Source organism: Flammeovirga aprica JL-4, assembly GCF_012844305.1.
GTDB classification, from domain to species: Bacteria; Bacteroidota; Bacteroidia; order Cytophagales; family Flammeovirgaceae; genus Flammeovirga; species Flammeovirga aprica.
Window position 1 is genome coordinate 1 of sequence record NZ_JABANE010000043.1, and the last position, 57,671, is coordinate 57,671.

A 57,671-nucleotide genomic window follows, 5' to 3' on the forward strand; every position below is an offset into this window, starting at 1 on the left:
TTGGTAAACAGTTGTTTCTTCAATTTTCAAAAGCTCATTTTTAGTTATACTTTAAAATGTCTCAATACTTAGCGATAATTATTCATTCGCTTTAAATCCTAATACAAGAACATCATCGGTTTGTACCAATTCGTCATCCATCCAGTCATTGAAAGCTCTACGGACAGCAGTTCTCTTTTTACTCATGTCTACTCCTTTGTTATTGAATAGCATCTTCATAAATCTCTCATTGCCATAAGCCTCTTTACGCTCACCCCCAATCTGTTTGTGGTAGCCATCTGTAAATAAGAAGTATTCAGCATCGTCATCTAAGCTGAAAGTATGCTTGTTGAAAGATGTTTCATCTTCTTCATTGCCACCAATAGAAGCAGGAGTACCTTTAATAATATAGAATTTACCATCGATAATTCGAGCCATAGAAGTATTTGCACCTGCAAATTCCAGTGTATTGTTCTTCTTGTCAATTACACAAAGTGAGATGTCCAAAGAATCTTGGTTGTCATTGATTTTCTGATTCAAGTGAACTGTGATTCTTTCGTTCATTGCATCAAGAATTTCATCAGGAGAAGTAATGTTTCTTACTTCTACAATCTCTCTGAACAATGAAGTACCAATGATACTCATCATCGCACCCGGTACACCATTTGAGTTACAGTCAACTGTTGCAACGAAAACCCTCTTGTTACTTTCATGGAACCAGAAGAAATCGCCAGATACAATATCTTTTGGTTTGTGGAAAATAAAAGAATCTGGAAGAATATTTTTAATGTAAGTACGGTTCGGAAGAATCGCACCTTGAATCTGCTTCGCGTATTTGATAGACTGAGTGATTTTCTGAGAAGTAGATTGTAACTCTTCTTTTTGTCTTTCAATCTTTTCGTATTGTACCGCATTGTCAATGGCAATGGCAGATAATACGGCAATGTTTCGTAACAGGTTTACTTGCAGGTCAGAATAAGAGTTTTTCTTAAAACTTTGTACAGTAATTACACCAATTAGTTTCTCTTTCGTTCTTAATGGAAGGTAGATAATTGAGTATGGCATTTCACCTACTGTTTGCTCAATTTTTCCTCCTTCATTGATATAATTATGCATTTCTGCTGTAATATCAGAAATGACAATCTCTTTATTATCTCTTAAACATATTGCTGAAAGTTTAGATTCGTCATTCATTTGGTGAATAAATTCAGGTAGCCTTTTACCTTTTTCAATGGCACCAATAAACTCAATATGCTGTTTTCTATGAGAATAAATACCAATACCGAAAGTAGTGGCATCCATCAAGCTGTTTACATTCTCATATACAGTTTCAATTACACTGTCAGTACTTAAACTTGATGATAGTGTTAAACCGATATCAGAAAGTAACTGTACGTTTTTATACGATTGCTCAATTTTATCTTTGTTTTCCTCCAGCTCATTTTTCTGTTGCTGAAGCTCTGCAGTTCTTTCAGAAACGACCTCTTCTAGTCCTTCATATGTCAGGGCATTGTCTAGGGCAATACCAATATAGATTGCAATGTTTCTTAAAACGTTAAGATCAGTATCAGCAAAAGCATTGAGCTTGTAATTCTGAACGGTGATAAAACCTAAGGTACCTTCTTTACCAATCAGTGGAAGGTAAATTACTGATTGAGGCAGTGAATCAGGATTATCGGTATTCAGTTTTGCATTTGGCAAATGCTGTGAATATTCAGAAATAAGATCATTGATTACAATCTCTTTCAGTGTCTTGAAACACAAGATCGATAACTTATTCTCATCATCTAATGAAATGGCTTTTGGCGGTAGCTTTTCACCGTTTTCAATATTGGCGATGATGTCCATTACTGCTCTATCTTTATTGTAAATACCAATAGAGAACAGCGGAGCATCGATCAAGTTATTTAAACTTTCGTAGGCTGTATAGGCAATTCTTTCAATGGATAGGTTGGAAGTAATATCCTGACCGATCTCACCTAAACTCTTCAAAGTAGTATAGGCTCTTGAAAGTTGTTCTTCTTGTTTCTTAGTAGTGATAAGGTGTGTTTCATCCTTCACTTTAGACTGCTTAGACAATTGGAAGTTGTCAATGGCAATCGCAAGATAAGAGCTCAAACTCTTCACTAAATAAACATCAGATTCAGTGTAGGCGTTGGTTTTTGAACTTTGAACAGTCATAACACCAATTACGCTGTCTTTGTCCATAATAGGAACGTAAATGATCGACTGTACTTTCTTACCGATTCTTGGGGCAGTGTTAACGTAGTTTGGTAAATAATTAGTGATTTCCTTATTGAAGTCATTAATAAATACCGTTCTACGTGTGTTAAAACAAAGTGTAGCTAATCTATTCTCTTCTTTTAAACTACAGAAGTTGAACGGAAGTCTCTCCCCATCTTCAAAAGAGCCTGGAAATTCTAGGCGTTGCTCTTTTTTGTTTAAAACACCAATATCAAGGAACTGAGCGTCAACAATCGAGTTGATTTTATTGTACACAGTTTCCACCATTTCTCCAACAGAAGAAGTTGTAGCAATCACTTGTCCAATTTCACCCAAAGTTACTAAGTCTTCTTTTGAAAGGATACCTTCTTTCGGTGAAGCTTTTTTATCATTTGAAGTTGCAGGTGGAGTTGATTTTGATAAATTCTGAATCAAAATAGCAATCTGCGGTGCAATCACTTGAATAAACTTAAGACTTTCAGCTGTAACGTTTACTTCTTGTGTTTGCTCAAGCATCAAAAATCCTATCAATTCCTCTTCCACTCGCAAAGGGATGAAATTAAGGAATGACGGGGCAGATTTTTTAATATATTCATCTGCTTTGATTTTGTCTCCAACCTTACTTAAGTCTACAGCAACAGGATTTTTACTTGATACTAATTGCTTTATTACATTTAAAGGCAATTGATCTGCATGGGCAAGGTGATTACTTTCGAAAAATGAAATATCATCCTTCCCTCTCAAACCGCTAGCTTTCAAAATAAAGTTTCCGCTGTCATTAATAATGACGGCAACTTTCTCCGCTATCGTTTTTGATTTTGCTAATTCAATGACTTTTCCACATAACCCATTTAGAGTAAGTTCCTTAGAAAGGTCTTGATATATTGTTAATGCTTGATCTAATATTCCTGTTTTCATAGATAAATGAAAAAATAAGGTAACCTCAAAAAGTTTTTAGTGTAGACAATTGTTCGAGCTTCTAATTGAAGTGGGCAACAAATTGAATGTAACTGTATTACACCGGCTTAAATTTAATAAATTTATCGCCAAAGTACTAATTTTTCACCTTTAGGTGCAGTTTATTAACGTTATAAAAAGAAAGCGGCGACATCAGATGACATCACCGCTTCGTTTTTTGTGGGATATTTATTTGATAGAAACAACCTAGTCGTCTTTCCTTGTAACGCGTATAATACCGTCAATATCAGAGATTTCCTTGATTACTTTTTCAAATTCATTCAAATTTTTCACTGAGATTTCAATGTTACCTCTAAAGATGCCATCGTTGGATTCAATAGAAATAGATCGAATGTTAACTTTCATCCTGCTAGTTATTATTCTTGTAACATCATTCACTAGACCTATACGATCAGTGCCTTCAATGTCAATTTTAGAAATATATGAAGTCTCTTTCTCACTTGCCCATCTAGCCTTAATGATTCTGTATCCGTAATTGGCCATCATGGCTACGGAGTTAGGACAGCTCGTTCTGTGTATCTTAATGCCATTATTAATAGTGATAAAACCAAAGATATCATCACCTTGTATTGGATTACAGCAGTTGGCAATAGAATAATGCACATTGTCCATGTCTTCACCAATCACCAATTCATCATCATCGTTGCTTTTACGCACCTCTTTGATTTTGGTTTTGAATTCCTTGGCAGAATCAGGAACAATTTTTCTCTTCTTTACATTGTTGGTATGGTCAAGGTGTTCTTTGAACTTTTTGATTTCTTTATGTTCAATAATCCCTTCACCTACCTGATAATAGAGGTCGCTTTCATTACTTAGATTAAAGAAGTCTCTAAGCTGTTGTGCTATTCTATCATCATATTTTATTTTCAGTTGCTTGAATTTTCTATCAATAATCTCACGGCCAATCATACCGATACGCTTACGGTCATCTTTTAAGTGAGATTTAATTTTTGCTCTAGCTCTTGAAGTTCTTACAATCTTCAGCCATCCTTCATTTGCTTTAGATTGATTGGCAGTAAGAATCTCAATCTGATCGCCATTGTTCAGTTGATAACTCAAAGGGACTAGCTTGCCATTGATTTTGGCACCAAGACACTTTGCTCCAACCTCTGTATGGATATCAAAAGCAAAATCCAGAACTGTAGCACCAAAAGGAAAGACTTTCAAGTCGCCATTAGGAGTGAAAACAAAAACCTCCTTATTGAAAAGGTTCGTTCTGAAGTCATCCAAAAACTCAACAGCATTGACTTTGTCATTTTCCATCAAGGAGCGTACCTCATTAAGCCATTGTTCAATACCTTGTTCAGAGTTAGCTTCCCCTTGCTCTTTGTATTTCCAGTGGGCGGCATATCCTTTCTCTGCGATCTCGTCCATTCTTTTAGAACGGATTTGTACTTCCACCCAGTGGCCATTATGTCCCATTACCGTAGTGTGCAATGATTCATATCCATTGGATTTCGGCATACTGATCCAGTCTCTCAGTCTGCTCACATTTGGCGTATAATAATCGGTTACGATAGAGTAAATATGCCAACAGGTAGATTTTTCAGTCTGTCTAGGACTTTCAAAGATGATACGGATGGCAAATAAATCAAAAACCTCTTCAAATGGCACCTTTTGCTTTTTCATTTTATTAGCAATGGAGGTGATTGACTTTGTCCTTGACTTAATAGTGTATTTATAGCCTTGGTTGTCTAACGTTTCAGTAAGAGGCGTCTTGAACTCATCTGTAAAGTGTACCCTTGCTTCTTGAGACTCTTTCAGTTTTTTGGTGATTTCATCATAAAGAGGACCGTCAGAGTATTTTAAACTAAGGTCTTCTAATTCTGATTTTATATTATAAAGTCCAAGTCTGTGTGCTAGGGGAGCATAGATGTATTCAGTTTCAGCTTTTACCTTCAGTTGCTTGTCCTTTGGCATTGACATGAGGGTTCTCATGTTGTGCAGTCGGTCCGCAATCTTGATTAGTACCACCCTTACATCTTCAGAAATAGTCAATAACATTTTTCTGAAGTTTTCAGCTTGCAGCGAACCGCCTTTTTTGCCAGCTCCAGAAATCTTCGTCAGACCATTGACAATCAATGCCACTTTAGGTCCGAAGTGTTCTTCAATTTCTTCAATAGTATAATCCGTGTCTTCCACTACATCATGTAATAAAGCGGCCATGATAGAAGTGGTGCCCAGGCCAATCTCTTCAGTGGCAATGGTGGCAACAGCTACAGGGTGATATATAAAAGGTTCGCCAGACTTTCTTCTCATTTCTTTATGAGCGTCTGTTGCAAACAAAAATGCTTTCTTAATGTTTTTTACATCGTCACTATCGTTCAAAAAAGGACGAGCTTTACGCAATAGGTTTGCGTACATTGATAATAGTTCCCTTCTTTCCTTTTCTAGGTCGATATTCATCTTCAAGTCTCCCAACAATTTTTAGATTCAATCCCGATTGTAAGTAATGACAGATAATACTGTTTATTACTTGAAAAATTTAAGTTGCAAAAAAAATGTAATAATACCTACATATTAAGAAGAAAGTGCTTTTGAACCGCCATTTTTTCAACTGAAAATAATCCTAATCAAATGTTGGAATAATGATGAATAGAGTAATTTTTACGGGATAAAAACAGGAATTTAACTGTATAATTTCAGCTCAAATCCCTAACTATTAATAGGTTCGTTTATAACAGTTGTTTGCATTTTTTTGGTCAAAGTGCGATGATTTTAATAATGAGTTGCTTACCTTTGCATCGCTTAAAATGACGATATGCGTTTATATCTGAAATTTTAAGAAGATGGAGAAGGCTGAATTGCTATTTTACATTTTGTTTTTCAGTGTGTTAGTGATTTTGTCAGTCTTGAAATCTAGTCTTGTGGAGGGTAGGAGGTTGTTGAATTTATAATCAATGATTTTTTAGTTCAACACACAAATTATATGATTTCTGCACAAGAAATTATTTTTATTTAGAGTTTTGTTACACCAAAAATCATAGAACTTTGGAATTCAAATTAGATAAACAAGAGAACTCATACGGTTTACTTTCAGTAGTTGTTGCTGAAGCGGATTTTATGCCGGAATATAAGAGCAGATTGAAGCAATATGCTAAAAATGCAAATATGAAAGGTTTCCGTAAGGGTAAAGTGCCAATGTCAATGGTACAAAAAATGTACGGTAAGCAGTTGAAAATGGAAACATTCAACGAGTCTGTAGGTAAAGCTGTAGATACTTACTTGAATGACAATGGTATCAAACCTCTTTTCCAACCAATGTACAAAGGAGATTTTATCACTCCTGAGCAACTTGGTGCAGAACAAACTGTTGAATTCGAATTATTACTTCCTGAGTTTGATTTAGACTTAGCAGCTTTAAAAGCTGATACTTTCAACTTAACTGTAACTGATGCAGATGTTGAAAATACAATCGCTAAGTTAAAAGAGTCTTACCCTAAGAAAGTAGACGTAGAGAAAGCTTTAAAAGGTGACTTGATTACTGCAACTTTCAAATCAGTTGAAGGTGACTTCGAAAAAGAAGGTGCAGCATTTGATCTTGACGACAAATTAATCACAGGTAACGTAAGAAAATTCTCTGGCAAGAAAGTAGGTGACGTTGTGACTTTAGACATTGAAACAATGTATGAAGATAACAACCGTCTTCGTTTATTCTTAGGTGGAGATAAAGATGAGGCTGAAGCTTACAAAGGTGACTTCACTGTCGAAATCACTAAAATCACTCGTTCTGAAGAGCCTGAGTTAAATCAAGAATTCTTTGATATGGTAATCGGTCCAGATAAAGTATCAAACGAAGAGGAGTTTAAAGCTGAATTGAAGAAAACTATTGCTGAAGTAAACACTCAAGCAATCGACAACGTAACTAACGACAACGTAAGAAATGCAGTTGTTGAAGGTACTTCAATTTCTTTACCTGCTGAGTTAGTGAAGAAAGTATACTTACAGAACAATCCTCAAGCGAAAGAAGAAGAGTTAGCTGAAAGCTTACCTAAATTCGAAGAGGCTGTGAAGTGGAGAGCAATTTCTGATAAAGTATTCGCTGATAACGATATCAAAGTTGAGAAAGAAGATGTTGAAGCAGCTGCTTTAACTGCAATCAAAGCTCAATTTGGTAGCTTCATGGGTGAGGACGATGAGCAAATGGCTGGATTCGTTCAGAACTACTTGCAAGCAGAAAACGGTAAGTACTTCGAGCAAACTTATGAGCAAGTTTACAACGAGAAAGTATTCAACGCATTAAAAGAGAAAGTTGCTTTAAATGCTGAGGAAGTAGACTTGAAGCAATTCGAGGAATTCTTAACGAAAAGAAACGAAGAAGCAGCTAAGTAATTAGAGCTTTTTCTGGAGAAATATAAGGGAATGTCTGTAATAAGGCATTCCCTTTTTTTGTGTAAGATCATATTTTTTTGACTCAAATGAGTTGATTGATGAGGTATATAATTTTTCTTGTTAAGAGTTAAGGTGGTTTGTGATGATGTAGTTAAACGTTTTTAGAAATATTGTTTATATTCTAAATGATCAAACCACGATCTGTTTTTTTTTTTTTTTCTTCGTTCGAAAATGTCTCTTGTTTTCTATCTTAATGCATATTAAAAAAGGCTTGAGAATCTATAATAGAAATCTCAAGCCTTTCTTATTGAATGTATGTATATAATGTTCTGTCTCTATCTCGCTTTCTTAAGCGGTTTGCGCTGAGAAGGAACTGTAATTACTTCTACATTTTCATTAGTGCTTTCCTCTGTATCATCTGCTTTTGATGGCATATACTCTTTATCATGAAGTTTAGTTAAAGTGTAGCCAATCAAACAGAAAGTAGAAAGAATAATAGTACATGCTGTACCTGCATAACCAAGGTTAAGCGTGTTGATGTAATAAGAGATGACAGCTGTAATGATAGACAAGCAGTAAAATAACAATACAGCTTTTGCAGGTGATAATCCAAATTTCACAAGAAGATGTGAAGAGTGGTCTTTTCCACCTACATAAATTGGTCTTCCAGATCTTATTCTGTTGATAGTTACGAAAGTAACATCGAAGATAGGATAAGCCAATAATAGAATTGGAGTAATAATGCTGATGTCAATGCTTGTAGTGACAGTCCACGACTGCATTACGCCAATCATTGAAAGCATATAACCCAAAAACATACTACCAGAATCACCCATGAATATTCTAGCATTTGGATAATTGTTTGGAAGGAAACCAAACAGTACAGCTGCTAATACCAAACTGATCAATGCTACTTGTTCGTTATGGAAGTAGATGATAGAAAGTACCCCAAAAGCTAAGGATGAGATAGCGGCTGAACCTGGAGATAAGCCGTTCATGTTGTCTACTAAATTTAGAGCGTTGATCACTCCGATAATCCAGAAGAAAGTAAATAAATGACTTAAAACAGGTGGTAAGAAAGAGACTGATCCAACAATAAAAATAGCAATTGAAGATGCTAATAATTGGAAGAAAAGCTTCACTTTTGGCTCCATAGCCTTTGATTTGTCATCGTATGCTCCAGTGAAAAAGATGATCAAAGACCCAGAGTAAAGCCATAGTGCTTTATGTTCTAAAGCTTCAGTGCCGTATACAAATAAGATACTGCCAATTGCTGTAACAACTGTAAGTGTGCTTGCTATATAAGAACTGACTTTCTTGTCTCTGAATAAAAAACTTACACTAATTAAAACTCCCAAAGTGACAGGAACTGACCACCAAATAGGTAAAATTTCGATTAGGGTAGATACAATAATGAAGGAGATCATAATGCCTATGCCTCCCATTAGTGCTGTAGTCTTTGTGTGGAAACGATCGGCTCTAGGTTTGTCCACTATATTAAATTTTATAGCTTGCCTAATTAGAACCCTAGTGATAGAAAAAGATATAACCGCACCTATAACAAGGCTAAGCAATAATGTTAATTGATTCATAAGTTAACTCTTTGTACGTTTCAGTAAGGTCTTGTACTAGTCGATCAAAACTATATCTTTTGTAGGTTCTGTCTTGATGTTCTTGTACAAAACGGAGGTTATTGTCTTTGGAATTTAAAATGTTTAGCGACGCTGAAGCCATTGCTTCGTCATCATTTGTTTGGACTAAATAATTTTTGCCAAAATCAGTGAATAAATCAGGTACTCCACCAACAGCAGTGGAAACAACAGAAGTACCGCTTGTCATCGCTTCAATAATAGAGACAGGCGAGCCTTCATTATTAGAAGTAAGCAAAACTAAATCCAAACTTGAATAGATGTCCGGTAAATTCTTTAAAAAGCCGGTGAAAGTGATGAATTTAGATGCATTTTTCTCTTTTGTGTAAGCTTCTAAATGAGGACGGTCTTCTCCGTCTCCTACCATGAAAAAATGAGTATCAGGATCTTTTCCATGGATTAAAGAAGCTACTCTAATGAACATTTCGAGATTCTTTATCTGTGTGAAACGAGCAACAATGCCAATAAGTTTCTTGTTTTTTGGTATTGAGTAGGTTTCGTGTAGGAAGTTGTTATTCTCATTAACATAGAATCTCTTCAGGTCTAGTCCTAAAGGGATCATGCTGTGCTGTTCCTTTTTTCCAATCCCAAATCCAAGTATTTCTTCCTGTTGTTTGTCTGTAATTGTTACAATTCGGTCTGTACTTTTAGCAAGACTTCGTTCTATAAACAGGAAAAGTTTGGTTTTGAGAGGGGAGAAATAACCATGGAATACATGTCCATGAAATGTATGCACAGTTTTGGTTTTCGTACTAGAAAGGAAATTGTATAATACAGCTGCACCTCTTCCAATAAAGCCTGCTTTCGCAGTATGGGTGTGCACTATGTCAGGTTTGTATTTCAACATTACCTTTAAAATACGAAAAAGAGCTTTAAGATCATTGATTAATGATAGCTCTCTTTGTAACTCATTTATATAGTTTACCTCGACGTCTCTTTCAGAAGCAAGGTAAGACATATCTCCTTCGTTGCTGGGAATTGGTCCAGCGTATAACTTCGACTCAAATTCTTCGTTTTGTAATTGATCAGTAAGCAAAACAGTATGTATTGCAGGGCCTCCAACATTGAGTCTAGCAATTATTCTAAGAATTTTTGTTTTTTTCATTCAAAATGAAATGTGAACTACCTTATATATTTAAAAAGATAGGGGACTTTAAGGAATTGAATAGGTAAAGACCTATCCTAAAAAAATAAATTCAATCATTAATTTTAATAACCGTTGCACAAATATATGTATAATTATTCCAAAAAATGTGAAAATCAAGAATTAAAGCCTCACTTTTTAGTTTTCGAAAATGAAAAATACGAACTTACTTTGATACATTTTAAAAAGCATTTAATTTTAACTCAGTTTATGAACAAAAATAACGGGTAATTATATGGTGTTATTTTTGCTCGGTTACAACCGCTTTTTAGACTTAAAATAATAGATCGAAAAAATGGCAAATAACATTACAAAATCATTTTCATTCTTTTTATCCGGTGCTATGGCATTGTTTTTTACATCTTGTGGAATGCAAGAAGAAAATGATCAACTAAAAGCTACAAATGCAAAACTTCAAGAGGATTTAGCTAGAGCTGAGGCTGCTGCTCAAACTTTAGATGAGGTAGGAGCATTGATTGACTCGATTGATGTGTCAAGAAACCTTTTATATGTAGATATGGAAAGAGGTATTTCCGGTAAAACATATGAAGAAAAAATTCGTGCTATTGATGCTTATATGCAGGAATCTGAAAACCGCATGGAGCAAATGGAGGCAAGTCTTGCAAAGGCAAATACTAAAAATAGTGCATACGCAAATACAATTAGAAAATTAAGACAACAGTTAGATCAGAAAACGCAAGAGATTTCAGACTTGAAACAGCAAGTGGATAAATACAGAACTGAAAATAAGGCGTTGATTAAAACTGTAGACCTTCAAGCAAAAGAACTTTCTGATAAAGAAATCCAAATCCAGAAGAAAAAAGAAGAGCTTTCTTTGTTGGAAAATAGAATTCAGGAATTAATGGTTCAAGCGAAAAAGACAGAGGCTGATGCGTTTTATGCTCAAGCGGAAGCTTTGGAAGAAGCGGCGCGTAGAACAAAATTGGCTCCTAAGAAAAAGAAAGCAACTTATGCTGAAGCATTGGAGTTGTATAAAAAATCTTTTGAGGCAGGACGTAAAGATGCTTATGATAAAGTACAAGAGTTATCTGAAAAGGTAGATTAATAATGTACTTGAAATAAATATTTAAAAGGAAGCAGGTAGCGAAAGTTGCCTGCTTTTTTTGTTAAGTGAAGTTATGCATGCTGTTTCCTAAATTTGCATTCCTTAATTTTGCACATCTTTTTCTTAAAAATAAAGAACAGACATTAAATGAAAAAAGTATCTCAATATGTTGTCTCTCCGAACGTTGCTTTCGATGATGAGAATTTTAAAGCTTTCATAACCAAAAAAGAAGGTCTGAAAGATGCCGAAAATGTAGTAGTTCGGATGACAAGACGATCTATTGATGCTCGAAAAAAGAAAGTAAAAGTAAATGTGGAGGCGGAAATCTTTGTGGATGAAAAGCCAACATTGAACATTGCTTATAAAAAGGACTATCCTAATGTTGCGGATGGGAAAAGAGTAGTAATTGTAGGGGCTGGCCCTGCTGGATTGTTTGCCGCATTGCGTCTTATTGAGTTAGGAATTAAGCCTGTCGTGATTGAAAGAGGTAATGATGTGCAGAAGCGAAGAAAGGATTTAGCCAATATCAATAAAAAGAATATTGTGAATGCAGATTCCAATTACTGTTTTGGTGAAGGTGGTGCAGGAACGTATTCTGATGGAAAACTTTACACTCGTTCTAAAAAAAGAGGAGATTTTAGAAGAATCTGTGAAATTTTTGTGGCACACTCTGCTTCTGAGAAAATTCTAGTAGATGCGCACCCTCATATTGGAACCAATAAATTACCTAAAGTAATTCAAGAAATGAGAGAAAGTATCTTGAATGCTGGTGGTGAAGTACATTTTGAAACAAGAGTAGAAGATTTTATCCTTGAGAGAGATGAAATTAAAGGTGTTGTCACTCAAAATGGAAATCAAATTACAGGTGAAGCTGTATTATTAGCGACAGGACACTCCGCAAGAGATATCTTCAGATTATTAGATCAAAAGGAGATCACGATCGAAAGAAAACCTTTTGCATTGGGAGTGAGAATTGAACATCCGCAAGGGCTTATCGATAAAATACAGTATCATTTGAATGACCGTGATAGAGGAGAGTATTTACCTGCAGCTGCTTATTCTTTGGTTTCTCAAGTAGGATATAAAGGTCAGAAAAAAGGAGTGTTCTCTTTCTGTATGTGTCCTGGAGGTTTTATTGTACCTTCTGCAACTGCCGAGGGAGAAGTGGTAGTGAATGGTATGTCTCCTTCACGAAGAGATTCAAAATTTTCTAATTCTGGTATTGTTGTCAGTGTGGATGATGAAGATTTTTCAGAATATATCCAGAAATATGGAAATTTGGCAGCAATGGAGTTTCAGGCCGCAGTAGAGAAAAGAGCTTGTGAAGTGGCAGGTGGAACCCAAGTAGCACCGGCACAACGTGTAGCTGATTTTGTGTACGGAAAAATTTCTTCTAATCTTAATGAAACATCTTATCAGCCTGGCTTGTTATCAGTAGACATGCGAGAAGTGTTGCCTGAGGCAATTGCACACCGCTTGAAGTTTGGTTTCAAGGATTTCGGTAAAAAGATGAAAGGTTATATGACCAATGAGGCTCAAATTGTGGGTGTAGAAAGTAGAACCTCATCTCCAGTAAGAATTCCAAGGGAAAAAGAATCTTGTGAGCATATTTCTTTGAAAAGACTTTTCCCGTGTGGAGAAGGAGCAGGTTATGCAGGCGGTATCGCCTCAGCGGCAATGGACGGTGAATTGTGTGCCAATAGAATAGCAGAAATATATTGTGGCGTAAAAGACGCATCATTAAAATAAAAATAGATGAAATCTAAAATTGCAGATATCCGAAAGGACTATTCGAAAAAAGATTTAGATGAGAAAGATGTTTTAGACAATCCGGTTCAACAGTTTGAAATCTGGTTGGAAGAAGCTATTAATGCAGAAGTACATGAGCCAACAGCTATGAATGTAGCAACGGTGAATAACGACGGACGAATTTCTTCAAGAATTGTATTACTAAAAGGAGTGGAGGAAAATGCTTTTGTTTTTTATACAAATTATGAAAGTAACAAAGGTAAATCACTTCAGGAATCTAAAAGAGCTGCTTTGAACTTTTTCTGGCCAGAGCTAGAAAGACAAGTTTGTATAGAAGGTACAGTTGAAAAAGTAGACGAAACTACTTCTGACACTTACTTTGAAAGCAGACCTTATAAAAGTAAAGTGGGAGCGTGGGCTTCAGAGCAGAGTAGTGTGATTTCTTCCAAAAATGTGATCGTAACTCGTTTTGCGAAATATGCAGCGAAGTTTATTACAAAAGTACCTCGTCCTCCGCATTGGGGTGGTTTTGCTATAAAACCGACAAGAATTGAGTTTTGGCAGGGAAGACCGTCAAGATTACATGACAGAATCGAATATTTGCTTGATGAGAATGGAAATTGGGGTAAAAATAGACTTGCACCTTAATCTTTTCTTAAAATTGATGGAAAAAGGCTTAATCACAGACCGTGGTTAGGCCTTTTTTTATGAATTAAGGGTGAATAATATGTCGTTTGATTGAAAAATGAACCTAACAAATGGTAAATGTGTTATTATTTGTACTTTTTGGGTTTAATTTAATCTTATGTTGTTGTAAAATTTCAATAAAATAAGAAATATGGGTATTATTTTAATGTGTGATTGGATAAAAATGTGCTAAAGATTTGCTTTAATCATTATGAATTATATAAATTTGTGGCATCGGAAATATAAAAATACTCACACTCACCTATATTTATTATGATTTCTATTAAAAATACAAGCCTTAAAGGCTTGGTGTTATTACTGTCTGCATTTTTAATGCCCTCATTAACATTTGCACAGGAAGCAGCAGCAACTATTAATACAGGAGATACAGCTTGGATGCTTATAGCAACAGCATTAGTAATGCTGATGACTCCTGCAGGTTTGACATTATTCTATGGTGGTTTAGCTCAACGTAAAACGGTATTGAATACTATTGGTATGAGTTACACTGCTTTTTGTACTGGTACATTAGTATGGGTAATCATTGGCTACAGCTTTGCATTCGGAGAAGGAAACGCATACATTGGAGGTTTTACTTCTTTCTTGTTGGCTGATGTGAAGATTACAGATGTAATAGAAGGACAAACAATCCCTCGTATTTTATTTATTATGTTCCAAGGTACATTTGCCGCTATTGCAGTAGCACTTGTAAGTGGTTCAATCATCGAACGTGTTAAATACTCTACTTGGATGATCTTCTCAGCGTTATGGGTAGCATTAGTTTATTCTCCAATTGCCCACTGGGTATGGGGTAATGGCTTCCTTAGTAATGACGGTGAATTAGACTTCGCAGGTGGTACAGTAATCCACATCAACGCAGGTATTTCAGGTTTAGTATTAGCATTAATGCTTGGTAACAGAATCGGTCACGGTGAAGAGCAATCAGAAAAGCCTTCATCAATCAAATTAATGGTACTTGGTAGTGCTCTATTATGGTTTGGTTGGTTCGGTTTCAATGGCGGTAGCCAATTAGCTGCAGATTTTATTGCTGCAAATGCAATGTTAGTAACAAACGTAGCAGCAGCAGCAGGTGGTATGGCTTGGTTGTTAATTGAGTGGATGACTGAAGAAAGAAAGCCTACATTATTAGGTTCGGCATCAGGTGTAATTTCAGGTTTAGTTGGTATTACTCCAGCATCAGGTTATGTAGATGTATCAGGAGCGTTAGCAATCGGTTTGATTTCAGGTGTAGTTGGTTTTTATGGTGTAGTGAAATTAAAGAAAGCTTTAGGATATGATGATACTTTAGATGTATTTGGTATTCACGGTTTAGTGGGTATTGTAGGTGCGATCTTAACAGGTGTATTTGCTAATCCTGAAGTAAACGGAGCGGCAGGTTTATTATACGGTAACCCTGGTCAAGTGTTAGTACAATTGAAAGCAGTAGTTGTAACAATTGTATTTGCAGGTGTAGCTTCAGCAATTCTTTTCAAATTGAGTACTTTATTAACTGCCGGCGGTAGAATTGATGCTCATACAGAAACAGAAGGTCTTGATGAGTCGTATCACGGAGAGAAATCTTTCGACTCTATGTAAAAAATATATCCCTAGTGGAAGAAAAAGAGGTATTGCGTCACGTAATACCTCTTTTTTTTATAATTTTAGTTTCAGCAATACTTTTTACACCCTGCTTTTTAAAAAGTATGATTTTAGACAGCAGGATTATCAATAACTGTTCACATTAATTTTTTTTACTTTGAGACTAGCTTCAATAGATATTGGCTCTAATGCCATACGATTCCAGATTGTTACAACACACATAGATAAAGCAGATGAAGTTGCTTTCAAAAAAATAGAATACATGCGTTTCCCTCTTCGCCTGGGAAAAGATGTTTTTAAAAGTGGTAAAATACTTCGCCCGACTGAGGAGAAACTAGTTAAACTTATGAAGGTCTTTTCCACTCTTCTTGATTTGTATGAGGTGAAGGATTACATCGCATGTGCCACTTCCGCAATGAGAGAAGCTGAGAATGGAAAAGAAATCGTAGACCGTATTTATTATAAAGAAGGTTTGAAGATTGATATCATAAGAGGTACAACCGAAGCCGAAATGATTGCATTGACTTTAGATCCTTATATTCCAATGGGAAATGTGGTGCACATTGATGTAGGTGGAGGCAGTACTGAATTGAATATCTATCGCCACAAAACAAAAGTAGCATCAAGATCTTTCCGAATGGGTAGTGTTCGTAGGTTAAGCGGGGAAGATTTGGAGGCTATGTTTGATCAAATTAAACATTGGTATCAAAAAGAATCCTCTCCTTATATTAGAGAAGGTGAAGAGGTAATTGCAATAGGTACAGGAGGAAATATCAACAAGCTTTTCAATCTTTCAAAACAAAAGAAAAGTGATGATAAGACGACCTATCTAAAGGAACTGAAAAAGATCAGCAGCTGGTTGATGGAATTTACTTATGAAGAAAGAGTGAGTAAATTGAGATTAAACGAAGACAGGGCGGATGTGATCATTCCAGCTTCAAATATTTATATGACTTGTATGGAGATTGCAGGAGCCGAGAATATCATTGTTCCTGGTGTAGGTCTGAAAGATGGTATTCTGCATTATTTGGTAAAACATAGAGATTACCACTTTTAGATGTTGTAAAGTAGTTTATAAAGTTATACTACCCTGATTATTGTTAAAATAGTCAGGGTATTTTTTTTGCCCGAAGTGTTATAGATTATTAGGTGTATATGATAGGATAATTTTAATAAATCCTGACTGAGTAATTGAATAATTTGAGATACTACTTTAATCATTTTAAATTAATTATACCTTTTTTAGCTAGGTATTTACCTATTCAACCTATTTCCTATGAAAATGAATAACTTAATTTTTACTGCTCTACTTTTCTTTCTTATAAGCTGTTCCGGTAATACTATTACAGATTATACAGCCCTGACGGTACGTAATAAAGTGGATGCTGAAGTAGATCATTTAAAAAATGCAATCTCACCTTTTCAAAAAATTACTCAAATTGACCATTCACGTCTAGCTAAAGATGAGGGGGTTTATACACCTCCTGCAGTAGTGACAATATTTTCAGATAAAAAAGTAAACGCTGAGTTATTAAAGAAAGATCAGTTGATAGGGGTAGATTTACCTTTTAAAATATTGCTGTATTCAGAACCTGACACTCAAAACGTGACCTTGGCGTATACATCAGCAGAATTTATTCAGAGAAGACATTCTTTAACAGGGCAGGATGTGAAACAGTTTCGTAATGAAATCAGTCAAGTTATTAATAAGTTTCCCAAAGCAATTTATGCTCAGAATTATGATAGAAAAGTGGAAGATGAGTATGGGTTAATAATTCAGCAATCAACAAAACCCTTTCAGAAAACCATCAATGATTTGAAAGTGGCTATACTGTCTCAAGATGACACACAGATGTTTGCAGACATTGATTTCCAAAAAGAATCTAAAGAAGTGGGAGTTGATATACCACCAACCTATTTGATTTTGTTTGGAGGACCTGCACCAGGAGGGAAGGCTATGAAAAATACACCACGTTTAGGATTGGATGCCTTTTGTCAGAAGCTATTGGTTTTTGAAAAGGAAAATGGAGATGTTTTTATCGCTTATAATGATATTGAAGCATTTTCAGACCTTTATTATGAAACCAAAACCTTTCCACAAATGATTATTAACTACAGATTGGGGAACACATTAGGTGGGGCTGTGGAGTGACACCAAAAGGGACATGGACAAATGAAGTTATGATTACGACCAAAAAGATATTTCTCTTGCTATTATTCTTATTGATGCTTTCTATAGTTTATGGTCAAGAGAATGCAGCTAAGGAAAAGCGACCGTTTTATTTTGAGTTAAATGTTGATGAGGATCTTTTTCTTTTAAAAAGTACCGATCAGTTTTATTCATTCGGCACTGCTATTTTATTTGGTTGGAAGGGGTTGGACAATAAGTTTACAAATACGATTTTACCAAAACTTTCAGACAGTCATCAATTATTTAAAATGGGAATTGTGCATAAGATGTACACTCCCCGTGATGTACAAAGGGCGGATGTCGATTCAACGGATATACCTTTTTGTGGAGAAACTTACCTTACTTTAATACATAATTCCTTAAATCCATCATTGGGTTTGGTGCTGATGACAAAGCTGGATTTGGGGGTAGTAGGAGAAATTTCAGGTGCGAGACATTTTCAAAATTCTTTTCACTCAGCAATAGGTAATAATGAAATTGCCGGCTGGGAAAATCAGATAGGCAATGGTTTGTACCTTAATTATACTGCCGTTTTGATGCATAACTTAATTTCTTCCTTTTCTTTTGCAGAAGCATTTGTAGGAGGAAGAGGTACCGTGGGGACAATGGACATTTCATTTGAAGGCTTTGTCTATCTCAGAGTGGGTATTTTTAATGACTTTTTTGTTCAAGCAGAAAGACCGTATTCAAAAAAAGCAGACTTAAGCTCATTTTATAATCTGGCTGATAAGTCTTATGCAAGGATGAAATACCCAGATACAATGTGGTCTGAAGATCCTGCATTAAGGGAAAAAGCGACTTCTACTTGGCTGTCTAGGAATTTCAAACCGCTTCAGGTGTACATTAAGTTTATCAGTGGAGGAATACTGAATGCTTACGACGGGCAGATGCAAGGAAGTTTAATTGCTTTCGAATCTTCACCTTATACAATTCCTGCTGATAAAATCCCGATGTGGCAACATAGGTTATCTGTTGGAATTGTTTTTTCATACAAGTTTGGAACTTTGGAATACAATTGGGATAGAATCACTTATGAACCTGATGATAAATTTCCTCCTTATTACCCAAAATGGGGAAGGTTTAATCTGAATTTTAACCTTTAAACAAAAAACAGAAACAACTACGTAAAAGTCATTTCTGTTTCTTTTTATATTAATTCAAACTCTTGTTCAAGTCTACTGTAGTCAATTCGAACAGGTTTGTTGTGATCATTCAGTGCTACAAAAATAAATACGCTTTCCATCACCTTTTCTCTGGAGTCAGAATACATATCTTCAGAATACATTTCTAATATAACGCGTAATTTTATTGGATCTGCTTTTTCTACTTTACCAATTACTTCAACAATACTGTTGGGAGAAATCGACTTCAGAAATTTAATATCTTCCGTTTTTAAGGTAAACATTTTTTGTCTTGTAAACCTTGTTGCAGTGATATAAGCCACTTCATCCATCCATTTCATCGCCTCTCCTCCAAATAATGTATTATTTGCATTCAATGTATTTGGAAAAATAGCCCTGCATTGCCTCGTAACTGTTTTTCTTATTCTTTCTTCCATAATTTTTCGAACAAATTGCTTAGAAAGGTATGGAGATATTCTTTGAAATATAAATTTAGCGTGAATGTATATTCAAATAAATACGAATTCAAACATAATCAATGTTAGACTACTGTATTATTTTCTCCTTGAAAAATAGTTTTGTCATTCCATAGAAAACTAACAAGCTGGCACCTAAAAGTATTAGAGCGTTTCCAATACTTAAATAGTCGCATAAAAAGCCAAAAATGAAAGAAAGCAAGGCTGTAAATACAGTCAGAACAAATGAATCTACAGAAAGTACGGTTGTCAGCATTTCGGTTGGGCTGTCATCGGCCATATAACTTGTAAGGATTGGTTTTCTTAAACTGTCAGTGATATAGACGAGGGTGAAAACAACTATTGCGAGGAAGATAAGGTTGATTTCATACATCAAACCTGCAGTAATCCCTAATAACAATCCAATGATAAGTGTGTTGATAATGAATCGTTCTTGATTTGGAATTTTCTTTTTTACCGATTTTGAAATGACAGCGGCTCTTGAGGTCATCATATAAATACCAAAATAAAGTACCCCCACTACTAAACCTACTTTCTGTTTATCATCATCTATAAAACCGAGAAAAGGAAGTGTGAGTGCAAATGCGGCCATCATAGGCTGAATAAAATCTTTTGAAGCTCCTAGAAAAGAAGATAATACGGTGGCATTTGTGATTACCTTGATCAATTGTCTTTGTTTTAAAACTACCCAAAGCTCTTTAATAAAATTGGACTGTGTCTTCTTTTTCTTCTTTTTACCTCCTTCATCCAAAGATTTAGGGTAAGTGAGAAGGTTGAAGAAGTTGATGATATAAGGAATAACAGAATAAAGAAAAATACTTTTGAACTCACCGCTATATAATACAAGGAATCCAGCGACTAAAGAAGATATACCACTCCCAAATTGTGCCCAAGCTCTTGTATTGGCAAAGTAATCGGTTTTCAGGTGCATCCATCCTTTTTCTTCTAAGTAACTAACGATAATAGCTTTATGAGAACCACTCCTTAATGTTTCCCCTAAACCAAAAATGGAAAAGGCTGCAACCAATAAAAAGAAGTTCGTAGAATAATAGATACCAATAAATGCAATGATATAGGCAAAGAATGAAGTGGCTAGTGATAACTTTCTGCCCAAAGAGTCCGCCAGAATTCCAGTAGGAATTTCAAGAAAGAACGCTACTAATTTTCTTATGGCGTAAAGCGTACCGATTTGAGTATATGAGACACCCACCTCTGAAAGATAAATGATCATAAAGGGATCAAAAAACCTCAAATTCTTTAGAAATCCATACATACTGAAACGCCAGTACATACTGTTTTTTTGAATTGATGATGGGGTAGTCATATTGAAAATGCAAGTATAGTTTTAGTAGATTCCTTTGGTTGGAATATTTTAATAAAAGGCTCGAATTTACTTCAAATTTTAAAGGCTTGAGCAATAGTCCGTATTAACTTTGTGTTTCATTTTTCTAAATGACGACTTTTTTGACAGGAAGCTTCACCCAGCTTTTTTGATTATTTTCTACTTCTATGGATAAGAAATAAGTACCATGATGGATATTTTGAGTAGAAATGTCAATCACTTCGCTTGGTTTTTTACTCCATCTTTTAATCGTCTTACCATTTAGGTTCATCAAAGAAATCAAGCATCTTCTGAAATGTATTTCATCAAATTTTAGAATTACCTGATGATTTTTTGGGCTTGGGTATACTTTAATGTTGGTGTTGTTTATTATTTCATCAACATCTATAACCTGAATTTGTTGCTGTGCATGTTGTACTCTAGTACTTATATAATCTTTGATGCCATACTCAACATGTCCGCCAATAGGTTGTGAAAATGCGTATTCAAAATCCTCTACTGTCCATCCGTAACTTGATGTATAGAAAATATCAAATTGTAAGAAGGGTCTTAATAAAGTCTTTTGAGAAGAAAAATAAGAGTCGAGTTTTTCGTTATTAAAACGATGGGTAATCAAGTAGGAAATATATTGGTTGTATTGGTTTTTATAATTCGGAATACCTAGAATTTTACTGATCAGCGGTCTTGCCTCAATAGTATGATACCAGTTATTCAAATCCTTTCTGCCCCAGTCATACCCAATCCAGTCAATGCCGAGCGTATTATCAAGGTTGTGTGGAATGTAGGTCCATCGTTTCTGATGATCATTCCAATAGAGATAGAAGTTGTTTTTATTGTAAGAATAATTATCCCAATGCCCCGTTAAATGCTCAATAGCTATTGTTTTGATGTATTGCTCAATATCAAAATGGGATTCCAGGTAGCAAACAAGTTGCTCATCGGTAAGAATATTGATGCTGTCTAGTAATGATGAAAGTAGGAGTCTCCCATTGTGATTATTCTGATCGATTTGATAGATTTCTTCGTTGCAATAAATATTGGGATCATTGATCAAATTGGCTCCATAATTCCCTTTGACTAAAATACCATTTTTGGAACAAAATCTTGAAGCTAAAAATGCCCTGTCAATTTCTTCTGTATTTAAGTAGAGTCCGAAATAGACACCATTAATATAGAGTGCAATATGACTTGAACGTACGGCTGGAATATTTTCCTCTCGGAATATTTTTAAAACAGCTTTTTCTCTTGAAAGTGTAGGATCGTTTTTCTCGGCTTTAAAATTAAACCTTGAAGCATTGTGAAAAGTCCTGTTTTGGTCAAAGTGATTGAATGCAATTTGAAAAGATTTTTTAGCGGCATACCTAGAAGTGGTCCCTGTCAGTCTTATACCCACATTCTGCAGGGAATCTGTAAGCTGTGAGTTGGAAAAGCGGAAAAAGCAATTTTTAAATTCTATACTTTCCTCATTTCCGGCACTTAGAAGAAACTCAAGATCATAAACATCGATTCGTAGGTCCACACGGCTTACTTCCCCTTCCGGAAACAATATCCCGTCAGAAGGGTTAACACTCTGAGCAAGTGTTATAGTATATGAAATTATAAGACCTATTGTCATTAAAATTTCTTTCATTATTAACCGTAAGTTTATTTCGTAAATAAAGTTAACTATATTTGCCGTGTTATTACGGGGAAGTAGCGGGCTTAATTTACCACTTCTTCTTTTAACCTGCAATACACATTGTTAAATACCACAACACAACCATAGTCGATGAAGATTGATTTAAACAACTTCGAGAGATTTGAGGCAAGGCATAATGCGCCCAACCATACTCAAATCGAAGAGATGTTAAAAGCATTAGGGGTATCAGATATTGATGAGTTGATCGCTCAGACTGTCCCTGAAAAAATCCGCCTGAAAGAGGCTTTAAACCTTCCTGAACCACTTACTGAGTACCAATTCCTTCGTCAGTTCAAGGAAATTGCTCAGAAGAACAAAGTTTACCGTTCTTATATTGGTATGGGGTATTACAACACGATTACACCTCCTGTAATCTTACGTAATATCATGGAAAACCCAGGTTGGTATACTGCATACACTCCTTACCAAGCTGAAATTGCTCAAGGCCGTTTAGAAATGCTTTTAAACTTCCAAACCATGGTCACTGACCTGACAGGAATGGAATTGGCAAACGCATCTCTATTGGATGAAGCGACTGCAGCAGGCGAGGTAGTTCACATGTTCCATGGAGCTAGAAAAGGAGCGAAGAAAAAACAAGCAAACAAATTCTTTGCAGCAAACACTTGTCACCCGCAAACTTTAGATCTTCTAAAAACACGTTGTACTCCAATCGGAGTAGAGTTAGTCATTGGTGAGGTAGCAGAATTAGATGTTACAGATCCTACTTTATTTGGTGTATTAGTACAATACCCAGATACTAACGGTGCAATCAGTGATTATACTGATTTTATCGCGGCAGCGCATGACAACGGTGTTTTAGTGGCTATGGCTTCAGACCTATTGGCACTGACGGTTTTAAAAGAGCCAGGTAAAATGGATGCAGATGCTGTAGTTGGTTCTGCTCAACGTTTTGGTGTTCCTATGGGATACGGTGGACCTCATGCTGGTTTCTTAGCTACTAGAGATGCTTACAAACGTCAAATTCCAGGGCGTATTATCGGTATTTCTAAAGATAAGGACGGTAATGAAGCGTACCGTATGGCTTTACAGACACGTGAGCAACATATCAAACGTGAACGTGCAACGTCAAACATCTGTACTGCACAAGTACTATTAGGTGTAATGGCGGCTGCTTATGCAATTTACCACGGTCCTGAAGGTTTGAAAACAATTGCTTACCGTACGCATGGTATGGCCAACCTTTTAGTAAAAGGAGTGGAGCAATTAGGTTTTGAGGTAGAGAGCAAAGGCTACTTCGACACAGTTAAGATTAAAACAACGCCTTTACAAGCAAAAGCAATCCGTCTTTTGGCTGAGGAAAGAATGTCGAACTTCCGTTACTTCGAGGATGGAACGATCGGTCTTTCTATGAACCAATCGACAGACGTATCTCACATCGAGGATATTATTTCTATTTTCCAAGATGCGTTAGATTTAAATGTACCTGTAGACGTTCAGGCGTTAGCCAATGATATTGAAGTTGCAGTTCCTTCTGCTTTACAACGTGAATCAGAGTTCTTGACACATCCAGTATTCAGCCAATACCACGCTGAACACGAAATGTTACGTTACTTAAAGCGTTTAGAGAACAAGGACCTTTCATTAGTACATTCAATGATCTCTTTAGGATCATGTACAATGAAATTGAATGCAACAGCAGAAATGATTCCTGTAACATGGCCAGAATTTGGTCAGTTGCACCCATTCGCTCCAAAAGAGCAAGCACAAGGTTACCAAGAAATCTTCAAAGACTTGGAAGCTTGGTTATGTGAGATCACTGGTTTTGATGCCATGTCATTACAACCAAACTCAGGTGCAAATGGTGAATATGCAGGATTATTGACCATCCGTGCTTACCACGAAGCACAAGGTGAAGGTCATAGAAATATTGCTATTATTCCTTCATCAGCCCACGGTACTAACCCAGCATCAGCTGTGATGGCAGGGATGAAAGTAGTGATCGTGAAATGTGATGAAGCAGGTAATATTGATGTAGAAGACTTAAAGGCTAAAGTAGAGCAACACTCTGCAAACCTTTCTTCATTAATGATCACTTACCCTTCTACACACGGTGTATTTGAAGAATCAGTAATTGAGATCTGTCAAATTATCCATGACAATGGTGGTCGTGTATATATGGATGGTGCCAACATGAACGCTCAAGTAGGATTAACTTCTCCTGCTAATATTGGAGCAGACGTTTGTCACTTGAACTTACACAAAACATTCTGTATCCCTCACGGTGGTGGTGGACCAGGAGTTGGACCAATCGGTGTGGTAGCAGATCTTGCTCCTTACTTGCCAGGTCACGTAGTAATTGACAACAATGTAGGTGAAAATGCAGCTTCAGCAGTTTCAGCAGCACCTTGGGGTTCTGCTAGTATTTTACCAATCTCTTATGCTTATATCCGTATGATGGGTGCTGAGGGATTAACAAATGCTACAAAAACAGCGATCTTGAATGCGAACTACATGCAGTCAAGATTAAAAGAGCATTATCCAGTATTATATGTTGGTGCCAACGGACGTAACGCTCACGAGATGATCGTAGATTGCCGTCAGTTCAAGCCAGCAGGTATTGAAGTGGAAGACATCGCAAAACGTTTAATGGACTATGGTTACCATGCTCCAACGGTTTCTTTCCCAGTACCAGGTACATTGATGATCGAGCCTACTGAATCAGAAAGCAAATCAGAGTTAGACCAATTCTGTGACGCAATGATCGCTATCCGTGAAGAGATCCAAGAGGTCATCGACGGAAAAGCGGATGCAGTTGAGAACGTATTAAAGAACGCTCCACATACACAGGCAATGACCATTTCAGGAGAGTGGACGCTTCCTTACTCAAGAGAGAAGGCCGTTTATCCTCTTCCATATGTTCAAGCCAACAAGTTCTGGCCTACAGTACGTCGTATTGACAGTGCTTTCGGAGATAGAAACTTAATCTGCGCTTGTATTCCAGTAAGTGATTACGAAGAAGCAGAAGCTTAAATTTTAATTATTACAATTTGATTTAAGTACCTTTTTAGACACCAAAAATCCCTTCCTACTTTAAGTTTGGAAGGGATTTTTATTTTTAAATCTTTCGGTCAATTTTCTTGGTAGTGAAAGCCAATAAGGGTTCCCAAAATGATAGATACTAAAATTAGCTTTATTTTGAGCAATTCATACAGAGTATTGTTTGTACACTATTCACTGTACAGACAGTACGCTGTATAGTGTACAAGCAGTACGGTGAATAGCGTACTGTGTGTACGGTGGGAAGTGTACCTATTGTATTCAACAGCAATTGAAATCTAAGCTACCCAATAATAATACTATGCTCAATTCCCCCTTTCTCATATTTAATGACCATTGACCTTTCAATTAACTCTGCTTTATCAGGCAAATGTTGTTCTGCAGTAGAATAGAGCAGATGCCCGAACCATCTTTCCTCAAAACCATTGTTTCTTCTCTTTCCAGAACTGGTCTTCGTGAAAACTTCTTTCATTCTATCAAAAACTTGATCTAATGGAGAATTCACTAACTCTTTTGGAAGAGGCACGTTTTGATCAAAGTAGGTATTCAGGATTTTAAAAGAGAGGAGCGTAGCTTTATATCGATCAAAGAAACTGTCTGGATTGTATCGGTTGATAAATCGATCTTTATTTCTCCATGTTCTGTTTTCCTTTTTGTAATAAGGGGAATTCAAAAGTGAATCAATAGACTGTTTTTGTACCATATTGGATAACAACGGACCATAAAATGCTTTTCGATTATCAGAGTAGTTACTCTTTTCCACTTTTTTAGTTGGAAGAACCGCCACCGCTAATGATTTTGAGAAATCCTCAATGGTAACTTTTTGACCTAAAGCCAACAGAAGGTCTTTAAGTACGATAGGTGGAACATGGAAAACGGTTTCAATTTTATAATAACTCGAAGCATTGATTTCATTCCAAATCGCATCAATGATCAATTGATATTCCTCCTCTTCAATGATGCCCCAGATGACAGATGAAAAGAGGTAACGCTGAATCCCTTTTTGATCTTTGTCCTGAACCCTTTCATCTTCAAAAGTATTCTGAAGAGTCAGTGAATAGTCTAAGTCATCATACGATAAATTTTCTTTTGGAGTAGGCGTTTCAATATCTAATACAAGATTAAAAGAAGCGTTTCTATTTCCCGATAGATCTGAACTGATGCTTTTCTCTAACCCATAAGCCACTTCTCTCTCGATAACATCTCTGCCATGTTTAAGGTCGATGAATGTTTCATTATGAGAAACCTTACGTCCAACGCTCCAATTCCCAAGTTTTAGACCCACTGATAAAGATTTACTAATCTCTAAACCTTTACCCGACATATAACGATTGACTTCAATACTTTTTTCTTGAATTAAATCAGAAATATCTAATTTCAGTAATGAAGAAATATGTTTCGTAAGAATATCACTAGAGACATATGCATCTAGCATACTGCTTTCCATTACAGACTTTCGGTAAGAATATTCTAATCCTAATTCCAACTTCATTTTAAGCAGAAGCATGACCTTTTCTTTGGCTTTCTGTACCTTCTCCTCATAGTCATCGAAGAAGTCTATTATTTCCTCGATAGGTGTTAAGGCTGGAATATCGATTTTCTGAAGAATGGCTTGTACATAAATATCTTCAGCATTGTTTTGTATTTTCTCTTTTACCTTCTCAATAGAATCACCAAGGTAATCTATGATATAGTCATCAATAATTGATTCAATTTGTTCAATGGCTTTAGGAGCTAATGAAATGCCTACTGAAGCGGATAAACCAATTCCTTTAGAGCTTTTCTTTTGCTTATTAAGCGTAATATGAAAACGGTCATCCGTCTTTTTGATGAAACAATTGAAAGCATCCTTCTTTGAAAAAGAGAAACCAATTTCAGAGGAAGCTCCTACATTAAAAGCATTGGATTGTCCACAGCTTGTAAGAGCAAAAACAGGTGCCAAAATGGAAGATAAAACTTCTACGAGATCGATAGATAAGGCCCCTTTAAATTCTCCATTTAATGAAAAACCTACGCCTTCATGTTCATCAAATGAATTCCAGAAATTACTATTCTTGCATTCGGTGAAAATCTCTTTTAAACTATGTACCTCGTTGGCAATAGTTTCCACAGTGCTTTTGTGATTAGGATGTACTTTACACCAATTGATTGTAATATCTTGTTTTCCTTCCGCTTCTAATGAGAAGTATTTTGAGGCGGAAGAATTGGCATTGCCTTTCAAATGACCCTCAATCAAGTACTCAATGATGGCATGATTCGAAATAAGCTTTTTATAAGGATGGTTCTCATTGAGTATTACATTTTCATTCTCTTCAAAATCATCACTGCTATTGAATACATTGATTTTAAAACTACTATTCGCACTTAAGTCAATAAAGAGGTTGTCATCAAAAACAGGAAGGTTTTTCTTATAAGGAGTATCAAAAATCTGATTATTGACTACTTCAAAATCGACGTCGCTCAGTGGAGTAGTAAGTGATTGTAGGGTATTAGTTAATTTAGGAAGATGACTCAATACGTTCATAATTAGCTTTAATAGATGATCATTGAAAAATGTAATAAGTCCTGCAAATTGAGGTCAGACCATAATTATGGCAGGGCTTATCAATATTAGGAAATATAAACCCGAGGAACAAATCTATTTAAAAGGCGAATAAACCTACATTCACCCTAGAAAGTAATATTCAATTGACTTAGTAATAAATCATCTCATAAGTTACTTATTGGTCTTGTCTTAAAAACGCGTTTTTAGCGTACTTTTTTCTTTATAATTGTATTATTCGAAGAATATGACTTCATTATTCCCTCATTTTGAAAACATTATCAAACCTCGCCGTACAGATAGAAAAATTTAACTCGAATAACTATACGCTATGAAAAATTTAAAAAACCTTATTTTATTTATTATTTCATCAATTTTTATCATTTCATGTACTACTGAAGAGAATGAAGTTACTCCAGAAACTTTTGATAATGGTACTGTAGATTTAACCCAAAATGAGCATTTTGATGCCACTTGGAACATTACTACTGGAGGAGAAATTTCAAGTATGGCGTTTACAAGTGAGGGGTTAGCTACTGTACAGGGTACAGCTTCAAATACTAGAACATTATTAGAAGAAAAAGATTTATTGTTTTATGGAGAATACACTGTAGAGTCGGATACAATAATCGATTTAGAGGGATATGGTACTGTGAAGCTACTTAATGTAAATGGTGAGATTCAAATAGAACTAATTAAAGAAGATAATCCAGAGGAAAAAATTAATATGTCCGTTGAGGTGGATAAGAAAGAGTTTTCAGAGAGAACTGCATTTTTAGCCAATGTATGGAAGGATACAGAAGATGATTTCTATGTATTCTTTACGAAAGATGGAGCTATTATTAGTACAGATGGAAATGGTATCTGGGAGTGGACTGATGAAACAGAAGAAACGCTGAAAGTGAAAATGTCGGATGAGATATTCCAAGCCAATCTTTTAACGTTGACTGAAGAGAATATTGACCTTACATTAAGTTTTGAAGAGGAAGGTGTGACCTATACTGATACGATTAGTTTGGTTAGGGCAGATTATGAAGAATTAATGGAACATGTGGAAAGAGAGTACAAGAAGGATGATGAAGACGATTATGATGTTCCTAGTTTTATTGCAGGAAAAGGAAGTGTGAGTATTGATGGAGAGGTATTATTTAAAATAAAAGGTGCTGCAGGAAGACAGAATGAAGTCTTTGATAATGATTCATCTGGAAGGTTCTTTGATCTGGTATTTATGGAAGATATTAAAGTCTTAGAAGAGTTGGATGACTATGAAGGAGACGAGTTTATTGGAAATATGTTGTCAATCGGTTTGACTACTTCAGCTGAAGCACCTAAAAAGATTATTGGAGATTATACTTCAGGTGGTGAATGGGAAAATGCCACAGATGCCTCTGATTATGGAGTTCAGTTTGCTGGAGTGACTACCATGATCAATGATGAGTTTGCCGTGTATTTAAAAGATCATGGTGATGGTCTTTCGGTGGAAAACTTCACAATTAAAGAAGGAAAAGACGGTACAGTAGTAATCGATGCGAAATTCAATATTCATAAGGTGAGTAATGACCTTGAAGAAGTAGGAGAGAAGGCCACTGTCACTTTCCATTATGAAGGAAAACTATTTTTTATCACAGAAGATTTATAAAAATAATTAGTATAGAAAAACTCCCTGTTTGAACGAAGTTCAGGCAGGGAGTTTCGTTTTATAGTAAGAATACGTATTATCTGTTTCTACCGTATTGCTCATGAGAACTAACCCAATCAGAAGAAGAAATCGCAGACGCCAATGAAATTTCACCTGCTAAAACTACTGCGGCAACAATTTCAGCAAACTTGTGTGCTTTTCCTTTGCCGTAGCAATCTAATAATTGAAGACTTTCTTTTTGGGTGCCAATCCCTGTTCCTCCTCCATAAGTCGCAATGATCAAAGAAGGAATTGTGATTGAAAGATATAAATCACCTTTATCTGTCAGTTCAGTATAAATGATACCGGCACTTGATTCAGACACATTTGCAACATCTTGTCCTGTGGCAATAAACATTGCTGTGATGCCGTTTGGCGAATGCAATCCAGTATTATTTACACCAGACAAGAAAGAACCGATAGCGGCAATTCTAGAATGGTGATCTAGTTGCTCTGGATCAACTCTCATATATTGTTGTAAAACTTCTTTTTTCAAAGTCACTTCAGCCGTCACTCTTTTACCACGAGTTCTCATGATGTTAATCTGAGAAGCTTTTTTATCCGTCGCAAAATTTGATTCCAAGAAGAAGTTTTGAATTCCAGAGTATTGATCTAAGATCCAGCTACAAGCGGCAAAAGTGGCTCTGCCAACCATATTCTGACCTGCTGCATCTCCAGTTTTAAAGTTAAACCTTAAGAAGGCGAATTTATTCGATAAGAAATGATCAATATAAACTAGGTCAGCGATAGAAGAAGTACTTTCAGCTTCTGCTTTGATTTTATCAAAATTGAGTTTGATCCAAGCTACAAAATCTCTAGCTCCTCGTGCATCAATAAATTCGAAAACAGGTGCACGTTGCATGGCATCATCTACTACAGATACTTTAATACCTCCACACATATTCGCTACTTTCATACCTCTATTGTATGAAGCCACAAGTGTTCCCTCAGTAGTTGCCATAGGAATCATAAACTCTCCAATAGCATGTTCACCGTTTACTTTAATTGGACCTGCAAATCCCATTGGAACTTGTGCTACACCTGTAAAGTGTTCAATATTCCCTCCTAATTCATGAGGATCGATGGAATATTTTCCGATATGATCAATTTTAGCTCCTGTAAATTCCTCTACAAATTCTTGTCTCTTTTTGATAATAGGATCTCCATAATCATCCATCTCATCTCTTGGAATTCTCACCTCAGTATCTTTTTTTAATGTGATAGCATCTGTTACTGAGAATTTTAAAGTTCCAAAAGGAGATGCTTTCACAGCGATTTCCACTTCATGTTTTTCTATTGCTAGCTGAGGATGATCCAATACTTCAATCCTAATCAATGCTCTAAGTGGGAAATCAAATCGGTTATCAGAATTAATACTAGTTGCCTTTACATCTTGTGCATTGGATGTATGCAAAACAATTTTTTCTTTGCTGACTTCGTTTCCATCAATTTTAATATGGAGAAGTTCTTTTATTTCAGCGTCTTTGAGTCTATTTTTGATCGAAAACTCAATACCACGTTCAGTGTTGTTCAGGCTGCCTCGTGTGTATAGTTGCTTTAACAGCATACTTGGGATAAACATAGTTTATTTGGTTTTGCAGTGTGAAATAATGTAGTTTATTATTAAACTATATTGGACCGTATTGTATAAGCAATTTAATAATATATATATAAAATGAAGCTATTAATTTTAAATGGCCCCAATTTAAACCTGCTAGGTAAAAGAGAGCCAACGATTTACGGTAATACAAGTTTTGAAGAATATTTCGAACAGCTTCAAGCGGCTTTGCCTGAAGCAGAGATGGAGTACCGTCAGAGTAATCATGAAGGAACTTTAGTTGATATTATTCATGAAGTGGGCTTTAGTTATGACGGAATTGTCTTAAACGCAGGTGCTTATACACATACATCAGTTGCGATCGCTGATGCTATAGCAGGAGTTGAAACACCTGTAATTGAAGTGCATATCTCCAATGTTCATGCTAGAGAAGCATTCAGACATAAGAGCTTTATGGCTAAAAATTGTGTTGGAACTATCGCAGGTTTAGGCTTGAAAGGGTATGAATTAGCCGCTCGATATTTTATTGAGAAATAAGGAGAATTTCAATAATAAATGAATGATTATTCTCTTATTCGTTTTTTAAAGGTTCTCTTGAGTTTGTATAATCTTGAACTTTCTGAAGCAAATTATCTTTTTTGAACGGCTTAGATATATAATCATTCATTCCCGCTTGCTTACATCTGTCAAACTCTCCTTTAAGTGCAGAGGCAGTCATGGCAATAATAGGGATGTTACTTTTTGGGGAAGGGAAATTATTTCTGATTTCTTGTGTAGCTGAATAGCCATCCATCTCAGGCATATGCACATCCATAAGAATCAGATCGTAGTCATTTTCCTTGAATTTCTCTAAAGCAATTTTTCCATTTTCAGCGAGATCTGAAACATAACCCCACTTTTTCAATAAACGAAGAACAAGCATCTGATTGACTTCATTATCTTCTACAAGTAAGATCTTTTTGCTTGAAGGTTCATCAAATACATCATTACTGCTTATTTGTTCTGAAACATTAGGTGTTTTCTTCTTAGCCTCTAGGTATTTTTTAAAAGTAATTTCAAAATAAAAAGTACTCCCAAGGTCAACAGTACTTTCAATATACATTTTTCCTCCCTGAAGCTCCACCAGCTGTTTTGAAATACTTAATCCTAAGCCAGTACCTCCAAATTTGCGGGTGGTTTCATTAGAAGCCTGTGTAAAGCTATTGAAAATATGATCGATTTTATCTTTCTCAATACCGATACCTGTATCTTTTACAGAAAATTGTAAAGCTACTTTCTCGTCATCTTCAAATTTATTTCGGATAGAAATAATGATGCTTCCATCAAAAGTAAACTTTACGGCGTTAGAATAAAGGTTGATCAGTACTTGTTTGAGTCGTACGGGATCACCCAATATTTTTTCAGGGACTTTTCTAGAAATATCAAGAATAGTATTTAGCCCTTTTTTATCAGTTTGAATAGAAAAGGCATCTAAAATTGAGGAGGTGACTTCTTTTACATTAATCACTTGTTCTTCAAAAGAAAGCTTACCGGATTCAATTTTAGATATATCCAGAATGTCGTTGATAACCACTAAGAGGTGAGAAGCTGAGCTTTTCAAAACCTTCAACAAATTCTGTTGTTCCTCATTTAAGTCTGTATCCTGCAATAAATCTGTCATTCCCATCACACCATTTATTGGCGTACGGATTTCATGTGACATGTTGGCTAGAAACTCCTGTTTAGCTTTTGCAGAGCTTTCAGCCACTTCTTTTGCGTGAATCAATGACTCATTTTGTAATTCAATTTTAGAAAGCATACCATTAAAGGCATCAATCAGCAACCCAATTTCATCCTCTCTTCTTTCTTTAATTCTGATCGAATAATCTTTCTTTTTCGAAATGATATTGGCTGTTTTTTCTAAATCAAGAATAGGTTTTGAAATACTACTTTGCAGAGGAACTGAAAGGGTAGATACGAATATCAATACAGATCCTACAATCAAGAAAAACATGAAAAAATAGGTTGTTATTCTTTCTCTGATTGAAGTCAATTCAGACCTTAAATAAACGGTATTGATTCTTCCATTTTCATCAAAAGTACTGACAAAAATATCTAAATAGTTTTCAAGAAGGGCAAAGGAGGTGTTGTTTTGAGAAAAGCTAGGAATAAATTCAGCATGTGATATCTGCCAGTCTTTATCCAGAATTACTTTATTGTAAAGCTCTTCATTTTTCTCTTTTGCTTGTGAGAGTGCTGTTTTACTATAGATAGCAAACAGTCGTTGTTCTTTATCAAAAATAACTCCTGTAACAATCTGAGGGTTGTTGTTGAGGAGTTCATTTAAATTTCTTTGTGCGGGAGTAAATTGTTGTAATTCAACAGAAGCATCATTGTTGTCACCGATAATTTTGGCTAACTGTTTAGTCTCCTTGATAAAGTTTTCTTTGTACTGCTGAAAATCGTAGGCACAGAATAGAATGGTAGAAAACGAGGAAGCAATCAAACTTACAAACATAATAATACCTATAAGTTTATACCTCAGGGATTGGGATAGAATTTTCTTAATCTGGGTCATAAGGAATAATGTCACTTGCGAGGTTTAAGAGCTTCACATCAATAGTTAATTGTGCTTTGTTGGCCGAAACAATGTTTAATGTATAAAGACCATTAGGGGTTAAATTGATAATTCCCCCATTTTTACAAAAGTTAGGGATATTGTCGCCTATTGTCAATACAAAAGAATTGTTTCTGCTATAAATTTCCTGAAGAAAGGTTTTTATTTCTTCTTCCTTAAACCCTTGAGCCATAAAAACGATGTGAGACCCTTTCAGTTCTCTGATCGTTTGTGCTCTTCTAATTTCCCATGCTCTTCCGTTGATATATCTATTTCTAAACATATTGTCAATCACATCTCCAAAAGGGTCGTCGCCCAATATACCGAGTACCAGTTTTCCATCTTCCACAAAAGCTTTGGAAGGCCAGTTGACATATTTTGCAAATGTATTAATAATACCAGCTTTTCTTTCGTATTCATCAAATTGAGCACTGCTTTCTTGATGGAAACCAAGAATGAAAAGCACTGTTATGACAGATACTAAATGAAATGATGATATGTTTAGAAAATATTTTTTCAAAACTTATTTGATTATTATAGATAATTTCAGACAACCAGTGTCGTCTGAGCTCATTTTAGGTTTTTCAACAACTTTTATTTTCCACTGTTCAACTCCTTTTGATGCAAGGTAGTTATTAATGGAATTGATTCTCATCTGAGTTAAAGTATCAGTTTCTTTGATTTCGTTATTATCGTCACTTTTTGAGAAATGAATTATTTCAAGTCTCAAATCACTTCTAGGTTTTATAAATGAAGCGATGTCGTTTAGTGTTTTTTGATCTTCTCTGGAAATATCAAATTCGTTTTCTACGAAATAATATCTCTGATCCAATATACTTTTATTGCTTTTTGATAAACGTACTACCTTTTCTCCAGTATCACCTCTCATGCTGTCCAATGTTGTCAAGAGATCAGGATTAGCTTCATTAAAAGCTCTTTCTATAAGGTCTAAAAGAGGTGTGTAATAAGGGTCCGGACTTCCTTCTGCTTGCTGTGAAATCACAGGGTCTAAAGCCGGATCATCCAAAGCATTCAATGAAGCTAGACCATCTTTATCTGTTCTGTCCACAATCATGTCCATCAACATTAGCAGAGCATCATATCGAGCATCAGCAATATCTTCTTTTTTATCCTTGATTTGATCGAATGTGGTTACTTCAAACTGAGAGTCATTAGGAATGATATCATAACCCACTGTTTTGTTCAACACGACGATATCTTTCATCTCAAATGTTTTGATCAGCTGATACCTGTATGTGTTTTTAGGAAGGTCAATTTTAATATTGTAAAGTTCCAGTTCATTATAAGTGACAGTGATCGTGTAATTCTTACCTGGCAATAATATCATAAAGAATTTACCAGTAGCAGGATCTGGATCATAAACATACTTCTTATAAGTAATATTATCTTGATCTTTTACGGTTAAGCTGATTGGGATTTTCTGACCGTTTTTCTCCACTTCAATATTACCTGTTACAATTGCTCTTTTCATTTTATGAACAGGTTTGAAAATAGAGTAAATATCATAACCGCCTATAGCGTCTTTGTTTTGTCTGTTGGATGAAAAATAGGAGTACCTTTTGCTCGGAATTTGAGAGAACTGCAATTCATCAAAAGGAGAATTGATCGTAACACCTAAGTTCTTAGGAGTGGACCAAGTTGCACCTTCTTTGACTGAAGTGACTAGGTCAAAACCACCAATTGATTTAGTGCCATTAGTGGAGTAGTAAAGAGTTTTGTTATCGTTATGAATAAATGGAAAAACTTCATCATATTCACTATTGATCGTTGGTCCTAAGTTGATAGGATTAGACCAGTCGTCTTTACCAATTTTAATGGATTTGTAAAGGTCAAATCCTCCTTGACCGCCAGGCCTGTCACTTGAAAAGAAAATAGTAGTGCCATTATTTGCTAAAAAGGCACCTCTCTCATTATAATCAGAGTTTATTTTCTCATTTAATTTTTTCGGTTTTAGCCATCTGCCTTTTTTGACCCTCGTTTCATAGATATTTCCTTTTCCTTCAGGATCTGTAGGATATTCTATATACAAAAGCATATAAGCCCCATCTTGTATATAAAGAGGGTAAATGTCTCTGTATTCTTCGTTAAATTGAGGGTAGGGGTGGTGGAATTGTATTCCCTTCCGGTAAGAAAGGTAAATATCATCGTCACCACTTTGAAGTTTTTCAGGTAAGAAACGGTATTGATCACCGTATACATAATTGAAGCTGTCTCTCTGTCTTTTTGAACTGAAAATTAGAAAATTATCTAATTTAGAAATGATTGGAGACTTTTCGTCATAAGATGTATTAATAGGAATTTCCATTACCTGTGAGGATACTGTATTTCCAGCAATCACATTATTGGTAAGGTTGATGGCATTCTCACACTGTTCAATTCTCAATCTTGCATCATTGAAAACGGGAACGGAACTGTTTCCTTCATATGCTTCTAAATATTCGTTATAGAAATTGATGGCTTCAATATAATTCTCCTTGTAATGGAGTAATGAAGCATAATAGAAGAATTTTTCAGAGGGTATACCTGTGCAGGAATGATCTATTAAGTATTTGAAATAGGGCTCTGCATCTGCTTTTGCAAAAGGTGATTGGTAGATACAGACCCCTATTTTATATTTAATGGAGCATGAAGTGATGTCTTTGACTGCAATTTTTTCATACATGGTCAAAGCTTCATAATATTTTCCTTCTTCAAAAAGTTGATCAGCATTTTCAATACTTACATTTTGTGCAACTATTGAATTAGAAAGAAGAAGAAGGAGAATAAATACTATATAGTGCTTTTTTGAGTTCAGTGGTCAGATAGTTTAATTTATATAGAACCATTTGGATTTGTGCGTATCAATAAGATGCCAAAATTATTTTGGTCACTTGTTTGCTTCGACCCGACAATGATCAAATCTTTATTGGCAGCCTCAAGAACAGCATAACCTCGTTGTTCTTTTACACCTCCAATAGATTTTTCCCATAGTTTATTGCCATTAGCATCCAGTTTTACAAGCAATGTATTAAAGCCGTCCAAACTAGTATTATCACCATACTCATCCGGCTCCCAAACTTCAGTGTAACCAACTATGGCAAAACCTCCATCACTTGTCAATGTGATACCATTGCCTTCATCATAACTTAATCCACCAAAAGATTTGTGCCATTGCTGTTGACCTGCTCCATCTGTTTTTACAACCCAGCAATCAAGACTAGCTTCCGCAAATGTGTATGAATAGCCTACAATAGCAAAACCACCATCAGGAGTTTGGACAAACTGATTGGCTTTTTCAGTGTCACCACCGCCATACGTTTTTTCCCACTTCAACGTTCCGTCAAGACCTATGTTGAACATCCAGACATCCCATTTTCCTTTTCCTGAAGATTCAGTATTGCCAATGATTGTATATCCATCTTTTGTTAAAGCGATATCAACGGCTTCATCATTTTTGGCTCCTCCGTATGTTTTTCTCCACTCCTCAGTTCCATCACCAGTAATTTTCAATACAAAGGCATCGCCACTAGGATCTTCACTGTCTAAAGTAATTACTTTACCTCCTATGATGTAACCACCATCTTCAGTCGCTTTAATACAAGTTCCTTCTTCAATTGAAGCCTGATCACCATAAGTGTGTCTCCAAACTAATTTACCACGAGCGTCAACTTTCACCACCCATGTGTCTTTGATGTCGACACTAAAGCCGTAAGAGTCAGAGCTGCCAACAGTAATGTACCCTCCGTCTTTGGTTTGGATGATGTCATATACTTCTTCTGTTTCGGTATCTCCAAATTTGAAATTCCAAATGATATTTCCTCCATCATCCACTTTCCACAAACTCATGTCCATGTTACCGCTTGTACCAATTGAGCGTCCGGCAATAACATAACCACTATCGTGAGCTTTCACAATAGCTTTTCCTATATCATATTTACCCCCACCTAGCACCTTATTAAAACTCGAAAGAATTTTAGAAGGTGGAGTAGTTGAGAATCCATAACTTGAGGTTAATAAACCAAAAAGTAGTAGTATAAAAAAGTTTTTTTTCATTCTTGATTATTTAGGTCTTTTTGTAGACTTCTCATCAATACAACGACCAAAATTAAGTTTTATTCTATTAAACCATTTTTACGTAACTTCCTAAGAAGGTAATGGTGTCAGGATAAACTCTGATAATTTCCTGAATCTTACTTTCTTCATAATGACCGTCAAAATCAATTAAGAACCAATACTTAAAATTGTCTTTTTCCTTGGCAGGTCTACTTTCAATTTTCGTAAGGTTAATATCACGTTGTCTAAATTCTTCCAAGAAGTTTGCCAAATCACCAGGATGATTACCAATTTTTGCCAGAATAGATGTTTTATCCTTTCCAGACTTCTGATTCACAAGATCTTTAGCAAGTATTAAGAATCTAGTAGTATTGTCTTGACTGTCCTCTATATTGTTATAAATAATAGGCAGTTTATAAAGCTTAGCAGCAATTTGTGAACAGATAGCAGCAGCTCCTTCCTCTTCCAGTGCTAACTTAGCAGCCTTAGATGTAGAGGCAACTTGAATCAGCTTAATGTCTTCGTCGAAGTAATCTTCAATAAACTGTCTACATTGTCTAAACGCAATATCTTTAGAATATATTTTCGTAATCTTAGATAAATCATCTGTATTTGACGCTAAAGTGAAATTTACAGATAACGGCAATTCGGCTACGATCTTCACATTACGATAGCAGAGCTGATCGATTGTTTCAGCAACTGTACCTTCTTGGTTATTTTCAATAGGCACAACACCAAAACGTACTCTTCCTGTTTCCACATTATCAAAAACAGATTTTATAGTCTTGATAGAGATGTACTCGCTCATTGCTCCAAATCTACTTTCTGCAGCTTGATGAGTATAACTTCCTTCTGGACCTAAAAATGCTACTTTTTCTGGTAATTCAATATTTCTACTTACTGCAAATACTTCTAAAAAGATGGCTTCAATAGCGGCATGATTCAAGGTGCCACTATCCTCTTTAGAAATAGAGTGTAACCTATCAATGATTGATTTTTCTCTTTCAGGTCTATAAATAGCCGTTTTTTCGTGTTTTTTTAATTCTCCAACCTGTTTTACAACATTCATTCTCTCGTTTAACAAACGTAGAATTTGGTTGTCTATAGCATCTATTTGATTTCTTAACGACAGTAAGTCCATCTTAACCGCACCTTTAATGTAAATAAAATATGAATTGAAGTAGATGATAAATTGCAATTACTCACTTACTTCATTGTAGTTACGTCCTACAAAACTATAAAAAAAAAGCAAAAAAAAGGGCAGAAGTTGTAGTCTTCTGCCCTCATTGTATTTTTTTATGTTTTATCTCTTAAATCCAAGTACTGCAGCACCGCAATAGCTCTTTGAATCCTTGAAAGTAAAACTCAAATAGTAAATTCCTGTAGAAGTACATTTGTAAGTCCAAGTACCTAAGAAACGGTTGTTATAGAAGCTTGAAATGATTCTACGTCTCTTGGCATTGTATAATGTACTGATCAAACCTTGAGCACCACCGTCTTTACCTGAAATAGTAATTTGGTAGCTTGTGTCTTTTGCTAATACACAAGTATACTCAATTTTACGTCTAGTACCGTTTCTACCGTCAATTCTGTAACTTTTTGAGAATTGGAAACCTGGGTTTAATTCCTTCATACTTTTCGTTACATAAAGTTCTGCATTACATTGAGCTGAAACTTCATTGATTGTAAAAAGTGCGAAGATTAATGAGAATGCTAAAAATATCTTTTTCATTGTTCTTTATTTTTTCACTTAGAAGTAATCTTATTTATCTAATTACCTTGTTACGGATAGATTTTAATAAACTTGTGATTTTTTGAATATCACCGTCAGTTACATGGACAACACTTCTTGTGCCATCTGTAACAACAAGTACGCCATCAATTTCTTCCATAGTCGGTTCTCCTACGATTACCTCCACTTCAATTTGATCGTAAATCTCTTGTAAAGCAGTAAGGTCATTAATCAAGTCCTCAAAACCTGGGCTTGATTTATATATATCTAAAACTAGAAGTAATTGATCCAATACAATTTTTTGGTCACCAATTTTATCTTTTAGAAGATCATTTGGTTCACGAGCGTTGACCATAGCAGTAAGATAAACTGCCTCAATCCAACCACCTGTTAAGATAAGAGCACTTACGTTTTCTCTTTTTCTTTCAGCAAGGTTGTTATTAATTTTTTCGAAGTTTAAAGTTGTAGTCTGAATTAATTCATCTAAACGGTTTGAACTTTCAGCTAACTCTTTAATTGTTTCGTAATCGAAAAATGCACCGATTCCTAATCCATCAGCAAGATCTTTTACTGAGTTCAAGAAACTGATCGCATCCTGATTTTTTCCATAAATATTCGCAAAGCCAAGGTCAGTACCATAGATACCTAAGTTTAATGCTTTTTGAAATGTAGTATTATATCTTGAAACAGCGTCAGGCGTATTTAAATCGCTTTTATTGTAAACTGTTCCATTCTCTTTAATTAAAACAGAAATCTCTAGAGGAGAAGGGATAGATTCCAATACCTCACCTACAGGTAATATTTCTTGTTCAACGCGAGAAGGGGATACCTCTACGTTTGAATTTTTAACTTTTTCATTAGGTAATTCTCCAGCTTGAGCGAACGAGGAAGCTAAGAGTACCGATGCGACTAATGTATTAAGATATTTGGTTTTCATCTTATTCCGGTTTTCTAAGATAGTTGCGATCCAAAATATATGTGGATACTATAACAGTTGTGTTTATGCTTCTTTAGAGACAATCTTTGTAAAAATGACTTCAACTCCTTCAATCAGTTTCTTTAATAATTCGAAGTAAAGCGTGAAGTATAAAAGAATAGACATCATCCAAATCCACAGTACATTGAATGTAAATGTGTCAATATATGTGCCAAAAAATTTCTTTGCCGGAGCAAAAAGGTGAGTTCTGTAGTCCAAAACTCCACTCGTATTTTCTTTAATGAAGAAAATAGGATCTATAAGTTGCACAATTCTATTGTGATCAACAACAGTTCTGTTCAGAACCGTCTTGTTTTTAACGAAAGTTTCTAGTTGATCATTGTAATATTTATCTTTTGACTCTGATAAATTAAAGTCTTCACCAAGTTCTTTCTTCATTTCGTAGATCTTGGCATCTCTTTTTTCTTCTGCCTTTATCAAGAAATCGTTGTAGAAGATCGATGACTCATAAAGGATTTTTCTGAACTGATTACCTTCACTAGATGTGATTTTCCCATCCTCTAAGAAAGATATTACTGTTGCTTTTTTCTCTTCACTTGATGCAAAGAATAAGTCAGCATTAATCTCATTCGTCAAAGTAAGAATATCATCAGCTAAGATTTTTGCAGTACTGTCATTCGTATTTTTACTATTAAGCTGTGCATTGTAAAGAATCTCTTCCATTCTAGGCTCCCAATATGCACTCTTGTAGTTACTTTGGCTTAATTGCATATCCATTTCAAAGAATGGCTTCTCATATCTGTTGTTCTTGAATTGTTCAACAGAAAGACCTTCATATGCCCATCTAGAAGCCATTATATCTGCAATCAATGGTGTTTTACCATGCTCACTGATTGTGTTATTCAGCTTACTGAAATCAAATATCAACCCACTCAAAATCATTTGAGGAATCAGAAGAATAGGAATCAATATGTATACAGTAATTGCGGAATTGAATGCAGATGAAATATTCAGACCAATTAAATTGGCGTGACATGAAACAGTAAATAGAATTAACCAATACTGATAAGATAAATCTGGAATCTCTAAAACGGTATTGCCTATCAATACAAATGTGAAAGTTTGTACAGCTGAAAAACCAAAAAGGATAATCAATTTAGAGAAAAGATAACTTGATCGGCTTAGATTCAGGAAGGATTCCCTTTTCTTGATCTTTCTATCTTTGATAATCTCCTCAGCACTTACGGTCATACCCATAAACAATGCTACTAAAATAGCAATCAAGATATAGGCAGGTACGTTTTCATTGTGTCTGAAGACATAGTCAGAGTCATTATCTTTAATGTAATAGATGACCCATGAAAGCAATACCGCTAAGAATGGTGCTTCTAATAAGTTGATCAATAAATATTGCTTGTTACTAAACTTGGCTAAGAAGTCACGGATAGTAAAAATTGCAGTTTGTTTGATCTTAGAAGGAATTCTAAGTGTTTTAGGAGGATCAATATGTACTTCCTCTATTTCCGGTTTCTGGAATGAATCAGCATAAACTTTATACCAATCTTGAGGAGTAGCCTTACGTTTGTTGGTGAACTCTCCATATTCATCCACAACCTGTGCTTCGATGATATTGAAGAGTTGTTCAGGGTTTACATTACCACAAGTGTTACATTGTCCCTGATCACTGTCTACTTGTCCAGCGGCACTCTTATAAGTTGTGATAGCTTCAATAGGGTTGCCATAGAATACAGGGTATCCACCAGTATCGAGCAACCACATTTTATCAAACATCTTATAAATGTCTGATGAAGGTTGGTGAATTACTACGAAGATTAGCTTTCCTTTCAGAGACAATTCTTTCAGAAGGTCAATTACGTTTTCTGAATCTCTTGATGAAAGGCCAGATGTAGGTTCATCCACAAACATTACTGCAGGCTCACGGATAAGCTCTAAAGCAATATTTAGACGCTTACGCTGACCACCAGAAATCTTTTTGTTGAGTACATTACCTACTACAAGGTGAGCAATTCTATCCAAACCTAAACTGAAAAGTACTTCATTTACTTTATCTGTCAGCTCCGCTTCATTCATATCCTTGAAGCAAAGTTTCGCATTGTAATAAAGGTTTTGGAATACTGTCAGTTCTTCGATCAAAAGGTCGTCCTGGGCAATGTACCCTATCACACCATCAATCTTGTCTTTTTCTTTGTGGAGGTTGTAACCGTTGATTCTTACTTCACCATTAGAAGGCGTTTCCAAACCAGCAAGTACGTTCAGAAGTGTTGTTTTACCAGCACCTGAAGCTCCCATAATCCCAACAAGCTGTCCTGTGTTTTCACCAAAGTTGATATCACGCAGACCTACTTGTCCATTAGGGAATTTATATTCTAAATTCTCAACAATGAAAGAGATGTTGCCACCAATTTCATCTGAGTTGTATTTGTTGACTAAGTCACTGTAGTATAATGGTGCTCCCTTAGGAGTTTTGAAAATACTACCAGGAGAAAATAAGTGAACTGTATTAGCAGCAACAGGCTGACCATTTAGGTAGATTGTGTCCTTTCCTGTATACTTTGTGAAGTATAGAGAAACACTTTTTAGCCTGATAAAGATGATTTCACCATCGAGAAGACCAGAATCAATAAATTTGATTTTACTTCCCTCTGGAGGCATTTCGTCATCGAAAATAAGAATGTCTTCACTGTCAATTTTTGACGAGTGAGTTTCAATCACAAAGAGTTCAAGGAGTTTGTATTCAGGAGAAGGGATATTAAATACATCAGCAACTGTATGTATAATATCCATTCTTTGTGGGGTAAATGACTGATCAGAAGCTACAAGCTCCAACAACTTCACCATAACAATCGTTTTTTGTTTCTGGTCAAGTGTCTTGTTGATCTTTCTACATAGAGAAAGTGTTCTTACTGAGTTTCTCACTGAAACAGCGTCAGATACTGAATCGTCAGCGTTTTCACCTCTAGCAGCTCTCTTTTTAGCAGCCTTTGCTTTTCTTTTTGCTATACGGTCTTCTTCATCTTTGATAAGTTGATCGTAAAGCTCTATATATTCTTCAACAGAACGCTTCTCAAGTTCTTGATTCAAGAAGTTGATTACGAAATTTCTTTCTGTTTCTGTTAAACCTTCATCTTGTGTAGAGATGATAGCAAAAAGTTGCGTCAGTGCCTTTAATATTTCTTCACTCATAGATTGCCGACAATAGTTCGGAAATTCAATTCAAAACAAAAAATAAATATACACTCCATTGAGTATACATTTAATTAATGCAATAATGGTAACAAATATTGCATCAAAAAAGGTTATTTATTAAGTAAATATAAAAAACACTTGGTTTTAATAGAAAAGCCAAGTGTTTTTTATTGAGAAAAGATACATATTAGTATGTTTCGAATTCAAATTCAAGTTCTACTAATTCTTCAAACTCTTCTCCAGCTTCTTGCATATCTTCATCATCTTCATGATAGTACCATACAATTGTTGTACCTACTATTTCTTCTAATGCTGACAGTACATCCAAAATTAATTTAGATGATGCTGTATTAAAATATTCAAGTTTGAATAAAAACTTTGTTGAGCTATTTGCATTTTCAGCATACTCTTCTATCCACTTTAGGATAGGAGCAAAGAATTCTGCTGAGTCTTCTGGAAGTGATCTACCCGAAATTTCGAATAGTTCGTTGTCTTTGTCCAAGATGACTTTTGGCGTATCCTCCGTTCCTGCAAGATTAAGGACTTTCATGTAAAGTTATTTTAGATTTCTTGGAATTGTCGTTTTAAGAGAAAAAAATGTGAACTCATCGTTGATGGGTTCAAAATCAAAGCGCAGTTTCTCGCCTGATTTTCTAGCCATATCAATAAAGCCAAGACCTGCACCACCTTTGGCTGAAATCTTACCATTCTTGATAATGTCTTTATATAAATCTTTTAGACCATCCTTATCGAGGTCATTAATTCTTTCTAATCTTTGAGCAATGCCTCTGACATTCTTAGAAAGTATTGGGTTGCCTGACGTGATAAAATAAGAGTTGTCTTCTTTACCAATCATAAAGACAGCACTGTTTTTTTTGTCAGATTGTTTCTCCATCGGGACGGCATACTTACTGATGTTCTGCAAGCACTCTACCATAACATTAAAGACCTTTCTTTTGATCTTTGACTGTTCACCATATGAGTCCATGTTTCTTTCCGCCATGGATAATACAGATTTGGTAATATCTTGCGTAATCTCTCCTTCATAAACGAGGATGAGATCTTTGTCAAGCATTGTCCTGTGAAGTTCGTAGATGTATTTCATATGTCCGAACAGAATTATTTAACCAACTTAAAAATTTGTTGGAGCTATATTCTTACGAATATTAAATTTAGACGTAAAAAAAATATTTCCAAATATAACTAAACGTAGGAAACTAACAAGTTTTCTTTACTAAAATCTTATTCCCATCATTATAACGTCATCAGTTTGCTTAGCATTGCCCTTCCAGTCAACAAATGTTTGATTGAGAGTTTGAGCAATTTCTTCCATGTTACTATGATCAGAATTGGAAATAACCTCACGTATTCTTTTAGCTCCGAATTTTCGATTTTCAGGCCCTCCAAATTGATCAGGGTAGCCATCTGAGAATAAGAAAATCTCGTCTCCTTCTTCTAGCTGAATCTCGTGAGTAGTGAAATTTGTTCTTGTTTTGTATTCTCCTCCTACAGGGAATTTGTTTCCTTTTACTTGAATAAAATCTTTGCTTTCAGCCTTGAAAAGGAATAGCGGTCTATGTGCACCTGAGTATTCTATTTTCCTAGCTTCAACATCTATCTTTGCAATCGCAATATCCATTCCATCTCTTGTGCTGCTATTAGAGTCTTGTCGTAGGGTTTTTGTAACCCCTTGATGTAGTAGGTCTAAAATTTCACCAGGAGAAATGTGATGATTGTTCTGTACAATGTCATTAAGAATGAAATAACCTATTAGAGAGATCAATGCACCCGGTACTCCGTGTCCTGTACAGTCAACGGCGGCTATATAAACATCGTTATCTTTTTTGAAATACCAAGGGAAATCTCCACTGACAACATCTCTAGGTTTATAAAGAATAAAGCAATCTTTCAGATCTCTTTTTATGATCTCTGTTTCTGGAATAATTGCTCCTTGAATTCGTTTTGCATAATTAATACTTTCCGTAATTTTCTTGTTTTTAAGCAAGATTTCTAATTCTGATTTCTTACGTTCAGTGATATCATGAGAAACAAATAGAGCACTTTCAAACTCGTTGTCTTCATTGAATTCTGGAATAGCCGTAACGGTCATAAATCTATTTCCGCTAGATGTAGGGAATTCGACCTCACGAGTACATTTTTCTTTCTTTGAAGACACCTCAATCAGCATATCTTTCCATTCTGAAATGATATGTTCTGGCAATGCGGTGTTTTCGATCTTCTGATTTAAGAACAAGTCAGCAGAAAGGCCAGTAAGTTCTTCAATGATAGGGTTTGTATAGAATATTAACCCTTCTTTATTTAATCTTTGAATTAAGTCGAGTGAGTTCTCAGACAAGGCCTGCATTTGTGTACGCATACGCTTTTCTGTCTCTGCTCTTCTTCTTTCAGTAATATCTTGTGCGTTGATTACAATACCTTCAATTGCCGGATCTTTTGTAAGATTAATACCGGTAGCTTCCAGCCATATATAACGTCCGTCCTGAAGTTTATATCTATATTGAGCACTTAGCGTTTCTTCATTTTTAGAACTTACTAAAGAGTTAATGAAATCTCTTATTTCATCTACACTGTCTTTATGTAAGTTGTCTAAATAAGAAAGGTTGATAAGGTCTGCTGGCTTATAACCCAAGATATGTTTAGAAGATGGACTGACGAACTTGATTTTTGCGTTTTCATCAAAAATCGTAATTACCTCAGATGCATTTTCTAATAAAGATTGTAATCTGTTTTGTGAATGTTTTACTTCTTCAACTTGCTCTTCAAGACGGTGGTTAGTTCTTTGTAACTCCTCTTGAGTCGCTTCCATTTCTTCCGCGTTCTGACGAAGGATTTCTTGTTGTACAGAAAGCTCGGAACTCATTTGCTGTGATTCCTTAAGAAGTTTTACAGTACGTTCGTTGATCTTAATGTTAAAGATAGTTCTGGCAATGATTTGAGAGATCTCTTTTACGAAATCCAGCTTCATTGTTGAGAAGTAATCTAACGAAGCAAATTCCAAAATACCGAACACTTTATCATTGGCAATCAAAGGCATGATAAGAATTGATTTCGGCTTTTGTTCTCCTAATAGACCTGAAGTGATTGATAAGTAACTGCTTGGTATTTCAGTTCTCAAAATCATTTCCATCTCAATTGCAGCCTGTCCAACTAAACCTTCAGCAAATTTGAATTTTTTCTGCAGGAATCGTTTTTTATTATAAGCGTAAGTACTTATCAGTTGAATTTCCTGTTCTTCAAGAGGAAGTTCATCTGTAGCACCTTCAATCACATAAAATGCACCTTGAACGGCATTGATCTTTTCCGTTGTGAAAGCGATTACTTCATTGCCAAGTTCTACAAGATCATTGTGATTACGTAAAATCTGACCAATTTCAGCTTCACCAGTAATAATCCAATTTCGTTCAGAATCTCTTTTCTCCGCTCTTTGAATACTGTCTCTCATACTGATCAAGGCATTACCCAATGTATCATCATCACTTAGAGATGTATAAGAAGCGTCATAGTTTCCTTCTCCAATTTGCTCTGAGAAATTGGCCGTTCTCTTCATACCATTTACCACTTCTTGAACTGCCATGGACATTTCACCAATCTCATCTTTGTGAAATAGATTGACTACTTCATGCGGAAGAATACCTTTTGCGATTAGGTTCAATCTATTCTTAAGTGTGATAATTGGACTTGTGAGGTATTTAGAGAAGATCACTGCAATCATCATAGAAATAAAGATGATGACAATAGCTGTATAGAAGAACGTTCTAATTAAACCATTTAAACCGCTTTTAATTTCGTCATAATCAATTTTCACGACCAGACCCCAGTTGGTGGTTGGAATATAGTTCCAGTATGAAATGGTTTTCTTTCCTCTCCAGTCAATATCATAACTAAAGTCTTTAGAATCTCCTTTTGCAGCTTTTTGAATTGCAATATTAGAAGGGTCCCCTAAACTGATTACTTCGGTGAGCAAGTTAGGACTACCTTTAAGGGGGGATATAATTGTTACATTACTTGATTGATTATCGGAGAGCCTTGAAAGTAAGATTTCACCCGTATCACCAAGTCCTGTTCTATTTTCTACAATAGGGTAGATGTTTTTCTGAAGACTGTAAAGAATAATAACGTGTCCCAATTCACCAAACCTTGATTTCATTCGAGGGGAAACAACATAGATATGAGCTCCTTTTTCGGTATTGAAAGGTTCAGAGAAGTATGTCTTTGTTTTTGCTTTCTTAATGATTTTCTCAAACTTCTTATTTCTATCACCAACAATTACTGATGCAGGGAAAGTGTAACTTGTGTAGAGTACATTTCCTTTGTTATCAGTAATAATGATATTAGAATACCCATTTACAATCTGCTTAGGGAAGAGTTCGTTGTCCAGCTTTCTCTTGATCTCGTAATAAGTAGAATCTTTATAGGATCTAGACTTTGATTGAAATAAGTATTTCAACTTTGTGGCATTGTTTACAATTAGAGCAGACTTAGCCATGTACTTCAAGTTTTGTTCAATGTACTTGAATTTCTGGTCTATCTGTTCTGCTTTCAGTGTACTGATGACATCAAAAGTTTGAGAGAACCTTCTTTCAACCGAATTTTCAGTTTGAAAATAAGAGAGGGAACTAATAGTCACTACCGTAATGGTTACAACGAGTAACATTATAATAGTAATTTTAGTACGTATCTTTAAGTCTTGGAAAAACATATATATAAAGTCCTACTGTTTATATCAATATTTTAACTTTCTGTAAACCAAATTGTCACCTTATCTAAAATCTCACGATCCTCAGGAGTGAAATTCTTGAAAGAGGCCAATTCAACTACGCCTAATAAGTTGGCGTCAGCGTCCAAAATTGGAGCAATCATCAATGAGCTTGGAGTAGAGTCGCCTAAACCTGATACTACTTTGATGTAATTGTCTGGAATTGTATTTGAAATAATGGAAGATCTAGTAGCAGCAACTTGCCCCGGTAATCCTTCTCCAAATTCATAAGACAGTGTTTGTGATTCTGGTAAGTAAAAAGAGAAGCCTTTTGAGAAGGATATCATATTTTTCCCATCAACCACAGTTGTTTTATAGTAAATACCAGTACTGACCTGGAACTCGCGACAGATTGAATTTAAAAGTGTTTGCTCTTTATCATCACCTTCTTCTCTGTTAAGAATAGAAGCTTGGATATTCTTTTTAATCAATTGTCCTCTTTCTCTAAATGTATCTTTTGCTTCTTCTTCTCTATTCTGATTCTCTTTTGAGAAGTATTTTGGAACATATATAATATGATCCTCACGGTCTTTCATCAGTTGAGATATAAGTCTGAATAAAAGAAAAATCAGAACAGCAAACGTAAAGCCAATAGTATAAAAGGTGGGGCCACTCAGATCCATGATCTGAAGGTAGGTCTTATCATCTTTTCTCTCTAAAGCGTTTAGTATTTCCTCTGGAAGACCGTAAAGCCTTGAGGTGGAGAAAAAGGAAAGGAACAGAAATACAACCCCAAGTATAATATTAAAGACTTGATTATTATTGAAGATGAGATAAAATAATATCATCACAAAAACCAGATCGATATACCCCAATGTTAAAAGGTAAGTTTCTCTATTGAAATCTTTCGTTTCGAGAACTCCTATAAGTGATAGGATATTTGGATACTGATTTTCTAATATTAATATAAGGGAGAACGTGAATACCATAACAGATGCTGCTATGATCACGGGAACCTTGTATACCGTGTGAATGGTTTTCTCTCTAATATTTGTTCTTTTCTGTGTTGTTTTCAAAATACTATCTAGTTTGCTTGAAAAAGTTTCAGAACTCTAAATATGTAACGCCTATTTTTGATAAGCCTTGTATAAATCTAATAGAAATTTTGTAATTTTTTCAGCTTCAAGGCAAAAATCTATTTCAGTGACCTGCTTTGCAGACTGAGGCATAGTATTCATCATGCTTTCCTCAGGGTCTTGAATTATCGTTACGCCACCTTTATCCTTAATAGCTTTCATTCCTAAAGCACCATCTTTGTTGGCTCCGGAAAACAGAATTCCAATAAGCTTTTCTTTATAAACATAAGCAGCGCTTTTGAATGTAAGATCAATGGCAGGTCTTGAGTTGTTGATCAGCCCTTCCGTTGATAAAGACATTGTGTTGCCTAATTCAATACATAAGTGATAATTAGCGGGAGCCAGATAAACCATACCAGGCCTTACTATTTCTTTGTCTAAAGGTTCTGCAATAGGCTTTGAACTCTTTATAGATAAAGCCTCTATAAAACCATGCCTAACATGTTTCAGTCTATGAAGACAGAGGAAAATAGGAATAGGAAAGTCCTTTGGCAGATCGGCAAGCAGTTTCGTTATCGGTTTGAAACTGCCAGCTGAACCTCCAATCACTATTCCTTTGTACTTTTTATGAAAAAATGAAGATTTCATTGAGTAGTGTGTGGAAGTTAATCTTTGATCTTCTTATAAATTTTCTCTTCGTTGTTGACTACAACAAATTTATTGGCAATATCACACCAAATCAATGATTCTTTTGATCCAATTGCAAGATTTCCATATTTGAAAAGACTTCCATGTAACTTTTTAAGTACTTCATTTTGTAATGTCTGATTAAAGTAAATCATAACATTTCTACAAAGAATCAAATCAAATTTAGAAAAAGGATTTCCTTTTACGAGATCCTGTACTCTAAATGAGACTCTTTCTATAAGTTCAGGTTTGATGTAAAAGAAGCCATTTTCTTCAACGAAGTAGCTCAAGAAGTCATGTTTGCCTCCATAACGTTCATAGTTCTGCTTGTTCAGCTCCATATTTTTTGCTGAAAAAGAAGCTTTCTTCGCTTTATTAATGATAGATTGATCTATATCAGTGGCTACAATAGTAGCATTCTCAAGGCAGTTTAATTCTTTAAGAAGAATACACATAGAGATGACTTCTTCTCCTGAAGAACATCCTGCATGCCATATACTTATTTTGCGATGCTCTTTAATTACATCTGGAATAATCTCATCTTTCAAGCTGATCCAAAACGTAGGGTCACGAAACATCTCTGTAACGTTGACGGTTATTTCAGAAACAAACTCCTGAAAAAAAGCAGGGTCGCTTTTGAATTTTTTGATGAGTGCTTCTACAGATGTGAATTTATACAGTTCGATTACTCTTCGTACTCTTCGGGTAAAGGAAGACATTGCGTAATTCTTGAAGTCGTAATCAAAATTATCGTCTATATATTGGGTTAATCTTCTTAATTCTGCTATTTCAATATCACGTTGCATATTTTGCTAAAAAAATGATGACGGTTTTTTTGACAGCCTAAATTATAAAAAAATTATGGTTATCGTGAGTTTTAAATATGAAAAAATCCTTTCCTCATGAATACTTTTATTATGAGAAAAGGATTTTATGATATGTTTTTATGAAATTATCGTATAGACTTCACCAGTTGTGGGCATTCTGAATGTTGGTCCATAATTTCATATTTCTTTCTTTCTTTGTGGAAGTAGTTTGCACTTGCACTATTTCTAGGCGCACATGAAAAGATTAAAGCTCCTAAAGTTAGTAGTGCAATTGATGACAAGATTCTTCTTTTAATATTTTTCATTGTAGCTGTTGGCTAATATGGATACTCGTTTGATGTCAATAATGACTGCTTGTTTACCCAAGATACAAAATGTATGCCTAATTTCTATATTATTATTTTCTTTTTGTTTTTTTGTTTGAAGAAAGATTGAATAGCTCCTGCAATTTTTTGAGTTTCAACTAGAAATCCGTCATGTCCATACAATGAAGTGATCTCTTCATAAGTAACGTTCGGGATGTGCTGTGTGATGAATCTTTGTTCTGATACAGGGAAAAGGACATCGGAAGTAATTCCTATGACCTGAGTGTATGCTTTTATACCATTCAATGCCTCTTCAATTGATTTTCTGCCTCTGCCTAGATTGTGAGAATCCATAGTGTTAGAAAGCGTCCAATAAGAGTAGGCGTTAAATCTGCTTAGTAATTTTTTGCCTTGGTATTCCTGATAAGATGAAGCTTTGAAGTTGTCGGTTACAGACTCGTTGTCTTCGCTTTGTGTTTTCTCGTAAGTGCTGTAGTTTCTGTAGGAAAGCATCGCGATGGACCTAGCGGCGATCAAACCTCTGCTTCCTGCTTGCGGATCTCTCTTTCCCCATGTAGGATCGGCCTGAATCGCTAATCGCTGTGATTCATTAAAAGCAATTCCCCAAGGAGAGTGTTTTGCGTTAGTGGCACAGATAATCAAGTTTTCCATTAAATCAGGATTTGAAACTGCCCATTCTAAAGCTTGCTGACCTCCAAGCGATCCACCAATAAGTGTATTGATTTTATCAATTTTCAATTCTTTTCTAAGAAGATCAAGAGAAGCAACAATATCACGTATAGTAACAGCTGGAAATGTGTCATAATAAGGTTCATTGGTATCCGGGTTAATGGATAATGGACCTGTTGAGCCATAGCATGAACCGATGACATTGACACAGATAATAAAATGTTCTTTGGGATTGAAAATCGCTGTGTCGCCAAACAAACCGCTCCACCAATCAGAAACTTCAGCGTTGCCGGTAAGTGCATGGCAAACCCAAATAATATTGGACTGATCTTCATTGATACTGCCCATGGTCTGATAAGAGAGAGTTAAACCGTTTAATTCTCCTCCTAACTCAAGGTTGAACTTTTTATTATATGTGAAAAAATGCTCTTGCATTACCTTTTCTTCTTTTTTATTGAAACAAGAAATTGAGGGCAGGAGAGTATAGGTCGACCTTTTTTAGCGTAATTACAGTGTATATAATTGAGCAGAATGTATTTGTGTTGACTTTCAGACGTCTAAATATTCTATCGTTTATATGTCCTAATAATTAGGCTAGGATGTAGCACCTTATCAATGGAGATGGTTGCTAGAGGGTCGTTGAGCCTAGTCTCTTACCTCTTCTTTATAAACACTTACGTCTTACTAGATGTAAATGGTATGGACTTCAAAATAAGTCTACAATTTATAAAAAAACAAACCTTCACTTCTAAAATTGATAGAAATGAAGGTTTTTGTGCAATATTTTTAAAAATTTACAATTCTATGATGATTCCGATAGAAGGCTGAACAATGCCGTTAGTAGTTTCTATATACTTCGGAACGTATTTAGAAGGGTCATTAGGGTCTACCATTGGAGAGCCGTCAGCATTTAATTCTGTAGTAAGAATAGGCTGTCCTTTTGCTTGGTATCCATAAAGGTTTTGAATGTCGAAATAGAAGTTGATACTCCACTTGTCGAAGTAGTAATATTTATCAACTCTAAAGTCCAACTGATGAGAAGGATCTAAACGTAATGTATTCACTTGTGAATAGTCTTTTACACCTCTTCTTTCATTGTCCCAAACTTCTCTTTGCATTGAAGCTTCTTCATCGTAAGGAGTGTAAGGAGTTCCTCCAGAGAATAACCATCTAGCTCCAATTTCCCAGTTCTTGCCTAATTTCTTGCCACCTGTCAAACTAACAATATTTCTACTGTCCCATGATGAAGGTGCGTAAACGTTAGGATCAGCATTTGTAAACTCAGACATTACATAAGTGTAAGAGAAGATACCATAAAATCCTTTAAAGAACTTTTGCTGTGCCATAAATTCAATACCTCTTGATCTACCTTTAGATGTACTTGTCACTTCTTCACTGCCAATTACACCAAAATCAGCACCTAGGTTAGCCAATGAGATTTGATTGTTGACAGAGTAAGGATATTGATCGTATACTTTTTCAAATGCTTCAAGAGTGAACTTTACGTTTTTCTCAGGAATTTTATATTCAAATCCACCTACTAGCTGTTTGTTCCTGATGTACAATAAGTTGTTGGTCTTGTTGACGAAGTCTTCACCTTCTTTATACCCAAGAGTAGTGTAAGTTGGAAGTTGGTAGTAAATACCCGTATTGAAGTTTAAACTCCATCTTGGCGTAAACTGATAAGAAGCAGAGAATCTAGGAGAGAATTGATCGAGTAAATCTGACATGCTATCAGAGTAATCATTAGCGTCAACTCTTGCACCTAAAGATAATGTCAATTGATCTTGGATAAATTTCTTACTCACTGTAGCAAAACCGCCCCATTTGTTCAAACCTAAGTCAGATCTGAAGTTGATTGTTTCTAATCCGCCAGTAGAAAAATCATAAAGCGTTTGCTCAGTTCTGTTGTTGTACATAGCATACTCATAATTTACACCATAACTGAATGTCCATCCTGTATTTGTAAATGTAACACCTTCAGCTCTGAACTTATTTTCGATCTCCTGTGATTTATAATCATAAATTCTAGGCTGACTAGTGTCATTATCAGGATGCTTGTACTGAGCATTGTTCAGCATGTTTCTTGATGCCACAAAGGTGAAAGTGGAATTATCTCTGAAGTGCTCATACTTAGCACCAATAGTATAGTTCCATTGTGATTGTTCGGGAGTATTGTTAAGCGTATATAAATTTTGTTCGTAATCTTCGTCAGATGGATCTCCAGGTGAATCAGCTAATCTAAACTGATCAATGGCTCCAAGTCCAACAATTGAGATTTGATTTCTTTGGTTTAGCTTATACTTATATTTTAACTGAAAGTCATTGTAAGTCGGTAAGAAAGGCAGGCCTAATACAGCAAATAACGCTTGTAAATAAGATTGACGTGCGGAAACAACGATGGATGATTTTTCAGTAACAGGTCCTTCGAAAGTAACTCCGATATCAGATGTACCAATAATTACATTGGTTGTATGTTGGTCGGTACGTCCATCTTTTTGGGTGAATTCCATAACAGATGATAATGCGTTACCTCTACCTGCAGGGAAAGCACCTGAATAAAATTCCACATTCTCAATAAAATCAACATTAATCATACCTACTGGACCACCTGAGGCACCTTGTGTTGCAAAGTGATTGATATTAGGTATTTCAATTCCGTCAAGGTAAAAACGGTTCTCATTTGGGGCACCACCTCTAATTAAAATATCATTTCTGAAAGAGGCTGTTGAAGCAACACCTGGAAGCGATTGCAGTACTCTTGATATATCTCTGTTGGCACCTGGCGCTCTTTTTACTTCAGTAACACCTATCCTTTGAACAGATACAGGCGATTCATCCGATTTATAAAAACCATTAGCAACTACTTCTACTTCGTCTAATTCTTGAGTAGAAGGAGTAAGTTTAAATTCGGCAAAAGCTGGTCTGGAATTAGAAACTTCCACTTCCTTAGAAGCAGGGGCAAAACCAACGTAATTTACCACCAAGTTATAAAGTCCTGGTTCAAGATTTTTTATTTCAAATGTTCCATCTTCTTTCGTTGTGGCACCAGTTGTTGTACCTTGAATCACAACTGTTGCATAAGGTACACTTTGGTTGTTTGATTGTTCACTTATTTTACCTCTGATGACACCTTTCTGTGCAAAAGCTGAGGAGGAGATAATGAATATTGAAAAAATAAGGTGTAAGTATTTCATAATTGTAATTTGTCTAAGTATATGCCTTAAACAGTGTAGTCGGTGAATTGTTTAGAATATTTGTTAGATTTTAAGTCGCAAAGTAAAGCGTAAAAGTTAATATTTGGAAAGAAAAATCAAAGAATAAATAGGTGTTATAAAAGTTACGTTGTAAAATGATGGCTATGTACATTGTTATTGTTGATTTTAATATGTTAATAAAAAGTTAAATTTTGAATTATGAATATTGAAGAGTTCAGAGATTATTGTTTAAACAAAAAATCAGTGACTGAAGAGTTTCCTTTTGATGAAACAACACTGGTATTTAAAGTGGCAGGTAAAATGTTTGCTTTGACGGATATTGACAATTTTGAAAGCTTTAATGTGAAGTGTGATCCAGAGCTTGCATTAGAAATGAGAGAACGTTACAACGCGGTAAAAGCAGGTTATCATATGAATAAAAAACATTGGAATACCATTACTGTTTTTGGTGATTTACCAGAAGCAGAAATGTATAAATCCATCGACCATTCTTATGAGTTAGTATTTAATAAATTGCCTAAGAAATTAAGGGAGGAAATAGAGAAAGAAAGCTGAAAAATGTTCAATAAGTATAAAAAAGAGTTCTTTTTTTTATGAAAATTACAATAAATACCTAAAATATATTCAAATGTCATTATAAAGTAATACTTTTGGCTAGCGGTTGTAACTAAAAGACAAATGAACATGGCGAATAAGAGATTTTTTGTAATTGATTTTGATAGTACATTCACAAAAGTTGAGGCACTTGATGTATTGAGTGACATTCTTTATGAGGGTACTGACAAAAAGGAAGAAATTGGAAGTAAGATTAAAGAACTTACAGATCAAGCAATGGCTGGTGAGTTGTCTTTTAGAGAAGCTTTAGAACAACGATTGGCCTTATTGGATGCAACTAAGAAAGATGTAGATCAACTTTCATCCGAACTTAAAAAATTAGTATCAGAGTCAGTAAAGAGAAATAAAGCATTCTTTGCAAAGGAGAAAGATAACGTATTGATCGTTTCTTCCGGATTCAAAGATTTTATTACTCCAGTTGTAGCTGATTTTGGAATTAAAGAGGAAAACATTTATGCCAACACTTTCACTTACAATGAGAAAGATGAAGTGACTGGTTTTGATGCTTCCAATCCATTATCTGAACATAAAGGTAAAGTGAAACTAATGGAAGAACTGTCCTTAGATGGTGATGTTCTTGTAATTGGTGATGGCTATACTGATTATGAGATTAGAGAAGCAGGTTTGGCAAAAACATTCTATGCTTTTACTGAAAATATTAAAAGAGAAAAAGTACTTGCTAAAGCTGATATTGAAGCAAGTAGTTTTGATGAAATACTATATTCAATTAAACATCCTATGGCGACTTCATTTCCAAAGAGTAAAATAAAAGTATTATTACTTGAAAATATCCATAAAGATGCAAAGCAGAAGTTAGAAGATGAGGGCTACCAAGTAGAATTATTAGGTGGTGCTTTAGATGAAGATGAGCTTTGTGAAAAAATCAAAGGTGTACATATCTTAGGTATCCGTTCGAAAACAATGTTAACACGTAAAGTTGTTGAGGCAGCTGATCGTTTAATGTTGGTAGGTGCTTTCTGTATTGGTACCAATCAAATCGATCTTCAAGCTTGTACTGATCATGGTGTGAGTGTTTTCAATGCACCTTACAGTAACACACGTTCGGTAGTAGAAATGGCTATCGGTGAGATCATCTTATTGATGCGTCAGATTCCTAGAAGAATGCGTCAGATGGACAGAGGGGAGTGGAGCAAATCTGCAAACGGAAGTTTTGAGGTAAGAGGTAAGAAATTGGGTATTATCGGTTATGGTAATATCGGATCTCAATTGTCTATCCTTGCAGAGATGTTGGGTATGGATGTTTATTACTATGATGTTGTTGAAAAACTTGCATTGGGTAATGCTACTAAATTGAATTCATTAGACGAGCTGTTATCTACTTGTGATGTAATTTCACTTCACGTTGATGGCCGTGCTGAAAATAAAGGATACTTCACTGGTGAGCATATCGCTAAGATGAAGAAAGGGGCAATTCTTGTAAACTTGGCTAGAGGTCCAGTTGTGGAATTGGAAGCTTTACAACAGGCTTTACAGAGTGGACACCTTGCAGGTGCTGCGATTGATGTATTCCCAGTAGAACCAAAAAACAATAACGATACTTTTGATGCTCCATTAAAAGATGTGGATAACTTGATCCTAACACCACACATTGGTGGATCTACTTTGGAAGCTCAAGAAAATATCGCTGATTTCGTTCCTGGTAAAATGATTGAATATGTAAATACAGGTAGTTCATTTAACAGTGTGAACTTCCCGAATGTTCAATTGCCTCGTTTAGAGAATGGACACCGTATGTTGCATATCCACAAAAACGTTTCAGGTATCTTGGCACAAATGAACAACGTGTTTGCCAAACATGGCTGTAACATCTTAGGTCAATATTTGAAAACAAACGAAGATATCGGTTATGTAATTACGGATATCGATCAGACGTACCAACCAGAATTATTGGAAGATTTAAGATCAATTGATAATACAATTAAGTTTAGAACTTTGTATTAATCACTAATTGATATAAAATATAGAAAGGGCTTATGGTTT

Annotated in this window: 38 protein-coding genes and 1 riboswitch; of the genes, 13 read left to right on the top strand and 25 right to left on the bottom strand. The window is 35.4% G+C overall.

Annotated elements, in window-relative coordinates:
• Nucleotides 1-78 precede the first annotated feature (78 nt).
• Together HHU12_RS16115 and HHU12_RS16120 are read right to left on the bottom strand one after the other, a co-directional pair.
• Nucleotides 79-3,120 carry a GAF domain-containing SpoIIE family protein phosphatase gene (locus HHU12_RS16115; RefSeq protein ID WP_169657779.1) on the bottom strand — a complete coding sequence of 1,014 codons (3,042 nt, stop codon included), beginning with the start codon at nucleotides 3,118-3,120 and terminating at the stop codon, nucleotides 79-81.
• Between the two features lie 246 nt (nucleotides 3,121-3,366).
• Nucleotides 3,367-5,586 carry a RelA/SpoT family protein gene (locus HHU12_RS16120; RefSeq protein WP_169657780.1) on the bottom strand — a complete coding sequence of 740 codons (2,220 nt, stop codon included), beginning with the start codon at nucleotides 5,584-5,586 and terminating at the stop codon, nucleotides 3,367-3,369.
• A gap of 585 nt (nucleotides 5,587-6,171) precedes the next feature.
• Between HHU12_RS16120 and tig the strand changes: the two genes are divergently transcribed.
• Nucleotides 6,172-7,512 (top strand): trigger factor, encoded by a 1,341-nt coding sequence (gene tig, locus HHU12_RS16125; RefSeq protein ID WP_169657781.1) that lies wholly within the window; start codon nucleotides 6,172-6,174, stop codon nucleotides 7,510-7,512.
• A 335-nt stretch (nucleotides 7,513-7,847) separates the two neighbouring features.
• On the opposite strand, the gene HHU12_RS16130 is transcribed toward tig, so the two are convergent.
• Nucleotides 7,848-9,005 carry an MraY family glycosyltransferase gene (locus tag HHU12_RS16130; protein ID WP_169657782.1) on the bottom strand — a complete coding sequence of 386 codons (1,158 nt, stop codon included), beginning with the start codon at nucleotides 9,003-9,005 and terminating at the stop codon, nucleotides 7,848-7,850.
• Nucleotides 9,006-9,078: 73 nt separating this feature from the next.
• On the bottom strand, nucleotides 9,079-10,266 hold the full coding sequence (locus tag HHU12_RS16135) for a glycosyltransferase (RefSeq protein ID WP_169657783.1): 1,188 nt from the start codon (nucleotides 10,264-10,266) through the stop codon (nucleotides 9,079-9,081).
• Nucleotides 10,267-10,600: 334 nt separating this feature from the next.
• On the opposite strand from HHU12_RS16135, the gene HHU12_RS16140 reads away from it, so the two are divergent.
• From HHU12_RS16140 to HHU12_RS16170, 7 genes are all read left to right on the top strand, one after another.
• Entirely contained in the window at nucleotides 10,601-11,371 is a 771-nt protein-coding gene (locus HHU12_RS16140; protein WP_169657784.1) for a hypothetical protein, read from the top strand.
• Between the two features lie 147 nt (nucleotides 11,372-11,518).
• A complete protein-coding gene (locus HHU12_RS16145; protein ID WP_169657785.1) occupies nucleotides 11,519-13,120 on the top strand; it encodes an NAD(P)/FAD-dependent oxidoreductase in 1,602 nt (533 codons plus the stop codon).
• 6 nt (nucleotides 13,121-13,126) lie between these two features.
• Nucleotides 13,127-13,768 (top strand): pyridoxamine 5'-phosphate oxidase, encoded by a 642-nt coding sequence (gene pdxH / locus HHU12_RS16150; RefSeq protein WP_169657786.1) that lies wholly within the window; start codon nucleotides 13,127-13,129, stop codon nucleotides 13,766-13,768.
• A gap of 312 nt (nucleotides 13,769-14,080) precedes the next feature.
• Complete coding sequence (locus HHU12_RS16155; protein WP_169657787.1) at nucleotides 14,081-15,403, top strand: ammonium transporter; 1,323 nt, start codon at nucleotides 14,081-14,083, stop codon at nucleotides 15,401-15,403.
• Between the two features lie 160 nt (nucleotides 15,404-15,563).
• Nucleotides 15,564-16,463, top strand: a complete 900-nt coding sequence (locus HHU12_RS16160) for a Ppx/GppA phosphatase family protein (protein WP_169657788.1) — start codon at nucleotides 15,564-15,566, stop codon at nucleotides 16,461-16,463.
• 225 nt (nucleotides 16,464-16,688) lie between these two features.
• Nucleotides 16,689-17,558 carry a DUF302 domain-containing protein gene (locus HHU12_RS16165; protein ID WP_169657789.1) on the top strand — a complete coding sequence of 290 codons (870 nt, stop codon included), beginning with the start codon at nucleotides 16,689-16,691 and terminating at the stop codon, nucleotides 17,556-17,558.
• 56 nt (nucleotides 17,559-17,614) lie between these two features.
• A complete protein-coding gene (locus HHU12_RS16170; protein ID WP_205959900.1) occupies nucleotides 17,615-18,700 on the top strand; it encodes a lipid A-modifier LpxR family protein in 1,086 nt (361 codons plus the stop codon).
• Nucleotides 18,701-18,744: 44 nt separating this feature from the next.
• Here the strand turns inward: HHU12_RS16170 and HHU12_RS16175 are convergent, their stop codons facing one another.
• From HHU12_RS16175 to HHU12_RS16185, 3 genes are all read right to left on the bottom strand, one after another.
• On the bottom strand, nucleotides 18,745-19,155 hold the full coding sequence (locus HHU12_RS16175) for an acyl-CoA thioesterase (protein WP_169657791.1): 411 nt from the start codon (nucleotides 19,153-19,155) through the stop codon (nucleotides 18,745-18,747).
• Between the two features lie 109 nt (nucleotides 19,156-19,264).
• Entirely contained in the window at nucleotides 19,265-20,425 is a 1,161-nt protein-coding gene (locus tag HHU12_RS16180) for an MFS transporter (protein WP_205959901.1), read from the bottom strand.
• A 217-nt stretch (nucleotides 20,426-20,642) separates the two neighbouring features.
• Complete coding sequence (locus HHU12_RS16185; RefSeq protein ID WP_169657793.1) at nucleotides 20,643-22,166, bottom strand: CotH kinase family protein; 1,524 nt, start codon at nucleotides 22,164-22,166, stop codon at nucleotides 20,643-20,645.
• 138 nt (nucleotides 22,167-22,304) lie between these two features.
• On the opposite strand from HHU12_RS16185, the gene gcvP reads away from it, so the two are divergent.
• The gene (gene gcvP, locus HHU12_RS16190; RefSeq protein ID WP_169657794.1) at nucleotides 22,305-25,205 is read left to right on the top strand and encodes an aminomethyl-transferring glycine dehydrogenase; all 2,901 of its coding nucleotides are present in this window, start codon (nucleotides 22,305-22,307) and stop codon (nucleotides 25,203-25,205) included.
• Nucleotides 25,206-25,515: 310 nt separating this feature from the next.
• On the opposite strand, the gene HHU12_RS16195 is transcribed toward gcvP, so the two are convergent.
• Nucleotides 25,516-27,756, bottom strand: coding sequence for a hypothetical protein (locus HHU12_RS16195; protein WP_169657795.1), 2,241 nt, complete (start codon nucleotides 27,754-27,756; stop codon nucleotides 25,516-25,518).
• A 349-nt stretch (nucleotides 27,757-28,105) separates the two neighbouring features.
• Between HHU12_RS16195 and HHU12_RS16200 the strand changes: the two genes are divergently transcribed.
• Nucleotides 28,106-29,413, top strand: a complete 1,308-nt coding sequence (locus HHU12_RS16200; RefSeq protein WP_169657796.1) for a hypothetical protein — start codon at nucleotides 28,106-28,108, stop codon at nucleotides 29,411-29,413.
• Nucleotides 29,414-29,489: 76 nt separating this feature from the next.
• Here HHU12_RS16200 and HHU12_RS16205 read toward each other — a convergent pair whose 3' ends face one another.
• Entirely contained in the window at nucleotides 29,490-31,019 is a 1,530-nt protein-coding gene (locus HHU12_RS16205; protein ID WP_240970999.1) for a hydroxymethylglutaryl-CoA reductase, read from the bottom strand.
• A 108-nt stretch (nucleotides 31,020-31,127) separates the two neighbouring features.
• Here HHU12_RS16205 and aroQ point away from each other — a divergent pair, with 108 nt between their 5' ends.
• Nucleotides 31,128-31,547 (top strand): type II 3-dehydroquinate dehydratase, encoded by a 420-nt coding sequence (aroQ, locus tag HHU12_RS16210; protein ID WP_169657798.1) that lies wholly within the window; start codon nucleotides 31,128-31,130, stop codon nucleotides 31,545-31,547.
• 34 nt (nucleotides 31,548-31,581) lie between these two features.
• Here the strand turns inward: aroQ and HHU12_RS16215 are convergent, their stop codons facing one another.
• From HHU12_RS16215 to HHU12_RS16290, 16 genes are all read right to left on the bottom strand, one after another.
• The gene (locus tag HHU12_RS16215) at nucleotides 31,582-33,567 is read right to left on the bottom strand and encodes a HAMP domain-containing hybrid sensor histidine kinase/response regulator (RefSeq protein ID WP_169657799.1); all 1,986 of its coding nucleotides are present in this window, start codon (nucleotides 33,565-33,567) and stop codon (nucleotides 31,582-31,584) included.
• A complete protein-coding gene (locus tag HHU12_RS16220; RefSeq protein ID WP_169657800.1) occupies nucleotides 33,554-34,072 on the bottom strand; it encodes a YfiR family protein in 519 nt (172 codons plus the stop codon). The genes HHU12_RS16215 and HHU12_RS16220 overlap by 14 nt, the downstream gene beginning before the upstream one ends.
• A 57-nt stretch (nucleotides 34,073-34,129) precedes the next feature.
• Nucleotides 34,130-36,289: a PD40 domain-containing protein gene (locus tag HHU12_RS16225; protein ID WP_169657801.1), complete on the bottom strand. Its 2,160-nt coding sequence runs from the start codon at nucleotides 36,287-36,289 to the stop codon at nucleotides 34,130-34,132.
• Between the two features lie 149 nt (nucleotides 36,290-36,438).
• A complete protein-coding gene (locus HHU12_RS16230) occupies nucleotides 36,439-37,659 on the bottom strand; it encodes a hypothetical protein (RefSeq protein WP_169657802.1) in 1,221 nt (406 codons plus the stop codon).
• Between the two features lie 67 nt (nucleotides 37,660-37,726).
• Entirely contained in the window at nucleotides 37,727-38,800 is a 1,074-nt protein-coding gene (pheA, locus tag HHU12_RS16235; protein WP_169657803.1) for a prephenate dehydratase, read from the bottom strand.
• A gap of 162 nt (nucleotides 38,801-38,962) precedes the next feature.
• Nucleotides 38,963-39,391: a hypothetical protein gene (locus tag HHU12_RS16240; protein ID WP_169657804.1), complete on the bottom strand. Its 429-nt coding sequence runs from the start codon at nucleotides 39,389-39,391 to the stop codon at nucleotides 38,963-38,965.
• Nucleotides 39,392-39,425: 34 nt separating this feature from the next.
• Nucleotides 39,426-40,328, bottom strand: coding sequence for a hypothetical protein (locus tag HHU12_RS16245; protein ID WP_169657805.1), 903 nt, complete (start codon nucleotides 40,326-40,328; stop codon nucleotides 39,426-39,428).
• 63 nt (nucleotides 40,329-40,391) lie between these two features.
• Nucleotides 40,392-43,532 (bottom strand): ATP-binding cassette domain-containing protein, encoded by a 3,141-nt coding sequence (locus HHU12_RS16250; protein ID WP_169657806.1) that lies wholly within the window; start codon nucleotides 43,530-43,532, stop codon nucleotides 40,392-40,394.
• A gap of 190 nt (nucleotides 43,533-43,722) precedes the next feature.
• Entirely contained in the window at nucleotides 43,723-44,085 is a 363-nt protein-coding gene (locus tag HHU12_RS16255; RefSeq protein ID WP_044202790.1) for a DUF1987 domain-containing protein, read from the bottom strand.
• A gap of 6 nt (nucleotides 44,086-44,091) precedes the next feature.
• On the bottom strand, nucleotides 44,092-44,640 hold the full coding sequence (locus HHU12_RS16260; protein WP_169657807.1) for a SiaB family protein kinase: 549 nt from the start codon (nucleotides 44,638-44,640) through the stop codon (nucleotides 44,092-44,094).
• A 129-nt stretch (nucleotides 44,641-44,769) separates the two neighbouring features.
• Entirely contained in the window at nucleotides 44,770-48,210 is a 3,441-nt protein-coding gene (locus HHU12_RS16265; RefSeq protein WP_240971001.1) for a PAS domain S-box protein, read from the bottom strand.
• Nucleotides 48,211-48,287: 77 nt separating this feature from the next.
• A complete protein-coding gene (locus HHU12_RS16270; protein ID WP_169657809.1) occupies nucleotides 48,288-49,328 on the bottom strand; it encodes a GAF domain-containing protein in 1,041 nt (346 codons plus the stop codon).
• A gap of 51 nt (nucleotides 49,329-49,379) precedes the next feature.
• Nucleotides 49,380-49,976, bottom strand: a complete 597-nt coding sequence (locus HHU12_RS16275; protein WP_169657810.1) for a chemotaxis protein CheB — start codon at nucleotides 49,974-49,976, stop codon at nucleotides 49,380-49,382.
• A 17-nt stretch (nucleotides 49,977-49,993) separates the two neighbouring features.
• Nucleotides 49,994-50,821, bottom strand: coding sequence for a CheR family methyltransferase (locus tag HHU12_RS16280; RefSeq protein ID WP_169657811.1), 828 nt, complete (start codon nucleotides 50,819-50,821; stop codon nucleotides 49,994-49,996).
• A 410-nt stretch (nucleotides 50,822-51,231) separates the two neighbouring features.
• Nucleotides 51,232-52,272, bottom strand: coding sequence for a homoserine O-acetyltransferase family protein (locus HHU12_RS16285; RefSeq protein ID WP_169657812.1), 1,041 nt, complete (start codon nucleotides 52,270-52,272; stop codon nucleotides 51,232-51,234).
• A gap of 135 nt (nucleotides 52,273-52,407) precedes the next feature.
• Nucleotides 52,408-52,510: riboswitch (SAM riboswitch) on the bottom strand.
• A gap of 121 nt (nucleotides 52,511-52,631) precedes the next feature.
• Nucleotides 52,632-55,034, bottom strand: coding sequence for a TonB-dependent receptor (locus tag HHU12_RS16290; protein ID WP_169657813.1), 2,403 nt, complete (start codon nucleotides 55,032-55,034; stop codon nucleotides 52,632-52,634).
• 219 nt (nucleotides 55,035-55,253) lie between these two features.
• Between HHU12_RS16290 and HHU12_RS16295 the strand changes: the two genes are divergently transcribed.
• Nucleotides 55,254-55,610, top strand: a complete 357-nt coding sequence (locus HHU12_RS16295; RefSeq protein ID WP_169657814.1) for an MmcQ/YjbR family DNA-binding protein — start codon at nucleotides 55,254-55,256, stop codon at nucleotides 55,608-55,610.
• A gap of 129 nt (nucleotides 55,611-55,739) precedes the next feature.
• Nucleotides 55,740-57,632 carry a phosphoglycerate dehydrogenase gene (gene serA, locus HHU12_RS16300; RefSeq protein ID WP_169657815.1) on the top strand — a complete coding sequence of 631 codons (1,893 nt, stop codon included), beginning with the start codon at nucleotides 55,740-55,742 and terminating at the stop codon, nucleotides 57,630-57,632.
• Nucleotides 57,633-57,671 lie beyond the last annotated feature (39 nt).

Bases quoted from the DNA above. Each gene is read 5' to 3' on its own strand.
- HHU12_RS16115 (WP_169657779.1), bottom strand. From the start codon at position 3,120: ATGAAAACAGGAATATTAGATCAAGCATTAACAATATATCAAGACCTT.
- HHU12_RS16120 (WP_169657780.1), bottom strand. From the start codon at position 5,586: ATGAATATCGACCTAGAAAAGGAAAGAAGGGAACTATTATCAATGTAC.
- HHU12_RS16135 (WP_169657783.1), bottom strand. From the start codon at position 10,266: ATGAAAAAAACAAAAATTCTTAGAATAATTGCTAGACTCAATGTTGGA.
- HHU12_RS16140 (WP_169657784.1), top strand. From the start codon at position 10,601: ATGGCAAATAACATTACAAAATCATTTTCATTCTTTTTATCCGGTGCT.
- HHU12_RS16145 (WP_169657785.1), top strand. From the start codon at position 11,519: ATGAAAAAAGTATCTCAATATGTTGTCTCTCCGAACGTTGCTTTCGAT.
- pdxH (WP_169657786.1), top strand. From the start codon at position 13,127: ATGAAATCTAAAATTGCAGATATCCGAAAGGACTATTCGAAAAAAGAT.
- HHU12_RS16155 (WP_169657787.1), top strand. From the start codon at position 14,081: ATGATTTCTATTAAAAATACAAGCCTTAAAGGCTTGGTGTTATTACTG.
- HHU12_RS16165 (WP_169657789.1), top strand. From the start codon at position 16,689: ATGAATAACTTAATTTTTACTGCTCTACTTTTCTTTCTTATAAGCTGT.
- HHU12_RS16175 (WP_169657791.1), bottom strand. From the start codon at position 19,155: ATGGAAGAAAGAATAAGAAAAACAGTTACGAGGCAATGCAGGGCTATT.
- HHU12_RS16180 (WP_205959901.1), bottom strand. From the start codon at position 20,425: ATGATCATTTATCTTTCAGAGGTGGGTGTCTCATATACTCAAATCGGT.
- HHU12_RS16185 (WP_169657793.1), bottom strand. From the start codon at position 22,166: ATGAAAGAAATTTTAATGACAATAGGTCTTATAATTTCATATACTATA.
- gcvP (WP_169657794.1), top strand. From the start codon at position 22,305: ATGAAGATTGATTTAAACAACTTCGAGAGATTTGAGGCAAGGCATAAT.
- HHU12_RS16195 (WP_169657795.1), bottom strand. From the start codon at position 27,756: ATGAACGTATTGAGTCATCTTCCTAAATTAACTAATACCCTACAATCA.
- HHU12_RS16200 (WP_169657796.1), top strand. From the start codon at position 28,106: ATGAAAAATTTAAAAAACCTTATTTTATTTATTATTTCATCAATTTTT.
- HHU12_RS16205 (WP_240970999.1), bottom strand. From the start codon at position 31,019: ATGCTGTTAAAGCAACTATACACACGAGGCAGCCTGAACAACACTGAA.
- aroQ (WP_169657798.1), top strand. From the start codon at position 31,128: ATGAAGCTATTAATTTTAAATGGCCCCAATTTAAACCTGCTAGGTAAA.
- HHU12_RS16215 (WP_169657799.1), bottom strand. From the start codon at position 33,567: ATGACCCAGATTAAGAAAATTCTATCCCAATCCCTGAGGTATAAACTT.
- HHU12_RS16225 (WP_169657801.1), bottom strand. From the start codon at position 36,289: ATGTATGAAAAAATTGCAGTCAAAGACATCACTTCATGCTCCATTAAA.
- HHU12_RS16230 (WP_169657802.1), bottom strand. From the start codon at position 37,659: ATGAAAAAAAACTTTTTTATACTACTACTTTTTGGTTTATTAACCTCA.
- pheA (WP_169657803.1), bottom strand. From the start codon at position 38,800: ATGGACTTACTGTCGTTAAGAAATCAAATAGATGCTATAGACAACCAA.
- HHU12_RS16240 (WP_169657804.1), bottom strand. From the start codon at position 39,391: ATGAAAAAGATATTTTTAGCATTCTCATTAATCTTCGCACTTTTTACA.
- HHU12_RS16245 (WP_169657805.1), bottom strand. From the start codon at position 40,328: ATGAAAACCAAATATCTTAATACATTAGTCGCATCGGTACTCTTAGCT.
- HHU12_RS16250 (WP_169657806.1), bottom strand. From the start codon at position 43,532: ATGAGTGAAGAAATATTAAAGGCACTGACGCAACTTTTTGCTATCATC.
- HHU12_RS16255 (WP_044202790.1), bottom strand. From the start codon at position 44,085: ATGAAAGTCCTTAATCTTGCAGGAACGGAGGATACGCCAAAAGTCATC.
- HHU12_RS16260 (WP_169657807.1), bottom strand. From the start codon at position 44,640: ATGAAATACATCTACGAACTTCACAGGACAATGCTTGACAAAGATCTC.
- HHU12_RS16265 (WP_240971001.1), bottom strand. From the start codon at position 48,210: ATGTTACTCGTTGTAACCATTACGGTAGTGACTATTAGTTCCCTCTCT.
- HHU12_RS16275 (WP_169657810.1), bottom strand. From the start codon at position 49,976: ATGAAATCTTCATTTTTTCATAAAAAGTACAAAGGAATAGTGATTGGA.
- HHU12_RS16280 (WP_169657811.1), bottom strand. From the start codon at position 50,821: ATGCAACGTGATATTGAAATAGCAGAATTAAGAAGATTAACCCAATAT.
- HHU12_RS16285 (WP_169657812.1), bottom strand. From the start codon at position 52,272: ATGCAAGAGCATTTTTTCACATATAATAAAAAGTTCAACCTTGAGTTA.
- HHU12_RS16290 (WP_169657813.1), bottom strand. From the start codon at position 55,034: ATGAAATACTTACACCTTATTTTTTCAATATTCATTATCTCCTCCTCA.
- HHU12_RS16295 (WP_169657814.1), top strand. From the start codon at position 55,254: ATGAATATTGAAGAGTTCAGAGATTATTGTTTAAACAAAAAATCAGTG.
- serA (WP_169657815.1), top strand. From the start codon at position 55,740: ATGGCGAATAAGAGATTTTTTGTAATTGATTTTGATAGTACATTCACA.